General features: G+C 63.3%; 47 protein-coding genes (1 of these 47 only partly in view). 20 read left to right on the top strand and 27 right to left on the bottom strand.

The features are described from left to right. The 7 genes from VGO12_RS26265 to VGO12_RS26295 form a co-directional block, all read right to left on the bottom strand. On the bottom strand, window positions 1-1,466 hold the 5' portion of the coding sequence (locus VGO12_RS26265) for a class I adenylate-forming enzyme family protein (RefSeq protein WP_327515652.1). 82 nt of this gene lie to the left of the window's left edge; only the first 1,466 of its 1,548 coding nucleotides appear in the window; the start codon lies at window positions 1,464-1,466; the stop codon falls past the left edge of the window. A gap of 22 nt (window positions 1,467-1,488) precedes the next feature. Continuing rightward, window positions 1,489-1,755: an acyl carrier protein gene (locus VGO12_RS26270; protein WP_327515653.1), complete on the bottom strand. Its 267-nt coding sequence runs from the start codon at window positions 1,753-1,755 to the stop codon at window positions 1,489-1,491. A 23-nt stretch (window positions 1,756-1,778) separates the two neighbouring features. After that, on the bottom strand, window positions 1,779-3,716 hold the full coding sequence (gene asnB / locus VGO12_RS26275; RefSeq protein ID WP_327515654.1) for an asparagine synthase (glutamine-hydrolyzing): 1,938 nt from the start codon (window positions 3,714-3,716) through the stop codon (window positions 1,779-1,781). Window positions 3,717-3,862: 146 nt separating this feature from the next. Further along, window positions 3,863-4,066, bottom strand: a complete 204-nt coding sequence (locus VGO12_RS26280) for a hypothetical protein (protein ID WP_327515655.1) — start codon at window positions 4,064-4,066, stop codon at window positions 3,863-3,865. A gap of 249 nt (window positions 4,067-4,315) precedes the next feature. Then, a complete protein-coding gene (locus VGO12_RS26285; RefSeq protein ID WP_327515656.1) occupies window positions 4,316-5,077 on the bottom strand; it encodes an FkbM family methyltransferase in 762 nt (253 codons plus the stop codon). A 117-nt stretch (window positions 5,078-5,194) separates the two neighbouring features. Continuing rightward, entirely contained in the window at window positions 5,195-5,659 is a 465-nt protein-coding gene (locus tag VGO12_RS26290) for a Crp/Fnr family transcriptional regulator (RefSeq protein WP_327515657.1), read from the bottom strand. Window positions 5,660-5,749: 90 nt separating this feature from the next. Continuing rightward, the gene (locus tag VGO12_RS26295) at window positions 5,750-8,437 is read right to left on the bottom strand and encodes an ABC transporter transmembrane domain-containing protein (protein ID WP_327515658.1); all 2,688 of its coding nucleotides are present in this window, start codon (window positions 8,435-8,437) and stop codon (window positions 5,750-5,752) included. A gap of 296 nt (window positions 8,438-8,733) precedes the next feature. Here VGO12_RS26295 and VGO12_RS26300 point away from each other — a divergent pair, with 296 nt between their 5' ends. Then, window positions 8,734-9,408, top strand: coding sequence for a class I SAM-dependent methyltransferase (locus VGO12_RS26300; RefSeq protein ID WP_327515659.1), 675 nt, complete (start codon window positions 8,734-8,736; stop codon window positions 9,406-9,408). Between the two features lie 51 nt (window positions 9,409-9,459). Here the strand turns inward: VGO12_RS26300 and VGO12_RS26305 are convergent, their stop codons facing one another. The 9 genes from VGO12_RS26305 to VGO12_RS26345 all read right to left on the bottom strand — a co-directional run bounded on the left by VGO12_RS26305 (window position 9,460) and on the right by VGO12_RS26345 (window position 21,533). Continuing rightward, window positions 9,460-10,605: a glycosyltransferase family protein gene (locus VGO12_RS26305; protein WP_327515660.1), complete on the bottom strand. Its 1,146-nt coding sequence runs from the start codon at window positions 10,603-10,605 to the stop codon at window positions 9,460-9,462. A gap of 5 nt (window positions 10,606-10,610) precedes the next feature. Next, the gene (locus VGO12_RS26310) at window positions 10,611-11,849 is read right to left on the bottom strand and encodes a glycosyltransferase family 4 protein (RefSeq protein ID WP_327515661.1); all 1,239 of its coding nucleotides are present in this window, start codon (window positions 11,847-11,849) and stop codon (window positions 10,611-10,613) included. A 4-nt stretch (window positions 11,850-11,853) separates the two neighbouring features. Beyond that, a complete protein-coding gene (locus VGO12_RS26315) occupies window positions 11,854-13,071 on the bottom strand; it encodes a glycosyltransferase family protein (RefSeq protein ID WP_327515662.1) in 1,218 nt (405 codons plus the stop codon). Between the two features lie 69 nt (window positions 13,072-13,140). Then, the gene (locus VGO12_RS26320) at window positions 13,141-14,316 is read right to left on the bottom strand and encodes an ABC transporter permease (RefSeq protein WP_327515663.1); all 1,176 of its coding nucleotides are present in this window, start codon (window positions 14,314-14,316) and stop codon (window positions 13,141-13,143) included. Beyond that, window positions 14,313-15,311 (bottom strand): ABC transporter permease, encoded by a 999-nt coding sequence (locus VGO12_RS26325; protein WP_327515664.1) that lies wholly within the window; start codon window positions 15,309-15,311, stop codon window positions 14,313-14,315. Before VGO12_RS26325 ends, VGO12_RS26320 begins: the two co-directional genes overlap by 4 nt. Window position 15,312: 1 nt before the next feature. Then, complete coding sequence (locus tag VGO12_RS26330; protein ID WP_327515665.1) at window positions 15,313-17,211, bottom strand: ABC transporter substrate-binding protein; 1,899 nt, start codon at window positions 17,209-17,211, stop codon at window positions 15,313-15,315. Beyond that, window positions 17,208-19,100, bottom strand: a complete 1,893-nt coding sequence (locus VGO12_RS26335) for an ABC transporter ATP-binding protein (RefSeq protein ID WP_327515666.1) — start codon at window positions 19,098-19,100, stop codon at window positions 17,208-17,210. Before VGO12_RS26335 ends, VGO12_RS26330 begins: the two co-directional genes overlap by 4 nt. Before the next feature lie 123 nt (window positions 19,101-19,223). Next, a complete protein-coding gene (locus tag VGO12_RS26340) occupies window positions 19,224-20,174 on the bottom strand; it encodes a polysaccharide lyase (protein ID WP_327515667.1) in 951 nt (316 codons plus the stop codon). 9 nt (window positions 20,175-20,183) lie between these two features. Next, window positions 20,184-21,533, bottom strand: a complete 1,350-nt coding sequence (locus VGO12_RS26345) for an adenylate/guanylate cyclase domain-containing protein (RefSeq protein ID WP_327515668.1) — start codon at window positions 21,531-21,533, stop codon at window positions 20,184-20,186. 379 nt (window positions 21,534-21,912) lie between these two features. On the opposite strand from VGO12_RS26345, the gene VGO12_RS26350 reads away from it, so the two are divergent. After that, window positions 21,913-23,250: a nucleotide sugar dehydrogenase gene (locus tag VGO12_RS26350; RefSeq protein WP_327515669.1), complete on the top strand. Its 1,338-nt coding sequence runs from the start codon at window positions 21,913-21,915 to the stop codon at window positions 23,248-23,250. 47 nt (window positions 23,251-23,297) lie between these two features. On the opposite strand, the gene VGO12_RS26355 is transcribed toward VGO12_RS26350, so the two are convergent. Then, window positions 23,298-24,491: a DUF3095 domain-containing protein gene (locus tag VGO12_RS26355; RefSeq protein ID WP_327515670.1), complete on the bottom strand. Its 1,194-nt coding sequence runs from the start codon at window positions 24,489-24,491 to the stop codon at window positions 23,298-23,300. 276 nt (window positions 24,492-24,767) lie between these two features. Between VGO12_RS26355 and VGO12_RS26360 the strand changes: the two genes are divergently transcribed. Further along, the gene (locus VGO12_RS26360) at window positions 24,768-25,598 is read left to right on the top strand and encodes an MBL fold metallo-hydrolase (protein WP_327515671.1); all 831 of its coding nucleotides are present in this window, start codon (window positions 24,768-24,770) and stop codon (window positions 25,596-25,598) included. Here VGO12_RS26360 and VGO12_RS26365 read toward each other — a convergent pair. The 6 genes from VGO12_RS26365 to VGO12_RS26390 all read right to left on the bottom strand — a co-directional run bounded on the left by VGO12_RS26365 (window position 25,585) and on the right by VGO12_RS26390 (window position 34,222). Then, complete coding sequence (locus VGO12_RS26365) at window positions 25,585-26,352, bottom strand: polysaccharide deacetylase family protein (RefSeq protein ID WP_327515672.1); 768 nt, start codon at window positions 26,350-26,352, stop codon at window positions 25,585-25,587. The genes VGO12_RS26360 and VGO12_RS26365 overlap by 14 nt on opposite strands. Further along, window positions 26,349-27,446 carry a glycosyltransferase family 4 protein gene (locus tag VGO12_RS26370; protein WP_327515673.1) on the bottom strand — a complete coding sequence of 366 codons (1,098 nt, stop codon included), beginning with the start codon at window positions 27,444-27,446 and terminating at the stop codon, window positions 26,349-26,351. The genes VGO12_RS26365 and VGO12_RS26370 overlap by 4 nt, the downstream gene beginning before the upstream one ends. 66 nt (window positions 27,447-27,512) lie before the next feature. Further along, window positions 27,513-27,764, bottom strand: a complete 252-nt coding sequence (locus VGO12_RS26375; RefSeq protein ID WP_327515716.1) for a hypothetical protein — start codon at window positions 27,762-27,764, stop codon at window positions 27,513-27,515. A 142-nt stretch (window positions 27,765-27,906) separates the two neighbouring features. Then, on the bottom strand, window positions 27,907-29,373 hold the full coding sequence (locus VGO12_RS26380; RefSeq protein WP_327515674.1) for a lytic transglycosylase F: 1,467 nt from the start codon (window positions 29,371-29,373) through the stop codon (window positions 27,907-27,909). A gap of 45 nt (window positions 29,374-29,418) precedes the next feature. Further along, complete coding sequence (locus VGO12_RS26385; RefSeq protein ID WP_327515675.1) at window positions 29,419-31,551, bottom strand: mechanosensitive ion channel domain-containing protein; 2,133 nt, start codon at window positions 31,549-31,551, stop codon at window positions 29,419-29,421. A gap of 106 nt (window positions 31,552-31,657) precedes the next feature. Next, window positions 31,658-34,222 carry an SH3 domain-containing protein gene (locus VGO12_RS26390; protein ID WP_327515676.1) on the bottom strand — a complete coding sequence of 855 codons (2,565 nt, stop codon included), beginning with the start codon at window positions 34,220-34,222 and terminating at the stop codon, window positions 31,658-31,660. A gap of 421 nt (window positions 34,223-34,643) precedes the next feature. On the opposite strand from VGO12_RS26390, the gene VGO12_RS26395 reads away from it, so the two are divergent. The 9 genes from VGO12_RS26395 to VGO12_RS26435 all read left to right on the top strand — a co-directional run bounded on the left by VGO12_RS26395 (window position 34,644) and on the right by VGO12_RS26435 (window position 43,823). Beyond that, window positions 34,644-35,099 (top strand): helix-turn-helix domain-containing protein, encoded by a 456-nt coding sequence (locus VGO12_RS26395; RefSeq protein ID WP_327515677.1) that lies wholly within the window; start codon window positions 34,644-34,646, stop codon window positions 35,097-35,099. A gap of 27 nt (window positions 35,100-35,126) precedes the next feature. Further along, window positions 35,127-36,998: an SARP family transcriptional regulator gene (locus VGO12_RS26400; protein WP_327515678.1), complete on the top strand. Its 1,872-nt coding sequence runs from the start codon at window positions 35,127-35,129 to the stop codon at window positions 36,996-36,998. Window positions 36,999-37,030: 32 nt separating this feature from the next. Then, window positions 37,031-37,252 carry a hypothetical protein gene (locus VGO12_RS26405; protein ID WP_327515679.1) on the top strand — a complete coding sequence of 74 codons (222 nt, stop codon included), beginning with the start codon at window positions 37,031-37,033 and terminating at the stop codon, window positions 37,250-37,252. Window positions 37,253-37,350: 98 nt separating this feature from the next. Beyond that, a complete protein-coding gene (locus VGO12_RS26410; RefSeq protein ID WP_327515717.1) occupies window positions 37,351-38,508 on the top strand; it encodes a YcaO-like family protein in 1,158 nt (385 codons plus the stop codon). After that, window positions 38,505-39,230: a TfuA-like protein gene (locus tag VGO12_RS26415; protein ID WP_327515680.1), complete on the top strand. Its 726-nt coding sequence runs from the start codon at window positions 38,505-38,507 to the stop codon at window positions 39,228-39,230. The genes VGO12_RS26410 and VGO12_RS26415 overlap by 4 nt, the downstream gene beginning before the upstream one ends. 118 nt (window positions 39,231-39,348) lie before the next feature. Then, window positions 39,349-39,585, top strand: coding sequence for a hypothetical protein (locus VGO12_RS26420; RefSeq protein ID WP_327515681.1), 237 nt, complete (start codon window positions 39,349-39,351; stop codon window positions 39,583-39,585). Between the two features lie 552 nt (window positions 39,586-40,137). Further along, a complete protein-coding gene (locus VGO12_RS26425; protein ID WP_327515682.1) occupies window positions 40,138-41,175 on the top strand; it encodes an isopenicillin N synthase family dioxygenase in 1,038 nt (345 codons plus the stop codon). 80 nt (window positions 41,176-41,255) lie between these two features. Continuing rightward, window positions 41,256-42,617, top strand: coding sequence for an O-acetylhomoserine aminocarboxypropyltransferase/cysteine synthase family protein (locus VGO12_RS26430; RefSeq protein ID WP_327515683.1), 1,362 nt, complete (start codon window positions 41,256-41,258; stop codon window positions 42,615-42,617). 180 nt (window positions 42,618-42,797) lie between these two features. Next, complete coding sequence (locus VGO12_RS26435; RefSeq protein ID WP_327515684.1) at window positions 42,798-43,823, top strand: NADP-dependent oxidoreductase; 1,026 nt, start codon at window positions 42,798-42,800, stop codon at window positions 43,821-43,823. 18 nt (window positions 43,824-43,841) lie between these two features. Here the strand turns inward: VGO12_RS26435 and VGO12_RS26440 are convergent, their stop codons facing one another. From VGO12_RS26440 to VGO12_RS26455, 4 genes are all read right to left on the bottom strand, one after another. Beyond that, complete coding sequence (locus tag VGO12_RS26440; protein WP_327515685.1) at window positions 43,842-45,617, bottom strand: hypothetical protein; 1,776 nt, start codon at window positions 45,615-45,617, stop codon at window positions 43,842-43,844. A gap of 218 nt (window positions 45,618-45,835) precedes the next feature. After that, the gene (locus VGO12_RS26445) at window positions 45,836-46,111 is read right to left on the bottom strand and encodes a hypothetical protein (RefSeq protein WP_327515686.1); all 276 of its coding nucleotides are present in this window, start codon (window positions 46,109-46,111) and stop codon (window positions 45,836-45,838) included. Between the two features lie 430 nt (window positions 46,112-46,541). Next, window positions 46,542-47,609: an HAD family hydrolase gene (locus VGO12_RS26450; protein ID WP_327515687.1), complete on the bottom strand. Its 1,068-nt coding sequence runs from the start codon at window positions 47,607-47,609 to the stop codon at window positions 46,542-46,544. A gap of 37 nt (window positions 47,610-47,646) precedes the next feature. Further along, a complete protein-coding gene (locus VGO12_RS26455) occupies window positions 47,647-48,600 on the bottom strand; it encodes a formylglycine-generating enzyme family protein (RefSeq protein WP_327515718.1) in 954 nt (317 codons plus the stop codon). A 289-nt stretch (window positions 48,601-48,889) separates the two neighbouring features. On the opposite strand from VGO12_RS26455, the gene VGO12_RS26460 reads away from it, so the two are divergent. The 8 genes from VGO12_RS26460 (at window position 48,890) to VGO12_RS26495 (ending at window position 57,429) form a co-directional block, all read left to right on the top strand. After that, on the top strand, window positions 48,890-49,861 hold the full coding sequence (locus tag VGO12_RS26460) for a MoxR family ATPase (protein ID WP_327515688.1): 972 nt from the start codon (window positions 48,890-48,892) through the stop codon (window positions 49,859-49,861). A 16-nt stretch (window positions 49,862-49,877) separates the two neighbouring features. Next, the gene (locus VGO12_RS26465) at window positions 49,878-50,873 is read left to right on the top strand and encodes a DUF58 domain-containing protein (protein ID WP_327515689.1); all 996 of its coding nucleotides are present in this window, start codon (window positions 49,878-49,880) and stop codon (window positions 50,871-50,873) included. Between the two features lie 2 nt (window positions 50,874-50,875). Beyond that, window positions 50,876-51,403 carry a DUF4381 domain-containing protein gene (locus VGO12_RS26470; RefSeq protein ID WP_327515690.1) on the top strand — a complete coding sequence of 176 codons (528 nt, stop codon included), beginning with the start codon at window positions 50,876-50,878 and terminating at the stop codon, window positions 51,401-51,403. After that, window positions 51,390-52,394, top strand: coding sequence for a VWA domain-containing protein (locus VGO12_RS26475; protein ID WP_327515691.1), 1,005 nt, complete (start codon window positions 51,390-51,392; stop codon window positions 52,392-52,394). The genes VGO12_RS26470 and VGO12_RS26475 overlap by 14 nt, the downstream gene beginning before the upstream one ends. Continuing rightward, window positions 52,391-53,965: a VWA domain-containing protein gene (locus VGO12_RS26480; RefSeq protein WP_327515692.1), complete on the top strand. Its 1,575-nt coding sequence runs from the start codon at window positions 52,391-52,393 to the stop codon at window positions 53,963-53,965. The genes VGO12_RS26475 and VGO12_RS26480 overlap by 4 nt, the downstream gene beginning before the upstream one ends. After that, window positions 53,962-55,335 carry a hypothetical protein gene (locus VGO12_RS26485; RefSeq protein WP_327515693.1) on the top strand — a complete coding sequence of 458 codons (1,374 nt, stop codon included), beginning with the start codon at window positions 53,962-53,964 and terminating at the stop codon, window positions 55,333-55,335. The genes VGO12_RS26480 and VGO12_RS26485 overlap by 4 nt, the downstream gene beginning before the upstream one ends. Before the next feature lie 278 nt (window positions 55,336-55,613). After that, the gene (locus VGO12_RS26490; protein ID WP_327515694.1) at window positions 55,614-56,186 is read left to right on the top strand and encodes an L-2-amino-thiazoline-4-carboxylic acid hydrolase; all 573 of its coding nucleotides are present in this window, start codon (window positions 55,614-55,616) and stop codon (window positions 56,184-56,186) included. Next, entirely contained in the window at window positions 56,176-57,429 is a 1,254-nt protein-coding gene (locus VGO12_RS26495; protein ID WP_327515695.1) for a Zn-dependent hydrolase, read from the top strand. Before VGO12_RS26490 ends, VGO12_RS26495 begins: the two co-directional genes overlap by 11 nt. The last annotated feature ends 242 nt before the right edge of the window (window positions 57,430-57,671 follow it).

Consider the following 57,671-nt stretch of genomic DNA (forward strand, 5'->3'; position numbering starts at 1 on the left):
TCGACGATCTTCGGCACCATGAAGTCTTCGAGATGCCGGGTGCAGTGGCGGATCACATCCTTGTCGGTGAGGGCTGGATCGGAGCGCACCACCAGGGCGGCGATGGCGTGGCCGAGCACCGGATCGGCGACGCCGACGACAACCGCCTCGGCAATGCCCGGATGCGCATGCAGCACCGTCTCGACTTCCTTCGGCGCGACCTTCTCGCCGCGTGTCTTGATGATATCGTCCTTGCGGCCGACGAAATAGAGAAACCCTTCTTCGTCAGTCCGGAAGAGGTCGCCGGTGTGGAGCACTTTCTCCCAGGGGTTCGGGCCTGGCCTCAGCATGCGCTCGGTCGCCGCATCGTTGCGCCAGTAGCCCTGCATGACGTGTGGGCCGCGAATGACCAGTTCGCCGGCAACACCCGGTGGCACGCGGTTGCCCGCGTCATCAACCACAAACGCCTCGGTGTTCGGTATGGCGATGCCGACGGATCCTGGCCGCCGGTCGAGCTCCTCAGGCGGCAGATAGGTGCATCGCTTGCACTCCGTCAGGCCGTACATCGAATAGAGGCGTGCACCCGGAAAGAGCTCGCGCAACCGCGCGATATGCGGTGGCGGCAGGGCGGCGGCAGTGTTGGAGAGGTAACGCAACGACGGCAGGAACCCGGGCTCCAGATCGCGCATTTGCAGGATCATCGCCGCCATCGTCGGCACCAGCGGAAAGCCTGTGACACCCTCCTCGCGGATCCGTTCGAAGATCGCATGCGGGAAGGCGAAGGATTTCTCCAGCACCAGCGTCGCGCCGAGCCGGATCGCCATCAGCAACTGGTAAAGGCCGTAGTCGAAGGCCAGCGGCAGCACGTTGAGGATGATGTCGTCGGGTTGGTTGCGCAGGTAGGTGGCGATCGATTCCGACGCCGCATCGATGTTGCGGTGGGTCATCATCACGCCCTTCGGCCGCCCGGTCGAGCCGGACGTGTAGATCAGCATCGCAAGGTCCACGTCGATGCCGCCATGCGGCACCACCGTCGCTTCTTCGGAAAGCAAGGCATCAAAGGCGCCGGCACCGGCTGGCGTCTGTCCGTTCGGTGCCGCTGTCGACGCGACGAAGAGCCCGGCCTTGCCGCTCATCGCCTGCGCTTCGGTCACGACCGGCATCAGCTTGGCTTGGGTCAGGATCGCAGCCGCCTCGCAATCGGCGATGATGTAGGCGAGCTTGTCGGCCTTGGTGGACGAATTGATCGGGCTGAAGGTCGCTCCGGCCTTGAGGATCGCAAAGATCGAAACGGCCGCTTCCCAGCAATTGTCCATGAAGACAAGCACGCGGTCGTTGCGCTTGACGCCTGCACCGGCAAGGGCGCCGGCAAGCCGGCTCGACAACTCGTCGAACTCGCCATAGGTCAGCCGCCTGCGGTCGGTAATCAGCGCCGTCTTTGCCGCCTGCCGCGTCGCATTCCCGATGAGAAACTGCTCGAACCGCATGGGACGCCCCCTCGCGTCTTGGTTAGGCCGTCACCGGCGCTCCGGTTTTGGCAGCGACGAAAGCCGAGATGCGCGCGAGCGAATCGAGGTTCGCCGGAACGATATCGGCATCGGCCATGGTGATGCCGAACTGGTCTTCGATGAAGGCGACAAGCTCGAGAACGCCGGTCGAATCGATGATGTCGTTGTCGATCAGCGACGCCGCATCGGCGAGATCGTAGGAACTGTCGCCGAACAGGAAGTTCTCGATGACAAAGGCCCTGATCTTGTCCTTGATCGTTTCCGTCATGTGTTTTCCTTTCAAGGTGCGTTTCAAGCCGCCTCGGCGGCGCGGATGCTGTTTCCGGTGAAGGTCTTGAGCCAGAGCTGCGTCGACAGGATGCCGACGAAGGCGGCGTTGTCGCGGAACCCGGTGACCGGCTGCGACTGGCACTTTTCGTAGAGTTTGCTGACGGCCTTGGGGTTGAAAAGGCCGCTTTCGCCGATACGGCTTTCGCTCATGGCCTCGCGGACATAGTCGAGCTCGCCGACACCGGTAAAGGACTGACTGTCGGGCGCGCGATAGGGTTGCTTGGTGCGCCGGCCAATGGCAGGCGGCATCAGGTCCTTCGTCGCCTCGCGCAGGATATGCTTTTCCACCAGCCCCTTCAATTTCATCTCCGGCGGCAGGCGGGTCGCGAATTCGACCAGGCGATGGTCGAGGAACGGGAACCGCCCCTCGATCCCGTGGGCCATCGCCATGCGGTCGCCCTGGCTGGAGAGGATGTAGCCGGGCAAGAGGAAGCGGCTTTCCAGATATTGCGCCTGGTGCAAGGGGTGCCAGCGGCCGAAGGCGGACGGAAGCCTGCCCGCCAGATCCTCGGCGGCATCGTAGCCCTGCAGCGTTGCGCGCAGATCGCTGGAGAAGAAGATCTTGGTTGCCGCGGTGCTCTTGAACCGCGGGCGGTGCGAAAACAGGGGATCGTCGAGCGGCACGTCGCCGGCGCCGAAAAACGCCGCGAGATACTCCGCCGACTGTTGCTGCAGTCCCGGCAGATAGGGATAGAGCTTGCGGAACAGGTGCGGACGGATGCGCGATCCGGGCTGGCGGCCGCAGAAACGGCGCACGCGCGCTTCCTTGAAGATGTCATAGCCGGCAAAGACCTCGTCAGCACCTTCTCCGGTCAGGACCACCTTCAGCCCCTCTTCGCGCACGAGGCCGGAGAGCTGATAGAGCGGCGCCGGTGCGGTGCGGATGATCGGCCGCTCGGCAAAACGCACGACCTCGGGAAACACCCGGGCGATGTCGCCGGCACGACAGGCGACCGCGCTGTGGCGTGTCCCGAGCGCCGATGCCATCTCCATCTGGAAAGCGCTTTCGTCGTGTTCGACGCTGTCGAAGGTTACGGAAAAAGTCCTGAGACCCTGCGGCGCCATTTGCGCGCCCAGCGCCGCGACGATCGAACTGTCGAGCCCGCCCGAGAGATAGGAACCCACCGGCACGTCCGCGCGCATCCGGATGCGTGTCGCGTCCGTCAGAAGCGCGCGCAGTTCTTCGGCCGCGTGGCGCTCGTCGGTAAAGGACGGCGGCGCATCCCGGTCGGGAAAGTCGAGTTGCCAGTATGGCCGGACCGACACCCGCCCCCTTTCGGCAATCATCAGATGCGCCGGTTCGAGTTCGTGAATGTCGCGAAAGCCGGTGCGCGGTGCGATCGGTGCCCAGAGCGTGAAGATCTGGTCGAGGGCGACGGGGTCGAGTTCCGCGGAAACGCCAGGCACCTGCAACAGCGCCTTGATCTCCGAGGCGAAGTAGAGCGTACCGTCGTGGGTGGTGTAAAACAGCGGCCGCACGCCCATGCGATCGCGGGCGAGCACCATGCGCTGACGCCGGCGATCCCAGATAGCGAAGGAAAAGTCGCCGTTGAGAACGGACAGGCAGTCTTCGCCCATCAGATCGTAGAGATGCAGGATGACTTCGGTGTCGCTGGAGGTGCGAAAGCGCCGGCCCCTCGCGCGCAGATCCTCGCGCAACTCGACGTAATTGAAGATTTCGCCGTTGAAGGCGATGGTGAGCGCGCCTGTTTCGTCCGACATCGGCTGCTGCCCGTCGCCAAGGCCGACGATCGACAGGCGCGCATGGGCAAGGCCGGCCTCAGGCGTGGCGAACGTGCCGTGCTCGTCCGGTCCGCGATGCGCGAATGCGGCAACCATCCGCCTCAGGAGGATCTCCGCCTCCGGGACTGACCCGAAATAGCCACCGTAACCGCACATGCTCAGATACTTTCACACCGGTCGATCACTGCCAGACCATAACCCGCATGACCAAACCATGGGTTAATCTCCGGCATTTTCTGGTTGTATGGTAAATGTTACCGCTCGGGCGCCCGGTTGCGAAGAGCCATCCGGGCGTCGCACCGCTAACGTTGCGAAATCCGGTTTCGCGATGCGAATTTGAACATCAGATACACAAACAGCACTGGCCAGACGAGACAGGCCAAAAGCCCGGCGATCCGGTAGATATTCCAGCCGGCGCGCCCCTGCATGCCTTCAAGAAAGGTCATCGCCAGCAGGAACAGCGCCGTGAGACTGTAGGCAAAACAAGCAACATAAATCCAGGACATGCGGTCGCCCTCACGACAGTCCACAACCAAAACCAGGAAATAGCAGCGGAACGGTTATACCACCGTAGGTAACATATTTAAACGAAGAATTAACTTTGCTCGAAGCGTGGTTAATCGCGTCGAGAGCTGTTGAAGCTCACACGGCTGCGCAAAGCATTCTGTCAGATTTGGCATTTCGGCCGTCGCGTCGGATTGCAGGGCAGCGGTTGCCGCGAGGCCTTGCCTTCACACGAGCGCACCAGGGTCGCGTTAGCCCTTGCGGTCCCTGGCGACGAACAGCAAATCGAAGCCGCGAAACTCCCGCCGCGCGATCGATTTCTTCAACGCTGCCCAGACCGACTGCGGATTGTCGAGACGAAAGCCGTTAAAGCTGCGGATGAGCCGGATTGTCGCTGATATCGTGCGCGCGAGGCGCAACGCCCTGTTTCCGCTCAAGGAGGCAAACAGGATCTGTGGGTGAACCGCCAGCAGCACGCCTGCCGTCCGCTCCCGGTCAATCGTTCTGAACTGGTCGAGTGCGCGGTACTCGTAGCCCTCGATGTCGATCTTGAAGCACAGGCGCTCCGTGCGGGCCATGCCCTGAAGCGCTGCGATCGTCACGGTTTGCGCCTGGATTGCTTCGCCGTCGTCGTCGGCGATCAGCGCGGACGTTTCCGAGCTCCCGAAGCCTCCACCCACGGAATGCAGGACCAGAACGTCATCCTCGGAGAGCGCGGCATTGATCACGTGCACGTCGCCGCGGTTTTGCGGCTGCATTTCCTTGAGAATGCCGAAACAGACCGGATCGGGCTCGACGGCGATGACATTGTCGGCAATCTGTGCCGCCCAATAGGGCGTCACGCCGATCCAGCCGCCGATGTCGATGAACGTCGTCTTGCCGTCGACAAGCCGTTCGATGTTTTCAAATGTGCAAGGCTCCCAGTCGCCGTTTTGCAGACGCGCGAAAAAGCGCTTCTTTTCCGGCTTGTCGGGAAACTGAACGGTCTTGCGGAAATAGGTTATCGAACGCATTGCGTTTCTCTAGCCGATATCCCCGCAAAGCGGAATCGTTTTTGCGAAAGGCTCGCATGCCCACAGCGAATGCCTGAGCACGCGTTCGACCTTTGTCGGGCGCGTCGCAACGATGCCTCAGGCGTCGACGGGTTCCAACCGGCCTCTAGCCTCGCTGAGTTCCGCGGTCGTCTGCGCCAGCCGGTCGGCAAGCACGCGCATGATCTCGACGGCCATTTCCGGGAAATCGGCCAGAAGTTTGAGGAAATCGTCCTTGCGGATGCGCAGCGCCTCGACCGGCGTGGAGGTGCGCACGGTGGCCGTACGCGGCGTGTTACAGAGAATGGCGATTTCACCGACGATCGAGTTGTGCTCGACCTCGGCGATCTTGAAGGGGCCGCCGGCAGTATTGATCAGCACTTCGGCGGTGCCCGAAAGAATGACATAGGCCGCATCGCCGATGTCGCCCTGGTAGAACAGCGCTTCGCCGGCGCTGTACATCACCCGGTCGGACGTGAAGGCGAGAAGTTTCAGCTTTGCCGGAGGCAGTCCTGAAAACAGGGTAATCCGGCGCAGCATTTCGACTTCATCTTTGAGCAACATCACAATCCGTGTCTCCGAGTTCCCGTCGGGAGCAACCTGCTCCCGCATCGCGGCGGGACCATATGCTTAAGCCCTGACATTAATATTACATCAAGATGCCATTTCCTTATAGTCGGGTCGTTCATCCACACTGGCGTCGTTGAGCAGTCGTCCATTCTCGAAATGCGCGACGCGATCGAACAGTTCCATCAACGAGGGATTGGCAAGAACCCAGATGATGGCCGGATTGCGCCCGCTCTGATCGAGCATCGCAAAGACATTGCGCACCACCTGCTCCTGCACGCGTTGATCCAGCGCAAGAAGCGGTTGGTTGAAGATGTAGAAATCACAGCTACGGATCAGCGCGCGCGCGAGGTCGAGCTTCTGGCGTTGGCCCGCCGTCAGTCGCTTGCCGCCGGCGCCGACATTGTAGTCGAAGCCAAAGGCGAGCACTTCGTTGTAGAGGCCGGCGCTTTCAAACAGGTCCCGCACGATGGCGCGTATCTTCTCCGAGCCGTCGGCGTGCTTGTGACCGATGCGCCCGAAGAGAACATTGTCGATGATGCTGCCTGACGCGATGAAGCGGTTTGGACGATAGTGTTCGATAATCTGGGCAAGATCGTCCGGCAGCCCTTCGTCGAATTCGCGCCGCGCGGCGACGACCTTGGCCATCACCTCGTCCGTCAGCAAACCGAAACGATGCCTCGGCTCGATATAGTCGAAGCATAGACGGAGCACCTTGATCTGGTCGTCCTCGGAAACCTCGCCCTTGCCCTTGGTCCGCACCTTCTGGAGGATCGCCTCGTAGACCGGGATCTCCTCCGCGGTCATGAAGGTCAGCTGTTGGAAGAACGGGTGATCCGGCGGCAGGTCGCGGAACAGTTCGACGACGTTTTCGGCAATCTCGATGCCCATCTCGTAGAAGATGTCGCGCAGCCCGACCCGCTGCAGGATCGTCTTGAAGAACGGATGGTTCTCAAGCGCGTTTGCCCACATCACCTGGTCGGTAATGGTGCCGAACAGCAAATTCTCGCCGATCGTGGCTTCGACATTGTAGGCGCCCGGCTCGAAGAACACGACGAGATCGCTGAGCTTTTCCTTCTCGAGCCGCTGCCTGAGCGCGCTGCGCATTTCGACGATGCCGGCGGCGAACTCCGCGTGCCGGTTCGGGTCGATCGTCGAGCGCACCGCCAGCGCCATCACGTCGTTGGTCAGGAGCACGGCGTCGAGCACGGGACGGATCTGGACGAGCAGATCGTCCGGTCCGCTGGCGCCAGCCGCACCGTAATCGATCCAGTCGCTGTTGACGTCGAGATGCGGATTGCCGGCGAGCTTCGCTTCCGTCACCTCCCACTTGCGGTGCGTCGCGCGCTCGCCCTCATAGACCTCATCGGTGAGCGGCGCGTGCTTCAGACCGTAAAGCAGGTTGTCGCCGAGACTGCCCTGGAAGACGTAGACGTCCGACGAGGCGTAAGCAATGCGCCGGCCAGTGATCGATTCCGGCAATTCCAGGATATCCTGCCCGCCGATCACCACCTTGCCGCTTGCCGGCCAGACCAGGCGCCCGAAAGCCTCGGCGAGCACTTCGCCGCCGGCGAGCGCCACCTTCTCTCCCGGCTGGACCTGCAGCGACACGTGGTCGAGGAGGGTGGAACCGCCATCGTCGGTCACCGTCAGATTGACAGCCGCGAGCGGGCCCGCCAATGGCTCCACCGTCTGCTTGGCAACCGCCTGGACCTTCGGATCGAGAAGGGTGTCGACGCTGAACTGCTCGACGACTTGAGCATACTTGACCTGGACGTCCTGCCGCGCCTGATCCCAGTCGATCAGTTCCTTCAGCGGCCCCGGCAGATCCTTGTAGGCGCCGATGACGGCGACGAGCTGGCCGATGTCGAGGCGGCCCTGGAGCGCAAAGTAGCCGCCGATCGCGTAGAACAAGAAGGGCGTGACCTGTGCCAGGAAATTGTTGATGAACTTGACCAGGAACTTCCACTGGTAGAGATCGTAGCGGATCTGGAAGATCCGTCCGAGCCGGGCGGCGATGTCTGCGCGTTCGTAGTTGGACGTGTCGTGGCCCCGGATCGCACCAATGCCGTCGACGATTTCGCTGACGCGGCCGGAGAGCTCGCGCGCCGTCAACTGCCGCTCGCGGCCAAGCACCAGCAGCCGCTTGCGCATGCGCGGGATGATGACGGCCTGCACTGCCACGATCAGCGTCGCGATGATGCCGAGCCAGAAGCTCTGCAACAGAATGAACACCAGCGCCGTCAGCGCCTGGCCGCCGAGCAGGGCCGGAGACACGAAGGCGTCGCCGGTAAAGCCGCCGAGCGGCTCGACCTCATCCTTGATCATGGTCGCGATCTCGGCCGGCTTCACCCGCTTGAAGTGGCTCGGCGGGAAACGTAGGACGCGATCGACGAGCTCGAAGCGAATGCGGCGTAGAAGGCGCTCGCCAAGTCGTCCCTTGAAGGTGTTGATATAGAACTTGAACAGGCCGTTGATGACGACCAGAAGCAGAAACACGAGACTGAGGGCAAGCAACATGCCCTCGCGGCCGAGCTGGAAGCCGTCAAAGATGTTGAGCGTTCCAAAATACGGCAGGTCGAAGGAAATCGGCAGGAACGCCTGCGTGGCTTCCGGGCTGTCGAAGCCATCGCCCTGGATCGGCCCGTTGACGATCTGCTTCGGCAGATCGAAGGACAGGAAATAGGGGATCATCGACAGCGCGACGACGACCAGGATCCAGAGCTGGTCCTTGCGCGTATGCGTCCAGATATAGCGGGAAAGGCGTGGTTCCATGTTACTGGCGATAGGACCTTATTGAACACGACTGCTGCTGGCGGGTCGGGCTGCCAATCGCCCCCAACACGCATCATTCTTCGGCGGCGCCTTCGCATGGGTGCCGGTCGGCACACGCTCTCGAAGGGGACGCCTCACTATTTCGCCCGGCGCCGAATCCGGTTGATCGATTATGCAGGTGCGAGAAGAATCTGCAATGGACGCAGCGTTCGCCTGGAGGGCAATCGCAGGGTTTGTCGCTCTGCTTTCCGGACGCCGTTGTTGCACTCGCCTGCGCCTCAGCTTACAACGACCGCATGAAACACACCAGCCATCCCCCCTGCCAAACCAGCGACTGGTACGAGCATGCCTTTGATCTGGCACGCGGGATTGCCGCCTATACGCGCAGCCCCCTGATCGACGGTATCGCCCGGGTGATTGCAAAACACCCCGACGCCCATATCGCCAATGCCTTCAATCACAAGCAGGTCGCCTGCAAGGTCTGGGCGCGCGATACGCTGCTGGAGGTCGCAGGCGCCACCTATGGGCGGATCGCCGTTCTCGGCGGCTGGTACGGCATTCTTGGCGCCATGCTGCTGGAAGATACGCGTTTCGATGTGGCGGCCGTCGACAGCTACGACATCGATCCGGCCGTGGAGGCCGTGGCGCTGACGCTGAACGCCACCTTCCAGGAGCGCTTCCGCGCCCTGACGGCCGACATGTATGCGCTCGACTACGCAACGCTTGGGGCCGATCTCGTCATCAATACGAGCTGCGAGCACATCGCGGACCTCCGATCCTGGCTTGACCTCGTTCCGGCCGGCACCCGCGTGCTTTTGCAATCGAACGACTATTTCAGCGAGCCGACCCACATCAATTGCGTCGCCTCCGTCGAGGAGTTCTCGAAGCAGGCGGCGCTGACGACGGTCGAGTTCGGCGGCGCCCTGCCGACGAAGAAATACAATCGCTTCATGCTGATCGGCCGCGTCTGAGCGATCCGGCGCTGGCGCCGTACGATCACGACCGGGCCCAAAGGCCTTCCCCTATCGGCTGCGTGCGGAGGCAGCTTCCAGGAGAATGTCGGCGGTCTTCGACGCACCATCGAGATCGAGCGGCGGGAGATTGGGCTTGGGTCGCGCCAGCATCATCTCGACCGCATCCGCCAGTCGCTGCGGCGTCACGTCCGCTTCGGGCAGGACGCCGGCAAGTCCGAGTTTCTCGAGCCGCTCGGCGCGCGTTGATTGTTCCGTCTCGCCGCCGGCAACGAACGGAATGAGCAGCGACGCGCAACCGGCGTGAAAAATGTCGCAGACCGTGTTGTAGCCGGCCTGGGAAACGGAAAGCCGGGCGCCCGAAAGGAGGCTGGCGAAATCCTTGCGGAAGCGGAACAGCTGCACATTGTCCGGCGCTGCCGCCGAAAAGCTGTCGTAATCCGGCTGCGGCATGTTCGGTCCGGTAACCAGGCACCATTTGAGCGTCCGCGGCAGCAAGCTTGCCGCCTGCAACGCCGCACCGATCAGTTCCTTGCCGACCGCGCCGCCGCCGGCAGACACGATGACGTCGAAGCGCTCGGCTGCAGCTTCAGGAGCAGGCCCGGCGACAAGGCCGGTATAGGCGACCTTGTCTTCGATCTCCCTGGCATAGGCATAGGTTTCTTCGAGTTTCGCGAAGGCCGGGTCGCCGTGCACGAGCACTAGGTCGAAATGCGCCTTCACCACTTCGAGCGTTTCCTCCGCCCGGCCGGGCTTGACGCGCTCCTGCAGGATGTCCCGCAACGAGGCGGCCACGAGTGGCCGCGGCTCACGTCTCGCAATCACGTCGAGCAGAGGCATGAGCTCGAAACGCATTTGGCGGCGCCCGAACGGAAAGGCCTCGAAGATGACGATGTCGGGATCGCAGGCGATGAACGCCTCGATCAGCATGTCGCGGCGGCGTTGCTTGAACGCGTCGCTCACCGGATTTCCGTCCGCATCGGCAAGGCCGGAAAAACCCTTGTCACCAGCAAGCACCGGCGGCAATGCCACATGCTTAACATCACTCCCCGGGAAGCCCGGCACCGGATTTCCGCCGGTGACCACCGTGACGTCGAACCCTCCGGCGGCAAGCGCGCTCGCGATCCGGCTCGCACGCGCCAGATGGCCGATGCCAAGTAGATGTTGAACGTAGAAAAAGACACGACGCGCGGCCATCAGGCTCATCTCCATTCGCGGGCAAACAGGCCGGCGAGCTGATCAATGCTGGTGTGATGATCGAACTGTCCGCGAACCTTCCGTTCGGCGGCGTCACCGAGCCTTTGGCGGAGTTTCGGGTCGCGGATCAGTTGCTCCAGCGCCGTAGCAAGCGCCTGCGGATCCTCCGAGGCCACGACGCGGCCGTTTTCGCCATCCTCGAGCAGTTCCGGCACACCGGAGATCGCGGTCGATATGCAGGCCAGCCGCTGGCTTGAGGCCTCGACAAGCACGTTCGGCAAACCGTCCCGGTCGCCGTCGGCCGTCACCCGGCAGGCAAGCGCGAAAATGTCGCTCGCCCTGTAATGGGCAAGGACATCGGTCTGGTCGAGCGCACCCTTCCAGACGACCCGATCCGAGACGCCGAGCTCGCTTGCCAGCGCCTTGAGTTTTCCTGTCAGTTCCCCGGCGCCGATATGCTCGAACCGCCAGTTGAGGTCCGCTGGCAGAAGAGAGAGCGCCCTCAGCAGCACGTCATAACCCTTCTTGCCGACGGCGCGACCGACGCTGACGATACGCACGGGATCGGATGGATCCGAACCGTCACGGCTGGAGTGTCCGCCCTCGAAGCGCGGAAATCGCTCGAGATCGAGGCCGTGGTAGCTCAGATGCACCCTCGCCTTCTCGGGGGTCAGGCTCTTCAGATGCTCGTAACCCATGCGCGTGCAGGTCACGGTCCAGCGGGCCCGGCCGAGCTTTTCAGAAAGCTCCCAGTCGGGCGACGTCCAGATGTCCTTGGCGTGCGCCGAGCAGGTCCACGGCGTGGCGGCGATGATGCTGGCATAGGCGGTCACCGACGCGGGCGTATGAATGAAATGGGCGTGCAGCCAGCGCGGATTGCCCGGCCACTCCGATGCCAGCACCATGGCCTGGCCGAACCGCCGGAAGCGGTTGCGACTGAAGTCGCGGCTGAGATCCTTGAAGAACGACCCGAGCGCCGGCCAGAACCCGGGCTTGCGCAAAGAGCGCAGCAGGCCGCGCAGCACCCGGAGCGGCTCCTCATGCAGATACTCCGGCAGATAGTGAACGTCAGCGCGGATCTCGTCGTGCACCGGATGACGCTTTCCGTCTGTCGGGCGCCTCAACGCAATCAGGACGAGGTCCATTCCGGCCCGCTCAAGGCCAAGCAGCTCCTGCGCGATGAAGGTTTCCGAAAGACGCGGATATCCCTTCAGCACGACGGCAATCTTGCGGTCTGTCTGCAATGCTTCAGCTCGATTTCTTCACGACGTTAAGGTGATCGCTGGACGGACGGTCGAGCCACCTGCCGACAATGTCGGAAATGTGCGCCAGACCTTCCAGCCTGAGGCCATTGGCGCTGCTTTTCGACGGCGGCGCGCGGTACGGCAGCGCTTTCAGCGCGGCCGCAAAACGCAACGGATCTTCCGCTTCTTCAGGCAAGATCATCTCGACAAGACCGAGTTCGGCGGCACGACGGGCGCGGATCAACTGCTCCTCGCGCGGCTGGATGCGCGGCACGATCAGCGCCGGCTTGTCGAAGGAGAGGATTTCGCAATAGGTGTTGTAGCCGCCCATGGCGACCACTCCCTTGGCGCCGGCGATCAGCTCCTCCATGCGATTGTCGAACTCGATGATCTTGATATAGGGGATCTTGCTTCCCTTGCGGATCAGCTTTTCCCGCTTTTTCACCGGCATATAGGGACCAAGCACGATCAGCGCCCGATGGGTGAGCTCCGGGTCCTGCTGATAGGCATGGATGACGTCGTGGATGAGGTCGGCGCCGTCGCCGCCACCGCCTGTGGTCACCAGGATATAGTCGCCCTGTGGCTTGTGGCCCGGCAGCTCCTCGCGCGGCACGCTGCGCTGCAGGAAGCCGACGAAGTTCATCCGGTCGCGCACGGCGGGCGGCACTTCGAGTTCGGTCAAGGGATCATAGAAATCCGGCGGACCGTAAACCCAGATCGTATCGTAGTACTGCTCGATCTTGCGCATGGTGTCGCGCCGCTTCCACTCCGCCTCCAGAAGGTGCGGCGCATCCATCACTTCGCGCAGGCCAAGAACCAGCGTCGTGCCGTGCGCCTTCAGGTAAGTCAGCGTTTCCTCGACCTCCCCGCGAAGGCCCATGGGCTCCTTGTCGACGATGAAGATGTCGGGCTTGAAGGTCTCGGCCGTGTGGCGAATGATCGCCTGGCGCATCTTCAGCGTCTCGTCCAGCTCGATGTGGCGGTCGAGCGAGGTGTAGTCGCCGTTGTGAAGCTTGATCACGCTCGGGATTTTCACGAAATCCACGCGGGCGCGGTAGTCGAAAGCGCCGGCGATCGTCGCGCCCGATATGATCAGAATGTTCAAACCGCGGAAGTCTTCCACCAGCGAATGCGCAATCGTGCGACAGCGCCTGAGGTGTCCGAGCCCGAACGTGTCATGGCTATACATGAGGATCCGGGCATCTTCGAAACGCCGCATCATGCAAGGAACCTTTCGCTCAGGGTACAATGAACCGTTTCACGCGGACCGCTGCCAGCGTCAAACCGGGCTTCATTTGTAGGGATCGGCCGCGTCACGCAAGCCATCTCCCAAGAAGTTGAACGCCAAAATCACAAGAATGACCGGAATTGTGGGAAATAGGAGCCATGGATAGAAGGCGATGACACTGACACTCTTTGCCTCGGTCAACAGGATGCCCCAGCTGGTGATCGGCGGCCGGAGGCCGAGACCGAGGAAACTCAAAGCGGTTTCGCCGAGGATCATGCCCGGTATCGATATCGTCGCGGTCGCGATCAGATGGGACATGAATCCGGGAACGAGGTGCCGGCCGATGATGCGGCTTGGCTTGGCGCCCATCAGCTGGGCCGCGAGCACGTAGTCCTCTTCGCGCAGCGCCAAAAGCTTCGAGCGCACCGCGCGCGCAAGTCCCGTCCAGTCGAGAAGACCGAGGATGATGGTGATCGCCAGATAGATGAGGATCGGGCTCCAGGTGGCCGGCATGATCGCCGCCAGCGACAGCCAGAGCGGAATGCTCGGGATCGATTGCAGCACCTCGATCACGCGCTGCGTGATGAGATCGAAGATACCGCCGTGATATCCCGCAAGCCCGCCGATGACGATGCCGAGCACGAAGCTGACGGTGATGCCGAGCAGGCCGATGGTCAACGAGATGCGCGCGCCGTAGATGATGCGCGACAGCACGTCACGGCCGAGACGGTCCGTTCCGAGGAAGAAGGCCTGGCCGTCCTTGGCCGGGCAGACGAGATGCACGTTGCTGTCGAACAGGCCCCAGAACCGATAGCTGTCGCCGCGGCAGAAGAACCGCAACCGCTGCACGTCGGTGGTATCGTCGGCGTAGTTGCGCTTCAGCGTGTCCATGTCGAGCGTCATGGTGCGCCCGTAGACGAAGGGCCCGACGAACTTGCCCTCGTGGAACAGATGCACCGACTGCGGCGGGGCATAGATGAAGTCCATGTTGCGGGTATGCAGATTGTAGGGTGCCAGGAACTCGCTGATCAGGATCGACAGGTAAAGCACTGCGAGAAAGATGCCGGAAACGAGCGCGAGCCTGTGGCGCCGGAACTTCCACCACATCAGCCTCAACTGCGAGGCCTGGTTGACGCGCACCTGCTCGTCCGTCATCGCCTCGACGGAATAGGGATCAAAGGGGGCGGTCGATACGTAATGCGGCAAGGGCTCGCCGGGCGCAGGAAGGAATGACGTCACTTGGTGCTCCTGCCTTGCAGCCTGATCCTGGGGTCGAGAATGGCGAGTGCGATATCGGAGATCAGCACGCCGATCACCGTCAGGAAGGCGAGGAACATCAGGAACGAACCGGCAAGGTACATGTCCTGGCTCTGCAAGGCCTTGATCAGCATCGGTCCGGTGGTCTCGAGCGACAGCACGATCGCGGTGATTTCAGCGCCGGAGATGATGGCCGGCAGGATCGAACCGATATCCGAGATGAAGAAATTGAGCGCCATGCGCAGTGGGTACTTCACCAGCGTGCGCATCGGCGACAGCCCCTTGGCGCGCGCCGTGACCACATATTGCTTCTGCAGCTCGTCGAGCAGATTGGCGCGCAGCCGCCGGATCATGCCGGCGGTGCCGGCGGCCCCGACGATGATCACCGGTATCCAGATGTGCTCGAGGATCGATTTCGCCTTCTCCCAGCTCATCGGTTCGGCCAGATATTTCTGGTCCATCAGATGGCCGATCGAGATCCCGAACCAGATGTTGGCGAAATACATCAGGATCAAAGCGAGCATGAAGTTCGGAATGGCGATGCCGATCAGCCCCATCAGCGACAGGCCGTAATCGCCCCAGCTGTATTGGTGCGTCGCCGAATAGATGCCGATCGGAAACGCGATCAGCCAAGTGAAGATGATGGTGACGAAGGACACGAGGATCGTCAGCCACAGGCGATCGCCGACGACATCGCTCACCGGCAGCTCGTATTCGAAGGAATAGCCGAAATCACCCTGGAGCATACCGGCGACCCAGTGGACGTAGCGCAGGGGCGCCGGCTGGTCGAAGCCGTACTCCTTGCGCAGCGCCTCGATCTGCTCCATGTCGACGCCTTCGCCCTGCGCCTTGATCTCGGCGATGTAGCTTTCGAAATAGTCGCCCGGCGGCAATTCGATGATAGTGAAGACAAGCGCCGAGATGATAAGGAGGGTCGGAATCATCGCCGCGATACGCCACAGAATATAACGCAGCATGTCAGCCTTCCTGCTCGATCCAGAAGGTATCGGGCTTGTAGACGCCAAAGTAGGCCGTGGGATCGAAGCCGTAGAGGGCCGTTTCCGGCACATTCCTGAGCTTTTTCGCCACGAGGATCGGCTGCAGCGACGCATTGACAATGCCGATCGAGAACACCTGGTCGGTGTAGATCGACAGCATCCGGCTCCAGATTTCCGTCCGCTCGGAATCCTCCGCCGAATGGCGCCAGCGCTGCAGCAACTCCGTGAGTTCGACCGCCGCTGGAAGATCCGGCGGCTGGCCCATTTCGCCATGGGACAGATAGTTGAGCCCCCAGACGGGCCATTGCAGCTGGTCGTCCGCGGTCGGTGCAAGTTGCCCGGGATTCATGTTCGGGGTCGGAACGCCGTTATCGATCCCGAACCACATCGACATGATGATCTCGCCACCGACGGCGCGGCTGCGGAACGTGTCACGCTGCGAGGTGCGGATGAAGAGCGATATCCCGATTTTCTGCCAGTAGTCGGTGATGAGTTGCAGCACGTCCGTTTCAAGCGTGCTTTCGCCCGCCGTCTCCACGACGATCTGCGCTGCCCGGCCATCGGAAAGGATGCGGATACCGTCGCTGCCGCGCTGCTTCAGGCCGACTTCGTCAAGCAGTGTGTTTGCCTGTGCCGGATCGTGCGCGACCCAGGCATTGGCGAGTTCGGGCCGGAACAACGGGCTGTCGGGCAGCACCGTGTCGGCGCTTTCCTTCGTCAAGCCGTAGAAGACAGCCTTGTTGATCTCGGTCCGGTCGATCGCAAGCGAAAGCGCGCGACGAACCCGCACGTCCTGCAGCAATGGCCGCCAGACCTCATCCGAACAATTGAGATTGGGAAGCAGCGCCAGGCGCGAGCCCTGCGTCTTCTTCCACAGGAGGACCCGTACCGGGTAGCGCTTCTCGGAATCCTTGAGGAAAGTGTAGTCGACGAAATCGATGCCTGTCGCCTGGAGGTCGCTTTCGCCGGTTCCGGTCTTGGCCGGGATCAGGGCCGACGAGCTGACGCTGAGCACGAACTTGTCGATGTAGGGAAGCTGCAAGCCGTTCTCGTCGACGCGATGGTAGTAGGGATTGCGCTCAAAAACGAACTGTTCGGCCGGCAGCGGCGTCGTGTTGCGCCAGGGATCGAGCGTCGGCAGATCGGGATTCTCAGGTCGGTAAGATCGCGCCATGCGCATATGGAGCTGGCTCCATTTCTTGACCCGCTCCTCCTTCATCAGCGCTTTCAGCTTGTCTTCTTCCTGATATTTCTCATGGAACTGTTTGAGGTAGGCCGAGGGCATCGCCACCACCAGAGGCTGCGGGCCGGCAAGCTTCTGCAGGAAATCCGGGTTGGGCGTCGACCACGAGTAGCGCACGGTACGTTCGTCGATGACCTCGAATTTCCCGGCCTCACCATCCATGACGAGCGCTGTCGGCAACCCGGCCGGGCTGAGCTTCTCGTTGTTGAGCACATCGTCCCAGCAGTAGCGGAAATCCTCCGCCGTCAAAGGCGTGCCGTCCGACCACTTGTGGCCTTCGCGGATATGGAAGGTAAAGATGCGGTCCTCGACCGTCTCGTAGCTTTCGAGCACGTCCGCTTCGAGCTTCAGCGTTTCGTCAAAGCCGACCAGCCGGGCATAGCCGTAGATGGTCATCAATCGGATGTCCTTGGCGCTGCCGATCAGCATCTGCACGACGCCCCCGTATTTGCCGGGTTGGCGGCCCATGGCCGCCACGTTGATGACGCGCGGAGACTTGGGCAGCCGCTCGGCGAGCGGCGGCAGCTTGCCATCGGTGATCAGCTTTTCCAGGAACGCGGGATCGCCGGCGGCAAGGAGCCGGCTCGGCAGGGCCACAGTTGCAAGCAATGCCAGTACAGTTCGGCGGGTGATCATGGCCGTAACTCCCCTGCATCCACGGACCGGCGGGCGAGCACGAAATGGTCGCCACCGAGATCCGCGGGGATCAGTGTGTCGCCAGCGTCATCATCACGGAACTGCGGTCCCCAGCGCCGCATGTCCGATCCCTCACTGTCCTTCAGCCGGTCGAAATCGAGCGGCCGGTCGAGATCCGGATAGGGAACGGCGGCCAGCAGCGACTTGGTATAGGGATGTACCGGCTTGCGCATCAGCACCTCGCGCGGCGCAAGCTCGACGATCCGCCCGGCACACATCACCGCAATGCGGTCGGCCATATAGTCCACGACGGCCAGATTGTGCGAAATGAACAGGCAGGTCAGTCCCAGTTCCTTCTGCAAATCCTTGAGCAGATTGAGGATCTGTGCCTGGACGGAAACGTCGAGCGCCGAAACAGGCTCGTCGCAGATCAAGAGTTCGGGAACCAGCGCGAGGGCGCGGGCGATGCCGATGCGCTGGCGCTGCCCGCCCGAAAAGCTGTGCGGGTAGCGGTTGATGAAGCGCTGGTCGAGCCCGACCGCCTGCAACAGCGAGCGCACCGTCTCGACGCGCGACTTCGCGTTCCCGCGACCGTGGATCTCCAGCGGTTCGCTCAGGATGTTCTTGACCGTCATGCGCGGCGAAAGCGACGAAACCGGATCCTGGAACACCATCTGGATCTTCGATCGCAATTCCTGCAGCGTGTCGCCCTGCGCCTTGAGCACGTCGACCGGACCTTCGCCATTGTCGAAGGTGACCGAACCAGTGTCGGGCGTGACGGCCCGCATCAGGATCTTGCTGACGGTCGTCTTGCCGCAGCCGCTCTCGCCGACAAGCCCGAGGCATTCGCCGCGGCGGATATCGAAGCTGACGTCGTCAACGGCCCGGTGCTGCGAACTCTCGCCACCGCCGAACCAGGACGATTTACGCGTCCCATAGGTCTTCGACAGGTTTCGGACGGACAAAAGCACCTCTGGCCCCGCGCGCCGATCGGCGGTCGAGGTGCCAAGCAGCGTGCCCGCCTTGACCGGGACTTCGCGCAGCGCCTTCAGTCGCTCGCCGGGCTTCATATCGAAATGCGGAACGGCGGCCATCAGCCCCTTGAGGTAAGGGTGCTGCGGATTGCGGAAAATCGCCTCGACCGGCCCCGCCTCGACGATCTGCCCGTGATAGATCACCACGACTTCGTCGGCCATGTTGGCGACCACGCCGAGGTCGTGGGTAATCAGAAGCATCGCCATGTTGAGCTTCACCTGAAGCTCGCGAAGCAGTTTCAGGATCTGTGCCTGCACGGTCACATCGAGAGCCGTCGTCGGCTCGTCGGCAATGAGCAGCGCCGGCCGGCAGATCAATGCCATTGCAATCATTGCGCGCTGACGCATGCCGCCCGAAAGCTCGAACGGGTACATATCGTAGGCGCGCTTCGGATTGGCGAAACCGACATAGCCGAGCAGCTCTTCCGTGCGCGCCCTGCGTTCCGCCTTTTCCGCATCCGTGTGGATCTTGAGCACCTCGGAAATCTGGTTCCCGATGGTGTGGAGCGGCGACAGCGACGTCATCGGCTCTTGGAAGATCTTGCTGATCCGCGTGCCGCGCAGGCTGCGGATCTCGTCCCCTTCCCGCTCCAGCGACAGGAGATCGATCGGCTTTCCCGCCGATGCCGGGTCGTTGAACGAAATTTTGCCACCAACCCTGGCGACGTTCGGCAAAATGCCCATCACCGCCTGACTGATCGCAGACTTGCCCGATCCCGACTCGCCAACAAGAGCCGTAACCTTGCCCGGCAATATCCTGAAATTCGCGTTATTGACGGCTTGAACTTCGCCGCCGAGCACCGAGAATGTGATCCGCAGACCTTCAACTCGAAGCAGGTCCGCCCCAGATGTCATAGCAGCACGCTTCCCTCATCGCTTTTTATCCGCCGCCTCTAAAAAAAGACTAGCGCAGCTTCTAAGGGCTGTCCAGCATGGACGGTTGCAGACAAGGCTCTACCCACGTGCATCTTCAGATGGTTAGAGCGAAGGGCAGGTACCCTCCTTCAACACATCGGAGCATTTCGGCGAGCGCCGGAAGTCGTCGTAAAACAGCGTCCAGTCCGTCGTATCGGCCGCCCGATAGGGGCCGAACTTGAAGTACTGGTTCTTGCCGAGCCCCTTGTCGGCGTGTCCGATATGCCCGTTGGCCGTGAAGATCGGCTTGCCATTGGCGTAGAGATCGATGCGACCGGTGCCGGCAGCGCCCGGTTGCGTGTAGACGGCAAAGTCGATCCAGCCGGAATTCGGATCGGGCAGCGGGTTGCCGTGGTTGGTGATCTTGACCGCATCGGTGCAGCCGTTGAAGAGGTTGCCGTCTTCCAGTTTCCAATGGCTGTCTGCAGCGACAAGCATGCGCATCTGGTTGACGCCGGGCCGCCCCCATACGGGAACCTGGCCGGGCTTGCACGTCGCCGCCGTCCCCTCGGGACCGACCGACAGCGGCATCAGGTAGTTGGTTTCCACCGTGACGAAGAGCTTGCCGTATTCGAGGCGAAGCGCCAGAAACGGGCTGAAATCACCCTCCGCGCCCGGGTCGATCTCACGCTTCCACTGGGCAATGAGGTAGCGGTGATCCTCTTTCGGGATCGGATCGGCGAACTTGACGGCGAAGCCATACCAGACGCCCTGGTCATAGGGCACGCGCAGGGCCGTCTTCTCCCAGATCTCAGCGCGCTCGCTGCAACCGTCGAGCGAGTCTGGACAGGTCGGAACCACGCTCAGGCGGAGGGCGCCGTTTCCGGTGCGTTTGACATCGTTCTGGAAGTCCACCGTGCCGGCGGTCTGCTCGAAATTCTCGCGATAGTAGAGCCCGCCTTCCGGTGCGAAATTCTGTCCCTCGAAGCCATCGGCAAGCTTTGTTTCCCATGGCTCGGCCATCGCGCTCCCGGCCATGACGATGGAAGCGGCGAAAAAAACGGCTCGGAACATTCTTCCCCCTTACTGAAGCATCTTGTCGATCAGGCCGCGCGGCGGCTGGAGCGGGCGCGTATTGCGATGGAGCAGCATGACATGCTCCGCCTCGGAAAGTCCATCCTGCAGCACATCATCGAAGCGCTCGTCCGCACGCGCAAGCAGTGCCGAGTCGTTCGGGTAAAGAATCGTAAACTTCTGCCGAACGCCCCTCAGTTTCTCCTGGCCGAGTGCTGTCCAGTCGCCGCCGCAATAGTTGACGAAGGCTTCGCTCGCGACGACGCTGTGGGCATATTTCTTGGTCAGGTTCTGCAACCGCTGGACTTCGTTGACCGCAGAGCCGAAGGCGGAAAACGTCAGCCGGTCGCGCAAGCCGACATTGCCGAACATCACGTTGCCGACGTGCAAGCCGACGCCATAGCCGATCGGATCGCGGGACTGCTTGCGCCGTTCTCCGTTCAGCATCTCCATTCGCACCGTCGCCGCGCGCACGGCCGTAAAGGCCTCGCGGGCGGCGAATTCCGAGGGCTCCTTGTGGCGGCCACAGGGATAGACCGCGATGAAGCCGTCGCCGACAAAGCTCAGGATATGGCCGCCATTGCGGTTGAAGGGGGCTGCGATCGCGTCGAAATAGCTGTTCAGCGTCTCGATATAGGACTGCCGCCCTTCCTTTTCCGCCAGCATGGTCGAGCGGCGCATGTCGGCCATCACAAGGATCGCGCGCACGGTTTCGCCGTCACCGCGACGGACCTGGCCGCTCATCACGCGGCGACCGGCACTGGAGCCGAGATAGGTCGTCAGCATGTTGTCGGCGAGCTTGCCGAGCACCGCCATCTTGGCGGCAACGGCCAGATGATGCTGCAGCTTCAGCAGCGCACCGATCACATCGTCGGTAAACCCGCCGTGACGATCCGTCGTCCAGGATCCGACCATGCCGTGGCCGGAATCGGCGCCGAGCGACTGCATGAAGGCGAGGTAGTCCGTCGCGCCCTGCTCCTTCAGATCGTCGAAGATCGGAAATTCGGACGGCGTATCCTTGTAGATGCGCCGGCGGACATGCTCGAGATTGTTGTTGAGCAGATAATAATAGGGGCTCTGCAGGAAGCGCTCCGGATTGAGCGCCAGTTCCTCATGCCGGAGGCCGCTCACTTCGACGCCCTTGCCGCGAACCCAGGTGAAGCCAAGCGCATCATAGAGCGGATGCAGCATGGAAAAGGAAAGATGCACGCGCATCAGCGGCAGGCCGGCGGCGGCAAGCCGCTCGCAAAAGCCCTTCACGATCGTCTCGAGCGGCGCGTCGCTGAGCGACGTTCGCATCAGCCAGTCGGCGACCTTGTCGATGAGGATTTCGGATACATTGTCGTTCGTCGGGCTCATTTCGCGACCTCGTCATGACAGACCGTCCCCAGTCACCATCCAGAGACGGCGAACGCCCCGGCGTCGAGCCGGTCCAAGTTCGCGGTGGATGATGATGAGCCGTGCCCGTTAAGAAAATGCTCCAGCCGATTCCGGCGTCAACGACGTGCAGGCACCCGGAAATCGACCCTTATCTAATGCAGATATTGATGGCGGCTACCGATTTCCAGAGGTTGATGAAGATTTTGTCACAGATGTCGTTGCACGAAGTTTTGATGGCGGCGTCAGAAGCAGGCATTCTCGCCCATCGACCGCTCGCTTGACTTGGATCTTGTTTCTCTCCAACAAACCACGACATGTTGGCGCGCGCCCCTTTGCCCACGAGACCTGGAAAAGAAACTTGACCTCACCTCACTTCGAAAGCCTGCTGTCGTCCATTTCCGCCAAGAGCGCACGGGTCGGCGTCATCGGACTTGGCTATGTCGGCCTGCCCTTGGCCATCGCGGCCGCGCGCGCAGGATTTCCCGTCACCGGCTTCGATATCGACCCCGCCAAGATCGTCGCGCTCGACGCGGGCAGATCCTATATCGCGGCAGTCTCGGATCCGGCCCTTGCGCAGGAGAGTGGCGCCGGCCGCTTCCGCTCGACCACGGATTTCACGAACCTTGCCGATTGCGACGTCATCATCATCTGCGTACCGACGCCGCTGACCAAGCACCGCGACCCCGACCTCTCCTTCGTCGAGAAGACCTCGCGTGCCATCGCCGCGACGCTGAGGCCGGCGCAACTGATCGTGCTCGAATCGACCACCTATCCGGGCACGACCGACGGCGTCGTGCGCACGATCCTTGAAGAGACCGGGCGCAAATCCGGCGTCGACTTCTTCGTCGGCTTTTCGCCGGAACGCGAAGACCCCGGCAACCCGGTCTACGAGACCGTCAGCATCCCGAAGGTGATCGCCGGCGACGGGCCCGAGGCGGCAAAGCTGATGGAGACGTTCTACGCCGCGGTGGTCAAGACCGTGGTGCCGGTCTCCTCCAACGCCACGGCCGAGGCCGTGAAACTCACAGAGAACATCTTCCGCTCGGTCAACATCGCCCTCGTCAACGAACTGAAGATCGTCTACGAGGCCATGGGCATCGACGTCTGGGAAGTGATCGAGGCTGCCAAGACCAAGCCGTTCGGCTACATGCCGTTCTACCCCGGCCCAGGCCTCGGCGGACACTGCATCCCGATCGACCCCTTCTACCTCACCTGGAAGTCGCGCGAATACGAATTGCCGACGCGCTTCATCGAACTTGCCGGCGAAATCAACTCGGCCATGCCGCGTCATGTCGTCAGCCGCCTTGCCGAAGCGCTCGACCGGCACGCGGGCAAGGCGCTCAGCCGCTCCAACGTTCTCGTCATCGGACTGGCCTACAAGAAGAACGTCCCGGACATTCGCGAAAGCCCCTCCCTGCGCCTGATCGAATTGATCGAGGAGCGCGGCGGCCGGACCGCCTATCACGATCCCTACGTCGCCGAGATCCCGCCGACACGCGAATATGCCGTGTTGAAGGGTCGCCGGTCGGTCGCACTCGACGAACGGACGATCGCGAGCTTCGACGCCGTGCTCATCGCCACCGACCACGATCAGGTGGACTATGCGGCGCTCGCCAGGTGGGCGCCGCTCGTCATCGACACCCGCAACGTGTTCCATCGCAACGGGCTTGCCGGGGACCATATCGTCAAGGCGTAGTCTGGCGCCCCGCGACCGCAGCTTGCGTGCTGCGCAGATCATCCGGATCAGGCGGTCGGCCCGAGGCCTTTCGGTTCCGCTGCGGTTTTCGCGAGCGTCGCCTTGAGCTTGCTTGCGGCCACCGCGTAGCCGCCAGAGGCGCCGTCGACGAAATGGATGTGGTCGCGGGTCATCGGCGTCGGCACGATGCAGGTCATCAGTGCCGAATCTTGGCTATGCAGGCCGAAGTGGGCGACACCGTCCGCCATAGCCTTAAGCAATCGCGCCTCAATACGCTCAAGCCGCGCGGCACTGATGTCGACCGTCATCTTCAGGCCGTCGTCGAACTTGCGGAAATCGGTGTTGTCGGCAAGGTCGCGCCGATACCTGTTCGTATCGAACGTGCCGAGGTTCCAGCCCATCTTCAGGCAGACGAACAGGGTCAGAGTCTGCAGTGTGATCCAGAGGCGCGTACCGAGGCGCCATCCCTTCGGCGCCTGCGCGCGCGCCTCCGCATCGATCCCCTTGAAGGAGAAGCGCGGGTCCGGTCCGAGCACCGGGACCGGATGCCCGTTGCGCTCTTCCTCGTCGGCCATGGCGACGATGTCGGCGATCAGCGCCTGGAACTCCGGCCCGTTGCCCTTGGCCCCCGGCACCGCAATGATCGACGCAATCGTGCCGTGGCGCGATTGGATCGGGTTCCAGCGACAGGAAAGACCGGTGAGATCCGGGCGACTTCCGGCGGCGGCCGCGCCAACGTGGTAGCGCCCGGCCTTCATCGCCGCCTCCGCCCAGCTCGCACCGCCGCCGGCGAACATCGCATAGGAAACCTCGTCGCTCGCCTTGAAGCGGGCGACGCGCATGTCGAGACCGTTTGCGCGGATATCCGTGACCGGGACCAGCGCAGCGCGCAATTCGAGCCCCAGCTCTTCGGCCACCCAGGTCTTGACGGCCGCGAGCGCGCCATGCGCCCGTTCGGCCATCGATGCCGGCAGCGCCGCCAGCGCGCCATCCCCGCCGAAAACGAAGGGCATGGTCTTTTCTTCAAGAACGTTCATCAGCGCCGAAATCACGCTGGCACCGGCCATGTTCACCGTCTTGTAGCGACCGTCGGCGATCGCACCGGTCGAATTGACGATATCGGCGACGGCAAGAACCCAGCCGTCCGGAAGCGGGCGATAATTCGTCTCGTCCGCCACACCTTCGAACGCATCGAAAAGGGGTACGGTGTCGTAGAACCGTCCTTCACCCGCCTCAGCCATCCGACCTGTTCCCTGCGTTACAGTTTGTTCGATAGATAAACTACATAAGTGCGCAACAAAAAGTTTCATAAGCCGCTGCCAAGGCCATCATCGACCGGGCAAACCCACGAGATTTCGAGGGCCTGTCGGACGATCTGGCCGCCCCGCCCTTGGCAAGGCTGGGGTTACATTCCAAATAATTACCCATGGCATTGCAGGGGTGCGGCCATATGTGCTTGTTTAACAGTCATACAAGGGTCAAAATGATCCAAGTGTGCGTAGTGAAGCCGAAACTGAATGCGTGACGACAACTTTCGAGTGCGGTTCTGGGGCGTAAGAGGAAGTTTGCCGGTATCCGGCCAACAATACGTCGCCTATGGGGGAAATACATCCTGCATCGAGATCCGATGCGGCAAGGATGTATTGCTGTTCGATGCTGGATCAGGATTGCGCGAGGCAGGCTACGCGCTGATCGCCGAAGGCATTGAAGAGTTCGACCTGTTCTTCACCCACAGCCACTACGACCACATCATCGGCCTTCCCTATTTCAAGCCGATTTACAAGTGTCGCAATTCCGTCCGCTTCTGGTCCGGCCATCTCCACGGCACGATGACCACGAGGGAAATGATTCGCGACTTCATGCGCCCGCCGTGGTTCCCGGTCGATCCCGACATCTGCCAGGCAAGTCTTGACGGCATGGACTTCAAGCCCGGTGACGTGCTGACGCCACGCGAAGGGATCACGATCCGCACGACGAGCCTGCGCCATCCCGGCGGTTGCGTCGGCTACCGGATCGAATGGAACGGCCGTTCGGTGGCACTCGCCTACGATACCGAGCACGAACCCGGCGTACTCGATCCGGCCGTGCTCGACCTCATCGCCGGGGCCGATCTGTTTGTGTATGACTGCACCTATCTCGAAAGCGAGATGGCGCATTTCCAGGGCTACGGGCATTCGACCGGCATGCACGGCGCCCGGCTGGCGATGGCCGCCGGCGTGAAGCAGCTTGCGATGTTCCACCATGACCCCTCGCGCACCGACGAGGCGCTTGCCGAAATGGAGCGCGACGTCCAGGAAACCTTCGCCGGCGCCTTTGCCGCACGCGACGGGCAGATCATCGACCTGTGAGATCGCGGCCTGTGCGCCAGCGGCAGGCCGGATGGCCGGCGATCATGTCGAACAGCCGGTCCAGGAACGCCCAGACGCGCTCGTCGTGCACCAGATGGTGGGTCAAGAGTCCGATCGTGCGCCCCGTCTGATCCGCCCTCCCCTCGACGTCGCCGCAGACCTGCCGAACCCGGGTCACGATGTCGGCGACAATCGACGCATGGTCGCGGCAGCCGCGGGTGCCGTGCCAGTCCATCACGTCGACATGGGTGTTCACCAGCCTGAGCGGCGCCGGCTTTTCCGGGCCGAAGACCGACAAGACGCGAAAGCCGATGCCGGGCAGACCATCGAGCAGGCCGGCATCGATCCGATTCCATGGCGGCACCAGCATCGGTACAAGGGCCGTGGGAAATAACGATTGCAATCGCAGATAGCCGCGCTCAAGCTCCGCCAGAACCGTTTCACGCGGGCGATGGGGGCCAAGCTCCTGCTTCTTTTCCTCAGGCGGCGCGTGATTGTCGTGCGCCCATCCGTGCACCGCGACATTGATGCCGGCAAGCGCATCGATGCGCTGGGCAAGCGCGTCGGTCGCCTGGGCGGGCGGAACGGCGACGACTACGGGAACCGCGTAGCGTTCGACGAGCGAAAGCAACCGGTCGAGCGGCTCGCTCGGCTGAAACGCATCATCGTCCCGCAGCCAGAAATCCACCGTTCGGCCGGAAGCCGCCACCTGCTCGAGCATGACGGCAAGCTGTTGCCAATGGCTGTCGGTCATCCCGTCACCTCAATAAACGCATCGAAAATCGTTCGGAGCCGCTCTGCCGCGGCGGCAAACGAGCGTTCGCCGTGGACGAAGCTGCGGGCGTTGAGACCCAATTGCCGGCGGCCGCGCGGATCTACGATCAGCGATCGCATCGCCGCAGCATAGGCCTCGACATCGCCTTCAGGCGTCAGGATCCCGGTCGCACCATCTCGAACCACCTCCGGAACGCCGGCCGTCCGTTGGGCAAGAACCGGCAGGCCCGCGGCCTGCGCTTCGAGATAGGCAAGGCCATAGGCCTCGCCGCATCCAGGCCAGACATAGAGGTCACCGCGCGACAGAATGTCGGGCAGATCCTCCGCGCGCTGTTCGCCAAGCCATTCCAACCGCTCTGACGGAACGGCGGCGAAGGCCTGCTGCACCTCGTCGCGACACGACCCGTCACCGACGATCGTCAGCGTCCAGTCAAGGTCGGTGACGAGAGAAAGCGCCCCTGCCAGCATGCGGTAGCTGTCCAACTTGTCGCCGCTGCGCATCATCGCAACCGTGACCATGCGGAAACCATCGTCGTTTCGCACTGGCAAGGGCTGGAAGCAGCTCGCATCGATGAACGGTGCCAGTATTGCGTGCCGGCAGGCCGGGGCGGTCTCGATGAGGCCGTCGCGGTCGCGGACCGTCAGGCAGATATTGACGGCTGCAAGTTCGATCGCCGAAAGAACGAAGCGCTGGGCAACAGCGCGAACGCCTTCGTTGCGGCGCGCCGAATAGGACGCCTCGGCGGTCACATAGGGAATGGAAAATTCCGCTGCAAGCGCCGGGCCGAGAAGATCCGGCGCCTTGTAATACGGGTGATAGCAGAACCACAGATCGGGCGCGCCTTCGCGCTGCCAGGCGTCGCGCAGGCGAGCGACCTCGGCGCCGGCCTCCCGCTCGAGCTGACGGAACGCGTCTGCGGACGGCGTCGCCTGAAAGCTGCGCAGGTGGGAAACGACGGCAACCTCATGACCGCCAGTCCGCAACGCTGCAAGCAGCATGCGCGCCATCAGCCGGTCGCCGGAGGGAACGGGGTGATCTGGAGATTTCAGCGGTGCGTAAAAGGCAATCTTCATCCGCAGCGAGCTATCATCCCAGAGCGAGGCACTGTCAACCGACGCGAGCCCGTAAAGACCGGCGGCTTACCGGTCGACCGGCAGATCGTAGTAGTCCCGGCGGATCAGTTTCAGCGAACGGTCGGGTTGGATGACGTAGGTTTCCTGGACGAAGCTGTTGCCGCTGGTGAAGCGGTGCGGAACGATGCTGCCGACCGGAGCCTTGGTCAGCTTCGTGCGCGGCTGCCCGCCATAGGTGATGCTGCCGGGAATGGGCTCAAGGTCCGGCGTCGTACAGGCAACAAGCGCTGAGGCGACAATGCCAAGCAGACCGGCCATCCGACCGATACCGGGTTTCCTGCGCAAAGCGTTCATTCTCCGTGCCTCCACCTTTCGGCGCAGCGGGATGCGCCGCCCGTTTCACTGGTCCCTTGCACGCGGCGGCGCAAAACCGGCCATGCGCCGGCGCCGCCCAGGCCGTCTACTGCGCCGTTGCCGGCTGCGTTCCGACCGTCTTTACCGCCGCGGCGTCGGCATCGTGCGTCGCAAGCAGGCTGTAGGCGATATAGTACTTGTAGATGTTGCTGACATACTGAACCGTCTCGCGCCCGACGATCGCGGCAGCCGCGTTCTCGACATTGCCGAACCAGAGGTTCGGATCAAGACCCATGTCCTTCGCCTTCGCCCTGAACTTCCTGAGGTTTCCGGGTCCCGCATTATAGGCGGCAAACGCAAACAGCAGCTGGTCTTTCGGAGTGATCCCGGGATCGTTGATGTAAGTATCGACGAGGTAGCGAAGATATTTCGTCCCGGCCTCGACGTTCAGATTCTCGTCCTTGTCGATGCCGTCGATGTTGACGGATTTGTCGGCCGCCGTCGAAGGCAACAGCTGCATGATGCCAACCGCGCCGCGGTGGCTGCGGCGTGACTGGTCAAGCTGCGATTCCTGGTAGCCCTGCGCCATCAGCATCAGATGGTCGAAGGAATAGGTGTCGCCGTGTTTGCGGAAGATTTCCACCAGTTGCTTGAAGCGGGCGACATCCTCCGGCGCATAGGCGCGCTTCAGCATCTTGTCGCCCTTGTAGTAGGTGTTCTTCAGGATGTTGCCGAAGGTCGTCCCGACCTTGTGGGTCTTGACGAAGTCGTTGAGAACAGCCGCAAGCTTGGGGCTGTCCTTGCGGATCGCCCAGGCCACCTGGCCATGGTCGGAGACCGCGATGTCGTCGCGCACCTTGAGGTCGGTAAAGACCGTCGCCCAGATGTCGGCCTTGTATTTGTCGACAACCGTCCAGGGCAGCAGCCCGGCGTTGATCATCTCGAGCACGTCCTCGTCCTCGAGGTTTTCGTCCATGTCCTTCAACGCGATCGGCGCACGCCCGGCCTTTTCGAAGCTCGCACTGAGCGCGGCCAGGTGCTCATAATAGCTGCTCGACCGGCGTATATCGATCTCCTTGCCACTCAGGTCATCGAGGCTGGTCACGGCCGGCGCAGTGGGACCGGTGACAAGAACCTCCTTGGCCTCACTGTAAAGCGGATCGGTGAAATCCACCTTGGCAAGCCGCGCCTCGGTGATCGTCAGGTTGCCCATGACGATGTCGCCGAGCCCCTCGTCGAGCGCTGACAGCAGTTTCGCGCGCGGCATGGGAACGAAGCCGACGCGGATCTTGTCGATCTGCTTCTTTCGGCCCTTGTTGAGCTCGTTTTCGAGCGCTGTGCCGAAGTCGACAGCGGTTCCCAGTTGCTGGCCGCGATCGATGAAGTAGATCGTCTTGCTGAACGGCACGAGGATGCGCACGAGACGGCGCTTTTCCATGCCGTCGAAGTCGTTCTTGTGCGGCAAAAGCATCGAGCGGAGGAATTTCTCGCTCGCCTGTTCCTCCGACTGCGCCCAGCCGTTTGCGCCACCTGCGACGAGCAGGATCAATAGTCCGAACAAAAGCCGTTTCATCTTGGCCTCCCCAGCCCAGGGCACCGTTATCGACCAGTTTTGTGTTCACTCCTTCGGCGCACCACCCTCGCCGAGTGCTGCCGCAGCGTTCTTCTTGGCAATCGCATCGCGCGTCGCGGCCGCAGCCGCCGCCGATTGTTGCGCTTCGTCGCCCGCCACCTGCACAGTCGGCGAAGCGAAGTTGATGCCGTTTTCCTTGAAGGCCTCCTTGATCATGACCTGGGCCCGGCGCCTGACCTGGGTCTGGCTGCCCGGCTTGGTCTTCATGGCGAAACTCAAGGTCATGCCGTAGTCGCCGAAATTCTCGACGCCCTTCATCTTCACCGTTTCCAGGATCAGCGGCCCGATATCCGGATCCTCGAGCAACTTGGCGCCGATACCCTTCACAACCTTCTTCACTTTGGCGACGTCGGCATCGAAGGAAACATTGATCAGGAACTTGTCGATCACCCAGTCGCGGCTCATGTTCTGCACCGCGCCCAGCGAGCCGAAGGGAACGGTATAGACGGGGCCGCGGTGGTGCCGGAGCTTCACCGAGCGAATGCTGAAGGATTCGACCGTGCCCTTGTAGCTGCCGCTCTGAATATACTCCCCAATGCGGAAAGCGTCGTCCATCATGTAGAAGACGCCGCTGATAACGTCCTTGACCAGGGTCTGCGAACCGAAGCCTATCGCCACACCGAACACGCCGGCACCGGCGATCAGCGGACCGATTTCGACGCCGAGACCCGACAGCACCATCAGCACCGCCACGACGGCGATGAACGCTGCGAGAAAATTGCGCAGGATCGGTAGCAAAGTCATCATACGGGTGTTGCGGGCACGTTCAGCCGGGTCGTCGGTCGCGTGGTTGGCCTGTTTGACGCGCAGGTTGATGAACCCCTTCACCAACTGCCAGACCAGATCCGCCGCCAGCAGGATGACGATGCCGGCCAGCACCCCGCGCACGACCCGATTGAACGCGTCGTCCTCCATCATCGCCGTCGCGCTGACCTTGAAGATCAGAGCCAGCCACCCGGCCGCAAGCGCAATGACCAACAGTCTTGCGCCGCGCTCGATGAAGATGTTGCGCATAACACGCGTTTCGTCTTCGGCATTGGCGTCCAGCAGCGTTTTGGTAAAGGCGCTCGTGAACCGCAACAATGGCGGCAGGCCGATCACGTAGAGGCCGATCCAGAACAGGACGTCCATGCCCGCAACCCAGAGCAGCCAGAGAACGATCAAGAAGGCGATCAGCAGCACGTTGCCGACGATGCGGCGCGACCCTATGACAGCGCCCACGGGCCGCCGCACCACGGTGACGATCCCGAGCACCAGCACCACGAAGCCGAGGATCGCGGTGACGAGATCGCGGACGTCGGTGGAGACCGACAGCGCCCGCATCGCATCGCCAACGCCCCAGACGAGCGCAGCGGCAGCGATCAGCCACAGGCTGTGTCGATGCCAGAAGCGGGCCTCGTCCGCCGTCAGGGACAGATACCCCGTTCGCCCGTCCGCGCTCCCCTCGTTGGCGGGGCCACCGGTCAAGACGGCAGACGCGATGATCATCAGCAGCCGGGCGCCGATCCACGCGCCAAGCAACGGCGCAATGGTCGCCTCCAGTCGCGTCGGCCAATCGGCGATCGCAAGCACGGACATGCTTGCCGCCGCAAACACGATCAACGGCAGAACCCGCGTGAGCATGGTGCGGGCCGGCCCCGTCAGCACGGCCCCCTTCAGGCTGCGCCTGAGGACCCACCGCAGCAGGTATTCGGCGCCATAGCCGATCAGGAGAATGAAAAAGAACCCTTTGAGAATGGGGGCTTTGCCGTGGCTTTCCATATCGCCGGCCAGCCGGTCGCGCGCTGCCCGCATTTCCGGAAACACCTGCGGCACCGCGTTGGAGATGCCCGTCAGGTGGCGCCTGATCTCGGCGGTCCAGCGCGCGACGACGCCGGTCGCCGGGGATGCTGTCGCGGGCGCCGTTTCAGTGGCTGGTGGCGCCTGCTTCGCCGACAGCCACTGCTTCACTTCCGGGTCGTCGAGCAGCTGGATGAGTTGCTGGACCTTGGCGGGCGGTGCCGCCGCCGCCGCATCCTGCGCAAAGCCGGTTGCGACCGGCACGAAAGCGGCCAAAAGAAATGCCAGCAGACCGACAACCGGAACCAGCAGACGACGCAACACCCCAATGCAATTCATTCTCGAAACCCCCGCCGATCGTGACGATCCCCCGATCGGCACATCTCAATCTGCACAAAGCTAGCATACCCGCGGGCGGTTCCGTCAACGTCCGTTCGTGCCGTTATCATCGGCGCCTGAATCCGCCACCACCGCCATGGAAGCCGCCGCCACCGAAACCGCCGCCACCATGGAATCCCCCGCCACCGCCGAAGCCGCCGCCACCGCCATGGAACCCGCCGCCGTAGCCTCCGCCACCGAAGCCGCCCGGACGGTCAAACCCGCCGGCGCCTCCGGCCGGGAAATTCAACGGCCGCTGATCGAAGGATTGCCGCTCGAAGGAGCGCTGGTTGCCGAGCTGCCGGCCGATGTTGTCGACCGCCAGATGATCGGGCGCGCGATTGCCGCGATTGCCGTCGGTGATCCGCTGATTGAGGTTCTCAGCCGCATCGGGGTGCTTGGTGGCGAATTGCTCGCCCGCCTTCGTCCGGTCCTGGATCAGGGGTTTTTGAACCGGCTGCCAGCCATCCGGTGTATGTTTCTGCCATTGCCCGTCGTCACGGCGATAGACGTTGCCGTCACGCCCGGCATAGACGTCGCCACCCTTGCCGCCGGCGACGAAGCCATGGTTGCCGTCCGACGTGCGCCAATGGGCGCCCGCGGCATCGCCGGTCGAGCCGCCGCTGATGCGCGCAAAGTCGGAGCCGTGCTTGACGGATGCCGAGCCCCAGCTGCCGTAGACATTGTGCCCGCCGCGGGCGATGGCAGCATTGCCCGTGCGCGGATTGTAGGCCGCGACAAAACCGCGGTCGCCGTTCGGTCCGTAGCCGACGGCGCCGCGAACATAGGTTCCTGTGCGCGGATTGTAGGCGGCGCCTGCAGCAATTCCGCGATAAGGCCCGTAGGCGTAGCCGTAGCGGCCGAATGTGCCGACGGCCGGATTGTAGAAGGCTCCGACGCCATAGGTTACAGGTGTCGGATAGTAGGGCCAGTAACCGCCGCCGGCCCAGCCGTAATCCCAGTAGTCGTCATAGTACCAGCCGGTGCCATAGACGAAGGTGTCCCAGGCAAGATACGCGCCGAGATAGCCCATCGTGTACCCGAACCAGACCGCGTCCGGCTCGGTGTCGTAGATGCGCACATAGGTGGCGTTGTAGACCGGCGATGACGGCGGGATTGTGTAGATCTCGTCCGGCACCGCCTTGGCGACGGCGAACGGTCCGGTCGGCGTGTCACCGACGAACCAGACGCCATCCTTCACCACGAAGTACCTGTCACCGACCTTGATGACCGTCTCGTTGGTATTGACCGCATAAGTGAGCGTGGTCCCGTCAATCTTTTCGAACTTCGGCTCCCCGCTATAGGTAACGTCCACCTTGACCGAACCGTCGAGGGCGACACGCGCCTTTTCCGGAATGCTCGCCTTCAGCCGGGCCTCGGCGTTTTCGGACGTGCCAGGAACGGACGAGCGCACCGTGTAATAGGCTGCGTCCTGCGGGATGTTCTGGAAGTCCTGCGGGAGCTTGGGCGTGGCGAACGTCCATGGCCCGTCGAGCGAGGCGCTCGCAAACCAGCGTCCCGAGACGAGGACGTACCAGCTGGAATCCGCGTCGCGGTAAAAGACGTCGCTCTCGGTGTTGGTCGCAACCTTCAGCCCTGTGCCCGGAACCTGTTCGAGCTTCGGCTCACCATCGAAGGCAAGCAATTCCGAAGGCTTGTCGGAATAGACGACCGTCGGCGCAACGCCGGCTTCAGCCGTAGGCGGGATCGCGGCCTTCGCATCCTTCCAATTGTCATCGTCCGGCAGCTTGCCGAAAATCTCGGGTAGTGACGGTGACGGCTGCCAGCCCGAGGCGAGGTCCTTCGACTGCATCCATGCCTTGTCGTTGCGCAGGTAATAGGTTGCGTCCGCCTCGACCTTGAAGAGATCCCAGTTGGTGTTGACCGCGAAGGAAAGCCCGTCCACGCCCTTGACCGGCGCGAACACCGCCTTGCCGTTGGTCTGGACCAGGATCGCCGCCTGCCTGCTGACAAAGATCGGCGGCGGATCGGCCTTCAGCCCCTCGACATTGCCAAGCCGTTCATAGTCGGCGAGGCTCGCGGTCAGCTTGTCCTCGGAAACCGTGATCGTCCCGACCGGCATCAATTTTCCGACCTCGAGTGCGAGATCCGAGAGCGCCTGGCGGTCGAGTACGGAAAAGTTGATCTCAGTCAGCTTGATATCGGAAACGACGACCTCTCCGGATGCGCTGTCGGCATTGGTCTTGCCGCTGACGCCGACGACGCCGTAGATCGGCTTGTCGTCGTCGGTCTTCTTGTACTCCGCCGCGATCAGCGCATCGAGGTCTGTGAAGTCCTTCCAGGCATTGATCTGCGGCTGGTAAAGCGTGATCGTCGCTCCGCTGTCGGTCTTGTAGGCCCGCGGCCAGCCAAGCCCCTTGGGGTCGGCGTCATCAAGGTATTTGCCGCTGACGAAGCCGCTCTGGCCATTGAAGCTGACCGCGCACCAGGCGCCGGCATCGTCGCATTCCCTCACATCGACGCTGGCGCCCGCAGCGATCGTGCCAAGGCTGTTGAAACCGGTTCCCGGCCCTTCCCTGAAGTTGACCGATGCGCTCGTTGTTGCCGGGCCGGCCGTTGCCGGGGCCGTGGCAATCGCAAACAGGGTCAAGGCAAGCGTCAATCTCTGCATCTGGGTTCTCCGGCGGCCAGGACGATGCCAACCGATGCCGGCGCTTCAAGGAAGCGCGCGCGGCAACCGGTTGAGGCTTCAGCATCTTTGCCTGTCACCTGAGCGCAAGTACGTAACAGTAACGGCGACCGTAACGGCTTGGCGTGACGCGGCGGCGGCGCCCGGAAGCGCTGCGGCATGCCGGCGCCAGGCGGCCGATTCGCGCGCCGAAAGGCCGGTCGTCGCAGACATCGCCCCTGCCCGGCCGTCGCGCTTTCCCGCCAATGCCCCGTTTGCGGCGACCAACGGTCAGGCGACGACCGCCAGACTTTTTATTCCTCAGCAAATCGCCATGTTTTAGCCCGTGGTGATTGCATCGGGACATTTATTCAAGCAAACTCATATGCATGATTTGACACTCCTACGTGCGGAGGAAATGCAAGTGAACACGAAAGCCCCCAGCCAGATCGATGTCTTTGTCGGTTCCCGCGTCAGGATGCGTCGGTTGATGGCCGGACTGAGCCAGGAAAAGCTGGCAGACGGCCTCGGGATCACATTCCAGCAGGTGCAGAAGTATGAGAAGGGCACCAATCGCATCGGCGCCAGCCGTCTTCAGGCAATTGCCGACATCCTCGGCGTTCACCCGAGCTTCTTCTTCCAGGAAGGCGAAGATCCGGCCGGCGCCCGCAATGGCGCAGGCGACACGACGCGCGAGCCCAGCGAGATTTCGTCCTTCGTGTCGTCGAAGGAAGGCATTGCGCTCAACCGCGCGTTCCTCAAAATCTCGGACCCGGTGCTGCGCAAGAAGATCATCTCTCTGGTCGCTGCCGTTGCGCAGACGCCGGAAGTCGAACCGACCCGTGCCGTGACGAGCCACGCGCAGGACATGCACGGATAACCGTCGACGCCCGACAGGTATGATCGGATGACATTCACGCTGCAGACCCTGGGGCGCCTGCGACTCGTCGATATTGACGAGCGCGAAGTCGCTTTCCCCGAAAAAGGCCTGCTCGTTCTTTGTCATCTGATCGTCGGCCGATACAGCGAGCAATCCCGCAACGACATCGCCAAGCTTCTGTGGGACGAGGTCGTTCCGAGCCAGGCCTTCGTCAATTTGCGCAAGACGATCTCGCGCATCAACGCCCGGCAGGACGAGATCGGCTGCCAGTTCCTGACGTTTACCCCTTCCGCGGTGCGGCTCGACGCCAGCCGGCTGCGCAGCGACCTCGATGCCGTCGGCGCCGTTTCCGGCGATCCGGTAGAGCGCCTCGAGGCAGCGGTCGAAGCCTTTCAGGAGGATTTCCTCAAGGACCTGAAGTCCCAGGGACAGGCGTTGCACGGCTGGATCGAGCGCCAGCGTCGCGAACATATGTCGATCCTGCGCGAGAGCCTGCTTCTCGCCGCGCCGGATGCAACGAGCAGTCATCGCAAGCTGGTCAAGACCGCGGCAACGCGGCTGCTTGAGTTGAACCCGCTTGACGAGGATGTGCGCAAGATACTCACGCAGGCCTTTCAGCTCGAGGGCAATCACCTCGAGGCGCGGGCCCTTTCCCATGCCGGCACCCTGCCGACAACGACAGCGGGCGAATTCCGCCCCGCCCAGATCGTTCTTCAGCCGGCGCCGGAAGCGGCCGGCGACATGCGCCCTCCCCGCGTCGTGCTGCTGCCGCCGAACAACGGCATGATCGACAGCCCGGCAACCCAGTTTGCAAGCGCCCTGATCGAAGACGTCACGATCGGTCTTTGTGCGCTGCGCTCCGTTTCCGTCATCGCGCCTTATACCGCCGCGCAGATCAGCCTGCAGGCCGACAAGGCGAACACCTACCAGAAGCACGCGATCAGCTACATTCTCGATACGCGCCTCACCGACGAGGGCAGCCGGCTGACCTTGTTCACGCAACTGATCTTCTTTGCCAATGACGAGGTCATCTGGGCCGATCGCTTCAATCTCGACGGCGACGGCCTGATGGCCTCAAGGCGCGAGATCGCGCGTCAGGTCGCACTTGCCATCGCCAGCCAGGTCGAACGCAACGAGACCCATCGCAAGTCCTACGAGACCAATGTCGGCTCCTATCGCAGCTTCCTCCTGGGACAGCGCTACCTCAAGCAGCTCAATCTTCCCGAGGTGCGCCGAGCCCGCAAGAGCTTCCGCGAGGCGCTCTACCAGAACGGCGACTTCGCGCCGGCGATGAGCGGGCTTGCCCGCAGTTACTTCGTCGAGTGGCTGCTGACGGCGCGCGGAGACAGCGAACTGCTCGCGCTTGCCGAACGCCACGCGCGCGACGCGGTGGTCGCCGACGACACGCTGGCAACGGGCTACCGCGAGCTCGGCGTCGTGAAGCTCTATCTCAGGCAATTCGACGAGAGCATGGAGTTTCACGACAAGGCCGAGGCGCTGAGCCCGCAGCACGCCAACGTCATCGCGAGCTACGCTGACACCTTGGTGCAGGCTTCGCGACCGGAGGGCGGCCTGCGCAAGATCCAGGCGGCGCTCGACCTCAACCCGATCGCGCCCGACGAATATTTCTGGACCGCGGCCGGCGCGAGCTACTCGCTCGGCCAGTACGAACAGGCAATTTCCTACATCGAGCGCATGCGCGATCCGACGCCAGCCGACCGGCTGTCGGCAGCGAGCTGGGGCATGCTCGGCAACCGGAAGAAGGCGCGCCAATACGTGCGCAAGACTTTCGATGTACACCCCGATTTCGATCTCGACAAATGGATCGCGATCGTTCCCTTTAGAGAGGAATGGCAGCGAATCCATTACTGCGAGGGCCTGCGCAAGGCAGGCTTCTGACTTCTTTTCAAGCGGCACTCCAGGAGGGGCAAATGGCGAAAGTGGTGGTAATCGGCGTTGAGGGCGACGACAGGCTTTGGGTTGCGGATCTGGACGCCGGCACGGTGTCGCTGATCCCGACGCCGACGCAGGGGCCGCTGGCAGCCGCCAACGATCTGCGCAACACGAGCGGCGCACGGGTGCACAAGGGCGTCAATCTCGCCGTGCTCGCCGCCTCGTCCGGCTCCGTCTCCGGCGGCTTCATGGACGGCTAGGCCGTCGCGTGGAAAACGCCACGGAAAAAAGCCGGCCGCCGGAGGCGCATTTCGCCCCTCCGGCGGCCGCTGCGCTTTCCTATAGTGATCGTAGCTGCCTGCCTGAGGCGACCTTCGAGCGCATCGAAGCGCTGTTGCCCGGGTTCGGCATCACCCGGCTGGCACGACTGACGGGCCTCGACCGGATTGGCATCCCCGTGTGGAGCGCGGTTTCGCCGAACGCCCGGTCGATCGTCATCAATCAGGGCAAGGGTGTCACCGACATCGACGCCAAGGTCTCGGCGGCGATGGAGGCGCTCGAACGGGCCGTCGCGTGCGCACCGTCAGTCCCGGCAAGAACGGCAACACGAGACGCCTTGTGCGAGGCGGGCGACCGCGCATTGGCGCTTCCCCATTTTATCGCCGCCGGACAGGCCGACCTCTTAGCAGACCAACCGATCGACTGGCTGCGGGGCTTCGACCTACGTGACGGCGCGACATGCTGGGTCCCGCGCGACGCCACCATCCTCGACCGGACCATCGGCGACTGCCGCTACTGGCAATCGTCCGACGGCCTTGCGTCCGGCAACACCGAGACGGAAGCCATTCTCCACGGCCTGCTCGAGCGCATCGAGCGCGATGCCGAAACGCTCTGGCGGCTCCTGCCTTTGGCGGGCAAGCTCCGCGGTTGCATCGACCCCGTATCCTTCGGCGATCCCATTCTCGACGAGATGACCGACCGGATTGCGTCCTGCGGCCTGGAACTGCGGCTGTTCGACATGACGAGCGACGTCGGCATCCCCTGCTACGCTGCCGTTCTGGCGGAAGCTGGCATCCTTGCGGCCCGGCAGCCCCGCTATCACGACGTGACCATCGGTCATGGGGCGCATCCGGTTGCGCGCCGGGCCGCCATCCGTGCGGTGACGGAAGCGGCCCAATCGCGGCTCACCTACATCAGTGGCGCCCGGGACGACGTTTTCCCCGAGACCTTTGCCCGCAACCTTCCCGACGACACGCGCCGTCTGTTTGAAGCCGCTCCTGAGCGCGAGACACGGCCGGCCGCCGAAATCCATGGCGGGCCGCATGCGCTGCTCGATCTCGTTTTGCAGCGTCTCGTCGCTGCGCGCATCGAGACGATCGTCGTCGTCCCGCTGACCGGAAACGATATGCCCTTCTCGGTGGTCAAGGTCTTCGTGCCCGCACTCGAAAATCCCGATGGCAATCGCAAACGCCGGTTCGGGGAACGGGCGCTCGCCCGGGCACTGGAGGCCGGATGAAGGTCGCCTTCATTGGCCCGAGCCTGCCCGACGCGCAGCTTTCGGCCGGCGAGGCGGTGCGAGTCCTGCCGCCCGCCGTGCAGGGCGATATCTTTCGCGCCGTTGAAAGCGGCGCAACGGCGATTGGCCTCGTCGACGGCAACTTTGAAAACGTCGCCCCTGTCTGGCACAAGGAAATCCTTCATGCCCTGACACAAGGCGTGCAGGTTTTCGGCGCGGCCAGCATGGGCGCGCTCAGAGCGGCGGAATGCGCTCCCTTCGGGATGGCCGGCATCGGTGACATCTATCGACAATACGCCAGCGGGGAACGGGTGGACGATGCCGATGTCGCCCTCATCCATGGACCGTCAGAACTCGGCTACCGGCCACTGAGCCTGCCTCTCGTCAACGTCGACGCGTCGCTGGAAAAGCTCGCAGAAGACGGAGCCTTGTCACCGGATCTGGTCGCAGCGATCGGCGCAACGGCAAAGGCGATGTTCTACAAGGAACGGACGTGGCCGGCCATCATCGAGCGCGCTTGCCTTCCAGCATCCGTCGATCGCGCCCGCCTCATTGCGTTGCTCACGGCCGGGTCCGTCGATCAGAAACGAGCCGACGCACTCCGCCTGCTCGTTGCCCTCAACGATGCGCCAACCCAACGGACGGTTGTGGCTCAAAGCTGGGATTTCAATTCTACCAGCATGTGGAAGAGGTTGTCCGGTCAACCTGACGCTTCATCTTAAGAGTGCGGTTTTCCAATACAACGTGTGTCACGCTCATGTCACGCGCGCCGCCGCGAAGTCACGCTATGATTGGCCCCGCTGAACTGGATCGTCGATCCACAGGGGAGCCGGGGAAATCATGTTATCTTCATTTGCTGTGCCGGTTGAGCCGGAAGACAAGGAAAAGGAGCTGCTGGCACTGGCTCGTCTTGTCACCTATGCGCGTGACTCCGCCAAGACCCTCAATGTCGAAGGCGTGCAGTACTGCCTCGAGCTCGCGCTTGCATCCTTGCTCAAGGAGGCAGAGGACTGCGGCAACAAGCGGGCCCATCTGACCAACGAGCTTTTGACACGTCCGAGCCTCGGTCGCTGCTGAACTCCGCCTTGCGGGCTTGAGCGATGTTCCCGCCGGCGCGTGCGGCGAGGCGTCAAGGGGCGGCAACCCCCTTGGCGACACGACCTACGGCCGTGCGGGCGTGAACGAATGACGACCCTGTCTGGCGGACCGCGAGACAGGGTTTTCGGTTCAGTTGGGGCGGGATCAGCCCATGCGGCCGAGCGCTCCAAATCTCAACCGCGCGTCGCGCCAAACAGCGCGGCATTAGTCTCTTTTCGAGCGCCCTTCGAACGCCCCGCTCGGCCGCCTCAAGCGCCGGTGCGTGGAGGGGCAAGACCACGTCGAACGGAATTTCTTCGTTGACCGACTGTCTTCGAAAGCACGTATCGTCTCGCGTCGACAATTTAGTCTATCATTTCAATAGATAATATTGAGTGTCCCTCCCGCTACCCGCTATGCTTTGGGCATCATCGAGCGGGGGTCGCATCCATTCTCCCTCGCCAGAAGCGATCTCGAGCCCTGCGCGTCCGCCGCCTTCGACCTTCAACGGTCCGCGCCGGTATCGGCGTGACAAAAACCTGGGAGACCCAAGTGAGCCAGACCCATTCGACCCTTCCCGTGCTCGACCTCACGCGCTTTGCCGCCGATCACCCCGAGCGGACGGAGGCCCTTAGCGAATTGCGCTCCACCGCCCGTACCGTCGGCTTCTTCTATCTTGAGGGCCACGGCATCCCGCAGGATGAGATCGATGCCATTCGCGACCTGTCGCGGCGTTTCTTTGCCCTGCCGGAGGACGACAAGCTGGCGATCGAGATGCGCAAGTCGCCGCATTTCCGCGGCTACAATCGCGCCGGGCTCGAATATACGCGCGGCACCCAGGACTGGCGCGAGCAGGTCGATTTCGGCCCGGAGCGCGAGAGCCTTGAGGCCAAACCGTCGGACGCACCGTGGAAGCGGCTCATCGGGCCCAACCAGTTCCCCGACGCGTTGCCGGAACTGAAACCCGCGATCCTTGCCTATATCGACGCCGTCACCGGCCTCGGCATCCGGCTGATCGAGATTTTCTCCGAGGCGCTCGGCCAGAAGCCGGATGTCTTCGGGCCAATCTATCGCGACGGCCCGAACCAGCTTCTGAAGATCATCCGCTATCCCGGGCGCGACAAGACCGAGAGCGATCAGGGTGTGGGCGCGCACAAGGATGGCGGCTTCGTCACCATCCTGTTGCAGGATGTGGTCCGCGGCCTGCAGGTCGATGACGGCAACGGCGGCTGGATCGACGCGCCACCGAAACGCGGCACCTTCGTCATCAATGTCGGCGAACTGCTGGAGCTCGCCTCCAATGGTTATCTACGCGCCAACATCCACCGGGTGGTCACGCCCCCGGCCGGCGGTGACCGGCTGTCCGTCGCCTTCTTCCTTGGCGCCAATCTCGCCTCGACCATTCCAGTGCTCGACCTGCCGTCGGCCCTTGCGGCCGAAGTGCGGGGCGTCACCCAGGATCCGCTCAACCCGCTCTTTCACGACGTCGGTCGCAACGTGCTGAAATCGCGGCTGCGTTCGCATCCTGACGTGGCCGCCGCCCATCACGCCGACCTTCTGGAACAGCAGAAGGCAACCGTACCTGCCTGACCGGCAAGCGGGCCGACCAGCCCGCGAGCCCCCCCATTTGCCCGTAGCCCCTGTCTCACCCAGATCCAAGGAGAAATGCGATGACGATCCATCAGAAGCCTGAGGAAGCCGCAGTCGAAGTCAAGGCGCCGAACGGGTTGCGCGAAGCCGGCCAAGGGCTGCATCCTGAAACGCTTGCGCTTCACGGCGGCAGCTATCGCTTCGATCCGGTCACCGGTGCCGTCGCCGTACCGATCTACCAGACGACCTCCTACCAGTTGCCGGGCACGGACGGAGCCGACAAGCTCTTTGCGCTCGAGGCGCCCGGACATCTCTACACCCGCGTCTCCAATCCGACCCAGGACGCCTTTGAGCAGAGACTGGCGGACATCGAAGGCGGCGCGGCGGCACTTGCGCTCGGCTCCGGACAGGCGGCCTCCGCCTTTGCGCTGCTGAACCTTGCGCGCGCCGGCGACAACATCGTCAGTGCCGCCGGACTTTACGGCGGCACCTGGGCGCTGTTTGCGGCAACGCTCAAGAGCTTCGGCATCGAGGTTCGCTTCGTCGATGGGAGCGACCCGCAAGCCTTTGCCCGTGCGACGGACGACCGCACCCGCGCCTACTATGCCGAATCCCTGCCCAACCCGAAGCTCGACGTCTTTCCGATATCGGAGGTCGCCGAAGTCGGGTCGCGCTACGGCATCCCGCTGATCATCGACAACACCGCAGCACCCCTGACGATCCGACCGTTCGACCACGGCGCCGCGGTCGTTGTCTATTCGACGACGAAGTACATCGGCGGACACGGCACCTCGATCGGTGGCGCGATCATCGACAGCGGCCGCTTCCCCTGGCACGAGCACGAGGCGCGCCATCCGAACCTGCACGAGCCCGATCCGAGCTACCAGGGCAAGACGTGGCTTGAGAAGGCCGAGGCGATCGCCTTCCACCCCTACATCCTGCGCGCCCGCGCGGTGCTGTTGCGCGACCTTGGCGCCGCCATCAGCCCCTTGAACGCTTTCCAGTTCATCCAGGGCCTGGAAACACTGCCGCTGAGGATCAGGCAGCACAACGACAATGCCATCAAGGTCGCGGAATTTCTCGCCGGCCATCCGAAGGTGGCGCGGGTGACCTTCCCGAAGTTTCATGAGGGTGACGCGAAGGAACGCGCAGAAAAGTATCTGCGCAACGGCCACTATGGCGCGCTCGTCGGCTTCGAACTGAAAGACGGGCGAGATGCCGGCCGGCGCTTCATCGATGCGCTGAAGCTCCTCTATCACGTCGCCAATATCGGCGACGCGCGATCGCTCGCCATCCATCCGGCAACGACGACCCATTCCCAGCTCTCGCAGGAAGATCAGTTGAAGACGGGCGTGACACCGGGATACGTCCGGCTGTCGATCGGCATCGAGCATCCGGACGACATCATCGCCGATATCCGGCAGGCCATCGACGCCGCCTGATTGTCGTCCCTTCACACCTGATGCCGCGGGCTCGCTCCTTGAGGGGCTGGGCCCGCGACAGCATTTTGACGCCTTTTGAAACGACGGGGCGCCTCGTTTGCTTTCATGCCACAACATGCTGTTATCGATTGTCGATGCGCGCGTTGGCGCATGCCGGTCACGTCAAGGAAGGAAAAGACGATGAGCAAGAACACCCAGGTTCTCTTGGCCGCCCGCCCGGCCGGTCGGCCGGCGCAAAGCGATTTCCGCATCGTCGAATCCGAGATCCCCGAACCGTCCGAAGGCGAGGTCCTGCTGGAGATCCTCTATCTCTCGCTCGATCCCTATATGCGCGGGCGGATGAATGCCGGCCGCTCCTACGCCAAACCGGTGGAGATCGGCGCGGTGATGGAAGGAGGCACCGTCGCCCGGGTCAAACGCTCGCGTCATCCGGATTTTCAAGCCGGCGAGTTTGTGCTGTCCCACTCGGGCTGGCAAAGCTACGCGCTTTCAAGTGGCGCCGACCTGCGCAAGCTCGATCCTGAGGCCGCTCCGCTTTCAACCGCGCTCGGCATTCTCGGCATGCCCGGCTTCACCGCCTATGCCGGCCTTTTGACAATCGGCAAGCCGAAACCGGGCGAGACGGTGGTGGTGGCGGCCGCCAGCGGCGCCGTCGGCTCGGCCGTCGGGCAGATAGCGCGCATCAAGGGTGCACGCGCGGTCGGCATTGCCGGCGGTGCCGACAAATGCGCCTTTGTCCGCGACGTGCTCGGCTTCGATGCGGTGATCGACCACCGGGCGGCGGATTTCGCCGGGCAATTGGCCGCGGCCTGCCCGGGCGGCATCGACGTCTATTTCGAGAATGTCGGCGGCCATGTCTGGGACGCGGTCTTCCCGCTTCTCAATGATTTCGCCCGCGTCCCCGTCTGCGGCCTGATCGCGCACTATAACCAACCGGGCGGGGCACAGGCGGGCGGCGACCGGCTGCCGGGCGTGATGCGCGAGGTCTTGAGCCGCAGCCTACTCATCCGGGGCTTCATCCAGCGCGAATTCGCCGATCAGCGACCGGCCTTCTATCAGGAGATGGCCGGTTGGATCAAAGGTGGCGAGGTTCGCTACAGGGAAGACATCGTCGAGGGGATCGAGCATGCGCCAGAGGCCTTCATCGGCCTGCTCGATGGCCGCAATTTCGGCAAACTGGTCGTTCGGGTTGCCGCCGAAGGATAAACCGCTGCACGCTCGCCGTCACGGCTGGCCGGCGAAAGCAACGCCGGCCTTGCCGAGACCATCGTCGATCAGCGCGACGAGATCGGGAGCATAACCGCGCGAAGCGAGCTCGCTGTCAAGCGGCCGGGTTGTACCGCTATTGTTACGGCGCACCCCATCGAGCGCACTGGTCGCCTCTCGCGTCAGGCCAAGCTGGCCCGCCGCTGCGATCCGCAGCAGGTTGACGACGATGTCGGCAGGGTTGGCAAGCTCTCGGGCGCGCCGGAGCGCTTCGCGGTAGCGGCCGCTGCGGTAATCCTCCAGCGCCAGGGTCAGTGCCGCGTCGTGATAGATGTAATCGCTGCCGGCTTCGGCGCCGTGCGCCAACCTTGCGCCTTCCACATATTGACCGCTGACGAAGAGCAGCAGGCCGAGACGCGCCGCGATGGCATGGTCGAGCGGGTTGAGCGCGGCAGCCCGCCGACCCGAGATGAATGCGGCGTCTGCGTCGCCGGCGGCAAAACGTGCCTGCATCTGGGCGACATAGCTCTGGCTCGATTGCGGCGCCAGCGCGACCGCCTTGTCCGCAAGCTTGACCGCCCGCGTCGCTACGCTCGGCGAGGCGCTCGCCTCGCCCGATGCGACCAGAACCATCGCCAGGCTCGCCAGCGCATCCGGATCGACGGCCTGGTAGGCCACCGACTGTTCGAGGCAGGTGCGGGCAGTGGCCAGTCCCTCCGGCTCGACCCGCGCGAGCGCCATGTCGGCCAGAAGCACGCAGCCGTAGCCGATCGATGGCGAGCTCAGCTGTCGCGCCGCTTCCAGGCTGACGATGACGCCCTCTTCGCCTGCGAGCGCGAGCGCGAGACGCGAAAGCAGCCGTTCCTGTATTTTCTCGGCATTGTCGCCATCAAGCGCCACCTTCGAGGTTCCGGCCCTCAGCGCCTCGTTGCTCTGCACATCGATGACCTGCCAAGTCACTTCGTGCTCGCGCTCGTCGGCACTGTAGGCGATCGACAGGCGGTACTCCTTGCTCCCCTGCAACTTGGCAGGCGACGCGGGGGTAACCCATCCGGCAGCCGAGGCCACGTCGATCCTCGCAAGGGAAGGCGGCGCAAGCGTACGGACCGCGGAAAACTGCGACAGCGCATGAACCAGGTAGTCGCCCGCCCGCTTCTGCACCTCGTCTTCGACACCACTGCGTGCCGGTACCTCCACGACCACCGTTGGCTTGGCCGTGAATACCGGCTGCCAGGGAAGACGACCGGCAAGAGGCAGGGAGAGGGCAACAGCCACCGCAACCACACCGAGGGCGAGGCAGGCGCCCCATCGCCAAGCTCCATTCCGGGCTATTGCGGCGGGCGGTGTGACCGGCAGGTCGACGGCGCTCTCGCCCGGTCCGTCGGCAGGAAGAGCCTCGCCCTCCGGCAGGCCTTTCAGCGGCTCGCCGCCGAGCACGAATTGGGGAACGTAGTTCCCCTTCGGCAGCTCGATGCGAAGTTCGGCCTTGTCGACCTGCGCCTCGTAATACTGGGCCAGCGCCGCGCGCAGTCGCGAGGCCTCGACCCGCACGATCGGATCGGTCGCCGGGTCGAAGGACGTCGGACGGCCGAAGACATCGATCGCGATGGTATAGGCTTTGACCTGGCTGGACCGGCCGGCGAAAAACTCGTCGACCAGATAACGCAACAGCTTCCGATGACGTTCGGTCGCATGAAACAGGCCATCGCCAAGAATGCGCTCAAGGGCGGCGCGCGCCTCGCATTCGGCAACGGCATTGCAGATCACCTGACCCGCATCTCTGCTGGCTTCCATGATGCGCTCCCAACTGCCCACAACCCCAAAGAGAGTGCAACGCGACACGAACTCTAGACGAGAGGCTTTGTGGCGGAAAGAAGAATATTGCACCGTCACAAAATATTTTTGTCGAGAAATGGAATCATTTCAAAGTGGGACAAGATCCTTGAAAAATCCCCATAGAATTCACATGGGTTTTTCGTCAATTCGACAGGTTCAGAAAAGGCAGTTATTAATCACAACGGATTAGGTTCTCGCCCAGCGTCGGCGATACAGATGGAGATGACCTCTTCTTCGATCTCGCGACAGATCAATTCATACTCCTGGATCATCGAATGATCCATAGGGTCGCGACGCCTCTGGCGGTCAAGCATCGAGCTCGCCTCCTCATAGGCCTCACAAAGGCTGGCCACTGACTGGTTCTTGGCACTCAACAACTGCAACTGCCCGCGCAACGCCGGCAGCTTGAGCATAAGCTTCAGAAGTCCCCGCTGAACGGCCGCACTGGGCATAGTTTTCCACCCGTGTGAACGACAATCGATGCTCGTGTCTGCTATGGCGCAACCCCGCATCCCCGTGTTTTCCAATATGCTCGCGACGACCGGGCACCTTGCGGGCATTACGGCGGTTTCACCGATCGGCGCGTTGCGGCCAGACCGGCCGTCGCCCACCTCTCTCTTGGGGTAACGTGGCACGATCATCGATTTTCGGAAGTACGTAACAGTAACATTCGACCCGGCGCTTGACGCTCTCGGTGCAGCAAGGTCGCTTTTTCTTGAGCTCGTCAGCCGGCAGGACACGATATCTGGCACAGCCGCGCCGACATCCCGCTGCGAGCAGACATGCCGCAATGCCGCACATGTGCAGCGCGCGACCATGAATGCCTGACGAGGGATACTGACGCCCTCACCAATGCTTGGGGCGAACTGGGGACCGTTCGGCTTACTTGTCGAAGGCGTAGATCTTGCGCCAGTCGTTCTTCATGTCGACCAGCAACCAGTTGCGCTGTTCGGCCTCGTCCATCGCCTTATCCAGCTTGCCGAAATGCGACTGGCGGTCATAGGCCCATTCGCGCTCGCCGTCCGTATGGTGCACGATCAGGCCGAAGCGCGGGCCGGCGCCAGCAGTGACCCAGCGCAGCATCTCGTAGTCGCCATCGGAATTGCCGGCGGCAAAAATCGGTCGCCGGCCGATGAAAGTGTTGATGCCGACGGGTTTGCCCGGACCGTCGTCGATGAAGTCGATCTTGGCTTCGCGCGAAAGCACCGGGGTGTCGCCGTCGAGCGTGTACTTGGTCACGATGCTGCTGCCGACCACCTGTTCCGGCGGAATGCCGTACATTTTTTCGGTCATCGGCCGCATGAACTCGATGCCGCCGCCGGAGACGATATAGGTCTTGAAGCCGTTGGCACGCAGATAATCGAGCAGCTCGCGCATCGGCAGGAAGGTGATCTCGGTGTAAGGCCGGTCGAAGCGTGGATGCCGGGCGGTGGTAAACCAGTCCGTGACGATCTTGCTGAACTGGTCGGTCGTCATGCCGGCATGGGTCGCCATCACCACATCGACCAATCCTTTTTCGCCGGCAGCTGCCACACCCGCCATGTCGCCCTTCAACAGCGATGCAAACGGTTCCTTGTCCTTCCATTCCGGATGTTCCGGCGCCATCGCCTTCACGCGGTCGATCGCAAACAGCGCCTGGAAATAGGCCGGCTGCTCGGTCCAGAGCGTACCGTCGTTGTCGAAGACAGCGATGCGGTCTTCCTTGGCGACGAAATCCTGGCCGCCTTCGCTGGTCACGCGCGTCACGAAATCGATGATTTCGGACTTCGCCGCGCCATCGTTCCAGGACGGCAGCTGGTCCGCCGGCGCGTCGGCGGCACTCACGGCAGGCGGCGATACGAATGCGGCCGCCAGGAGAAACAGGAAACCGGAGAGCTGCGAGCGAACACGCCCTCGCCGTTGGACGTCAACCGATTGGGAGCTGGAGCGCATCGCAATTGCCGTCATCATGGATCTCCTTGTGGGAAACGAAGAATTGAACGCCGGCTCAAGCGCGCCGGATGCAGCGGAAACCGATATGGGTGGTTGCTGCGTTGTCCTCATGCGCGTGTCGTGCCGCCGGCCTGTAGCGCCGGCAATAGTTGGGCGCGCAAAGGTGTGAACCGCCTTTGACCACCCGCCGGGCGATCTGGATGGTCGGCTGTCTGGGGTCGAGGCTCGCCTCCCGGGCGCCGCCTCTCGGATTGGACGGGATGCAGCAACTTTTTTGCGCCGGCGCCGGGTGGTTGCTCGACCAGTAATCGCTCGTCCATTCCCAGACATTGCCGATCATGTCGAACAGGCCGTAGCCGTTGGGCGGGAAGCTTGCGACGGGCGACGTGCGCTCGAAACCGTCCGGCCTCAGATTTTCCGTCGGAAACATGCCGTGCCAGGTGTTGGCCATGAAGCGCCCTTCCGGAAGCAGCTCGTCTCCCCAGGCAAACTCCGCGCCTTCGAGCCCACCTTTTGCGGCAAATTCCCATTCCGCCTCCGTCGGCAGGTCCTTGCCGGCCCACTCCGCATAGGCCCGGGCGTCGAGATAGGAAACCTGGACCACCGGATGGTCGAGCTTGCCGCGGATATTGCTTTGCCGGCCATAGGGCCGCCGCCAATCGGCACCGAACTTGTAGTTCCACCATTGCGACGGGTCTCTGCCGGTCACCCGTTTCGGAGGATCGAAGATCACCGAGCCGGCGCGCATCATGTCCGGCAGTCCTCCTGGATAATCCTTCGGGTCGGGCGCCTTCTCCGCTTCGGTCACATAGCCCGTCGCCTCGACGAAGGCCGCAAACTGCCGATTGGTGACCGGCGTCACGTCGATCCAGAAACCGTCGACCTTGACCGGGTGGGCTGGCGCCTCCTCCGGATAGTGCTTGTCGGAACCCATGACAAACGTGCCACCCTCGATCCAGATCGGCGGGCGAGCGCTGATTGCAGCCGGCATTTCGTCGAGAGGAGGCATCGTCGCAGACCCATGCATGAAGTCTTCATCTCCCTGGCAAATGCGGCAAACGGCGCCAACGTGAAACGGCGTCAGAGTAGCGCCATTTGCGTCCGTGCCAAAGTACGTAACCGTTACGAAGGCAGTCAAAGAAACGTTCGCCGCTTGCAGCGCCGGTAATTCGGACCTGCGCCACGCCGATCAGGTCTTCGTTACTGTTACGTTCTTTCCAATCGGTCCGGTTTAACCCTAAGCTCGGAAGAAGGTTCATGATGCCTGGTGTTGCGAGTGTGGCAAGGGAGCAGAATTCATGGGTGCACGCGACGATATCCAGCAGCTTGGCAAGCGCATTGGTGAAGCGATCATCGGCCAGGAGGGCATGATCGAGCGCCTGCTGCTGGGACTGCTCAGCAACGGGCACCTGTTGGTGGAGGGCTTGCCGGGGCTTGCCAAGACGCGTGCGATCAAGAGCATGGCCAAGAACCTCGACGCCGAGCTTTCGCGTATCCAGTTCACCCCCGACCTGCTTCCTGCCGACATCACCGGATCCGAAGTCTATTTCTCTGAGGCCGGCAAGGGCGCGTTCCAGTTTCAGGAAGGGCCGATCTTCGCCAACCTCATCCTGGCGGACGAGGTGAACCGGGCGCCTGCGAAAGTGCAGGCAGCATTGCTTGAGGCGATGGAGGAGCGCCAGGTCACGATCGCCGGCAAGAGCCACCCGCTTCCGGATCTGTTCCTCGTCATGGCGACCCAGAACCCGATCGAGCAGGAAGGCACCTATCCGCTGCCCGAGGCGCAGCTCGACCGCTTCCTGATGCATATCCAGGTGGACTATCCAGACGCCGCCTCGGAAGCCGACATCATGCGGCTCGTCCGCTCGGAGGAAATCCACACCAAATCCAACAACCATGCGACGGAGAAGCTGGCGCAGGATTCGGTCTTCACGGCCCGGCAGGAGATATCCGCGATCACCGTTTCCGAGGCGATCGAAAATTACATCGTCGCGCTGGTCATGGCGACGCGCTACCCCGACAAGGTCGACAAGGATCTTGCCAAATGGCTGCAGGTCGGCGTCAGCCCGCGCGGGGTGATCGGCCTCGACAAGGTCTCGCGCGCCCATGCCTGGCTGAACGGCCGCGACTTCGTGACACCCGACGACGTGCAGGCGAGCGTGCACGATGTGTTTCGCCACCGCCTCGTGTTGTCCTACGAGGCGCATGCCGGCGGCACCACGGCCAACCAGGTGATCGACCGCATCGTCGAACTGGTTGCGGTCGCCTGAGGATGGAGGTTTGCCGATGGCCTTTTCCCTGCCCGCCCTCGCCCGCACCCGTGGCATCGCCAGAAAGCGCACGACAGAAACGACCGGCGTCTATACCTCCGTCGACGCGCTGGTCAGCCTCGAGGCGATGGCCCGCGACCTGACGTTCCTGAACAAGGCGCCCGTGAGCCGGCTGCTTGCCGGTCGCCATGAATCGCGCATGCGCGGCCGCGGCCTCTCGTTCGAGGAGCTGCGCAACTATCTGCCGGGAGACGATATCCGCACGATCGACTGGCGGGTGACGGCGCGCACCGGCAAGCCGGTCGTGCGTGTCTACGACGAGGAAAAGGATCGTCCGGCGCTGATCCTCGTCGACCAGCGCATCAACATGTTCTTCGGCAGCCGGCGCGCCCTGAAGTCGGTCGCGGCGGCCGAAGCCGCAGCACTCGCCGCCTGGCGGGTGCTTGCGCTCGGCGACCGCGTCGGCGGCTTCGTCTTCGGCGACGAGACGGTCGCCGAAGTGCGCCCCTATCGCAGCCGCGAAGCGGTGATCCGGCTTGCCGACAGCATCGTTCGCTACAACACGGCACTTGAGGCCGGCTCGCAGGCGCCGCATGGCGCCGAGCGGCTCGATGCCGTGCTGACAACGGTCGCCAACATCGCCCGCCACGACCACCTCGTCATCGTCATCAGCGACTTCGACGGCTACAGCCTCGAAACGCGCGACATGCTCCTGAAGCTCTCGGTGCACAACGACGTGATCGCCATCCTGATCTACGACCCGTTCTTGCTCGAACTGCCGCGCAAGGGTGAAATGGTCTTGAGCGGAGGCCTGCTTCAAGCCGAGGTGCAATTCGGTCACGGCAACACCCGCGATGCCATCGACAGCTTTGCGCGCAAGCGCGGACGCGCGTTGCGCGCCTGGCAGGAGGAACTCGGCCTGCCGATGCTGCCGATTTCGGCGGCCGAGGACGTCGCGCCGCAGCTGCGCACCCTGCTTGGCCAGCTTGCCAGCCGGCAGCGGAGGCGTTGACGATGGCAACGGCCGCCCCTGTCAAAGACCCCCTGCTTGACGCCGCCCTTCGCGGCCTTGCCGACATCGCCCTGCCGCCCCCCGTTTCGATGCTGCCGCAAACCTTGGGCTGGGGCGTGCTCGCGGGCCTCGTTCTGCTCGCGATCCTTGTCGCGCTCTGGCGCTGGTACCAGCGTTGGGAAGCCAATCGCTACCGCCGCGAAGCGCTCGCCGACCTCAGGCAGATCGAGGCGCGGCTCGCCGCGCCCGCGACCCGCGGCGCAGCCCTCACCGCGCTACCCGTGCTTGTAAAGCGCACCGCCCTTTCTGTCTGGCCGCGCGAAACCATCGCCGGGCTGCACGGCACGGGCTGGACAGGCTTCCTCGATGCCCATTCCGGCGGCCCGGTGTTTCCGATCGCCTCGGCGCGGTTCTTCGAGGAGGCCGAGTATCGCGGCACCGCGGCACTTGACGCAATTCCGGAAACGGAGGCGCGCACCTACGTTGCCGCGGCTCGGCATTGGATCGAGGCGCACCATGTACGTGCTTGATCACGCCTGGGCACTCATCCTTTTGCCGCTGCCGCTCATCGTCTGGTGGCTGCTGCCGCCGTACCGCGAGCAATCGGCTGCCGTGCGCATGCCCTTCTTCAAGGACATCACGGCCGCGGCAAATCTTGGCCCGACCGAGGGCTCGGTCGTTCCGCGGACCAATATCGGCCAGAAGGTGATCGCGCCCATCTGCTGGGTTTTGATGATCCTGGCGGTGGCACGCCCGCAATATGTCGAACCGCCGATCGAGAAGACCGAACCGCAGCGCGACCTGATGCTGGCGATCGACCTTTCGCAGTCGATGGACACGCGCGATTTTCGCGATCCCGCAGGCAATCTCCAGACCCGCGTCGACGCGGTTCGAAAAGTGGTCGCCGACTTCATCGACCGAAGGCCCAATGATCGCCTCGGTCTGATCGCCTTCGGCGATGCCCCCTACCCACTGGTCCCCTTCACCCTCGACCACAAGACCGTCCGGCTGATGTTGGCCGACAGCCTGCCCGGCATGGCGGGGCCGCGCACCGCCGTCGGCGACGCGATCGGGCTCGCGATCAAGATGTTCGACGCGAGCAAGGCGCCGGACAAGGTGATGATCCTGTTGACCGACGGCAACGACACCGCCAGCAAGATGCCGCCGGACAAGGCCGCCGACATTGCCGCCGACAAAAAGGTGGTGATCCACACGGTCGGGATAGGCGACCCCAATGCGCAAGGGGAGCAGAAGCTCGACACCGCCGCCCTGCAGGGCATCGCGACGGCAACGCATGGCCGATACTTCTTCGGCCAGGACCAGGCGAGCCTTCAGAACATCTATCAGCTGCTCGACCAACTGACGCCGGCCAATCAGAAAACGCTCTCCTGGCGGCCGCGCATCGAGCTGTTCTACTATCCGCTCGGCCTGGCGCTTGCGATCGTGCTTTCCTATCACGCCGGCATGTGGCTCGTCTCCTCGCTTGCCGACCGTGAGCGGCGGCAGGAGGACGCGCCATGATCTCGGACTTCCACTTCCTTCGTCCGCTCTGGCTGCTGGCGGTCCTTGCCGCCCCCCTGCTCGTCTTTCTCGTCAGCCGGCGGTCGGACGTTCGCTCGCAATGGCAGAACATGATCGCGCCGCACCTGCTCGATCACCTGCTGATCGAAAAAGGCGCCAAGCGGCGCTTCCAGCCTGTTCACGTCACCGCGGCCATGATCGCCGTTGCGGCGATCGCGGCGGCCGGCCCGACCTGGCAACGCGAAAAGCCTCCCTTCGTCGAGGACACCGCACCGCTGGCGATCGCCGTCGATCTCAATGCGACCATGAACGCCACCGACATCTCGCCGACCCGGCTCGAACGCGCCAAGCTCAAGGTCCAGGATATCCTCAACCTCAGAAAGGGCTCCCGCACGGCGCTCTTTGCCTATGCCGGCTCGGCACACATGGTCCTGCCGCTCAGCGACGACGCGTCGCTGGTCAAAACCTACCTCGCAGCACTTTCGCCGGCGATCATGCCCGTCGATGGCAAGGATACCGCAAAGGCGCTTGAGGAAATCGAGAAGGCCCTTGCGAACGAAACGGTGCCGGGCACGATCCTGTTTTTGACCGATGGCGTCGAACGATCGGCCTTTCAGGCTTTTGGCCAATACCAGGGCCGCAATGCGCTGATGGTGCTCGGCATCGGCACCGCTGAGGGCGGGCCGGTCAAGACGGCCGACGGCGGCTTTCTGACCGACGCGACCGGCGCGCATGTGCGCGCGAAACTCGATGTCGACGGCCTGAAGGCGCTGCAGTCCGCCTCCAAGGCCGAGGTTGCGACCGTGACGTCAGACGATGCCGACGTGCGCTGGATCATCCGTCGCATCCAGACGAACTTTGCCGCCAAGACCGCCGAGGGCCTCACACGCTGGCACGATGCCGGCTGGTGGCTGACGGTCCCGATCGCGCTCATTGGCCTGTTCTGGTTCCGCCGTGGCTGGACGGTGCGCTGGGCCGTCTATGTCGTCGCCGCGACAATGACGATGGCAAGCAGCGACCGGGCAGCCGCGGCCGACAATCGTTTCGTCGATCTGTGGCTGACACCGGATCAGCAGGGGCGTCGCGCCTTCGAGCACGGTGACTTTGCGGGCGCCGGCGACCACTTCGACGATCCGGCCTGGCGCGGCGCCGCCCTCTACCGCGCGGGTCGCTACCAGGATGCGATCGATGCCTTCGCCGAGGCCGAAACGGCCGAAAGCTACTACAACCAGGGCAACGCGCTTCTGCATCTCGACAAGGTGGACGAGGCGATCGCCGCCTACCAGCAGGCGCTGAAGCGCCGCCCCGATTGGCCGGACGCCAAGAAGAACTTGTCGATCGCGCAGAAACTGAAAGCCGACAAGGACAAGCTGGAACAGGATGCGCAGCAGGAACAGGCGGGCATAGACCCGGACGAAGTGCAGTTCGACGACAAGGGCAAGAAGGGGACCGAGGCGACGGTAAAGGGCGGACCGCAGACGGCCGACATGTGGATGCGCAACATCCAGGTCTCGCCGGCCCAACTGCTCGCCCGAAAGTTCGCGATCGAGGCCAAGGAGACGACGCCATGAGCGCCGTACTTGCCATATTGCGGCTGACCGTCTGGATGATCGGCCTCACCTTCGCGTTCGCGGGCGTGTCTGCGGCGGCGGATCCCTTCGCCCGTGCGACGCTCGCGACCAAGGGCACGATCTATGCCGGGCAGCAGGTTGAGGTCGACGTCGACGTCTTCGTGCCCAACTACTTTCTTTCGCCGCCGCAGTTTCCGCTTTTCGACATTCCCGGCGCCGTGGTCACCATGCCGGATGATCGCGGCCTGAACCTGAACGAGACCGTCAACGGCGACGATTTCTCCGGCATCCGCAAGACCTATGTGATCACGCCCCAGGCGGCGGGAGACTACGCCCTGCCAAAGGTTGAAATCCCCTTCGGCTACGCAGCCGTGCCCGGCCAGACGAGCCAGGGCAAGGTCACCGTGCCGGCCCTGACCTTCACGGTTGCCGCGGTCCCAGGCGGCGCCGGCAGCGCGCCCGGCGTCACCGCTGGGGAAATGACGATCGCCCAGACCTTCGACAGGGACCTGGGGGGCCTACACACGGGCGACGCCCTCGTGCGCACGGTGACGATCCGTGCCACAGGCGTGGCGCCGATGATGATCCCCGTGCCCGCCTTCGATGCGCCCGAGGGGGTGCAGGTCTACGGGCACGACCCGGTCTTGTCCGAAGAGCGCACATCGCGTGGCGAAATCACCGCCGGACTGCGCAAGGACACCGCCACCTATGTCTTTTCCAGGTCCGGCGCCTTCGTTCTCCCAGCGATCACAGTCGAGTGGTTCAACCCGGCCTCCGGCAAGACCGAGATGGCCAAGGCGGACGAAGCGAAGATTACCGTTGCTGCGGCATCAGTCGAGGCGGACCAGTCCCTTGCCCCGCCCGCACCACCGCCCGCCAGTACGCCGATCGACTGGCTCTGGTGGGGCGGCGCTGCAGCAGCCGTACTCGGCGTTGGGCTTCTGATCCAGCTCGCGGCCAACCTGTTCGGCCGGCTTGAAGCATGGATGGAGAGGGTGTTGGCACGGCGCGCCCAGTCGGAGGCAACCGCCTTCCGCCATGTGCTTGATGCCTGCCGCGAACACGATTCGGCACGCCTGGAGACAGCACTCGACGCCTGGTCGCGCAAATCCGGCAATCTGCCGCTGTCGCGCTGGCTCGACAGTTTCGCCGATGTCGAAACGAAGGTCGCCTTCGCCGGTTTTCGCCAGAGCCGCTACGCGGCGGCCGGCGCGCGACACAAGCGGCCTGACCTCCCGGCGCTGCGGGTTGGCCTCAAGGCGGCGCGACAGCGCTGGCTGGAGGCGGTGTCGGGCGACGGCGACGCGATGGCGGGTGAATTGCCGGTTCTCAATCCGGTACTCGAGGCGTCGTCGCGGCCTGGCATTTGACGGGTCCGACGAACGGCTTCGGACGCCATCGCCGGCTCGCTTCGCCGTTGCGCATGTCAGGCTGCAGAGGATGCGCTCTCTTACGTTTTCCGGTTTCTCGGCACCCGCCGGACGCCGGCAGATCGAACCGCACGATTTGTTTCGACAAAATGCCAAAAACCCGCAAAATATTTGCATCGCGAAAGCTGCTTGCGGCAGAGATTTGCAACACACAGGCTTTGCCGGCGTAGTATCCTCCCGATGTTTGGTCCGCCTGAGGGCGGACAGGGAGGCATTCCATGGAAAAGACGGACACCCAGGACATCGAAACCACATCGCGGGCGGCGATGGATGGCGAGATCGGCATTCTCGCGCGCCGCCGCATCGAGGCCGGCATTATCGCGCCGATCTACGAGGCGATGCGCGAGGAGATCGGCGAGGAGCGGGCGCAGGCGATCCTCGACAAGGCAATTACCAAGGCTGCGATCGAAGCGGGCCGGACCTTTGCGGCCAAGACGCCGGGCGGGACCAGTCTTCGCACCTTCCAGGAATTGCAGGACCTCTGGACGCAGGACGACGCGCTTGTCATCGAGGTGACGAAGGCGACGGACGAGGAATTCCATTACAATGTGAAGCGCTGTCGCTACGCCGAGACCTATCGGGAGATGGGGCTCGGCCATATCGGGCACCTTCTGTCATGCAACCGCGACGGGGTCTTCTGCACCGGCTACGATCCACGGATCACCCTTGAACGCACCCAGACGGTGATGCAGGGCGCGACCCATTGCGACTTCCGCTACACGCTCAACAAGACCGCGCCCGAACAATCGGAAGCGGAACAGCCGGAAGGGGTCAGTCGAAATGAGCGCTGATCCCTTGCGCGCCGGGGAGCGGCGCAGCAACACGCCTCAGACCAATGGCGACCGGCTGTGGAACGACATCGTCGGAACGGCACGCTTCGGCGGCGCCGAGAATGGCGGTGTCACCCGCCTGACGCTTTCGGACGAGGACCGGCAGGTGCGCGACTGGTATGTTTCCGAGTGCCGCGGTCTCGGCTGCACGATCGAGATCGATGGCATCGGCAATATCTTTGCGACGTATCCCGGCGAGGACATGTCGCTGCCGGCGATCGCCGTCGGCAGCCATCTCGACACCCAGCCGAAGGGCGGCCGGTTCGACGGCATTCTCGGGGTGCTCGCGGGCGTCGAAGTCCTGCGCACGCTGAAGGAAAGCGGGACTCGCCTGCGCCATCCGCTGACCGTGGTCAACTGGACCAATGAGGAGGGCTCGCGCTTCTCGCCGGCCATGATGGGCTCCGGTGTTTTTGCCGGCGCGCTTTCGCTTGATCGGGCGCACGCGCTTGCCGACCGCGAAGGCACCACCGTCGGCGCAGCCCTCGACGCCATCGGCTATCGCGGCGAAGCCGATGGCGGACCGGCCGCCTTTGCGGCCTATGTCGAACTCCATATCGAGCAGGGCCCCCTGCTCGAAGCCTCGGCGACCGAGATCGGCGTCGTCACCGGCGTCCAGGGCGTTCGCTGGTTCGACGTCGAGATATCAGGAACGGAGGCGCATGCCGGCAGCACGCCGATGGCGCAACGCGACGACGCACTCGTCGCCGCCGCCGAAATCGTGCTGGCCGTGCGCGACATCGCCCGCCAGAATCCACCCGGTGTCGGCACCGTCGGTTTCGCCGAGGTTGGCCCCAATTCGCGCAATGTCGTTCCCGGCAGCGTCGGTATGCAGATCGACATGCGCCATCCGTCCGAGGCGGGTCTCGACCAGATGCAGGCGGCCCTGGAAGAGACGGTGCGAACAGTCGGAGCAGGGGCGGACCTGAGACACGTGTGGTCAAAGGCTCCCGTCGTCTTCGATCCGCCGATCGTCGAAGCGGTGCGCGACAGCACGGAAGCGCTCGGCTTCTCGGCCACCGACATCGTTTCCGGCGCCGGTCATGATGCCGCCCACATCGCGACGGTCACACCGACGGCAATGATCTTCGTGCCGTCGAAAGACGGCCTGTCGCACAACGAGGCGGAGTACACGTCGCCGGAGGAATGCGCGCGCGGCGCGCAGGTCCTGCTCCAGACGATCCTCGAGCTTGATCGCCGCTGACGGCCGGCTGCCGTTGGAAGATGCAGGGAAAGCGCCTGCGGCAGTGCGACTGTCGCGGGCGCGCGTCATTTTCGGTTTGGGTCGAAGGCTCAGCCGCGCGCGCGGAATCGAGCTGTGCGTGCTCCTCCTCCTCCACCTGCTGCGCCTTGAGATAGCTTTCGATCAGCAGCCGGTACTCTGACCTCGGTTCGCGCCCTGCTCGATTTTCTGGCGGCCGAATATGCGCACCTGTCGCGCCTGGA

This window comes from Ensifer sp. (genome assembly GCF_035999135.1).
Classification (GTDB): domain Bacteria; phylum Pseudomonadota; class Alphaproteobacteria; order Rhizobiales; family Rhizobiaceae; genus Ensifer.

Bases quoted from the DNA above. Each gene is read 5' to 3' on its own strand.
- VGO12_RS26460 (WP_327515688.1), top strand. From the start codon at position 48,890: ATGGGTGCACGCGACGATATCCAGCAGCTTGGCAAGCGCATTGGTGAA.
- VGO12_RS26445 (WP_327515686.1), bottom strand. From the start codon at position 46,111: ATGCCCAGTGCGGCCGTTCAGCGGGGACTTCTGAAGCTTATGCTCAAG.
- VGO12_RS26385 (WP_327515675.1), bottom strand. From the start codon at position 31,551: ATGAATTGCATTGGGGTGTTGCGTCGTCTGCTGGTTCCGGTTGTCGGT.
- VGO12_RS26305 (WP_327515660.1), bottom strand. From the start codon at position 10,605: ATGGCCGCGCGTCGTGTCTTTTTCTACGTTCAACATCTACTTGGCATC.
- VGO12_RS26330 (WP_327515665.1), bottom strand. From the start codon at position 17,211: ATGATCACCCGCCGAACTGTACTGGCATTGCTTGCAACTGTGGCCCTG.
- VGO12_RS26420 (WP_327515681.1), top strand. From the start codon at position 39,349: ATGTTATCTTCATTTGCTGTGCCGGTTGAGCCGGAAGACAAGGAAAAG.
- VGO12_RS26270 (WP_327515653.1), bottom strand. From the start codon at position 1,755: ATGACGGAAACGATCAAGGACAAGATCAGGGCCTTTGTCATCGAGAAC.
- VGO12_RS26490 (WP_327515694.1), top strand. From the start codon at position 55,614: ATGGAAAAGACGGACACCCAGGACATCGAAACCACATCGCGGGCGGCG.
- VGO12_RS26435 (WP_327515684.1), top strand. From the start codon at position 42,798: ATGAGCAAGAACACCCAGGTTCTCTTGGCCGCCCGCCCGGCCGGTCGG.
- VGO12_RS26480 (WP_327515692.1), top strand. From the start codon at position 52,391: ATGATCTCGGACTTCCACTTCCTTCGTCCGCTCTGGCTGCTGGCGGTC.
- VGO12_RS26365 (WP_327515672.1), bottom strand. From the start codon at position 26,352: ATGACCGACAGCCATTGGCAACAGCTTGCCGTCATGCTCGAGCAGGTG.
- VGO12_RS26465 (WP_327515689.1), top strand. From the start codon at position 49,878: ATGGCCTTTTCCCTGCCCGCCCTCGCCCGCACCCGTGGCATCGCCAGA.
- VGO12_RS26415 (WP_327515680.1), top strand. From the start codon at position 38,505: ATGAAGGTCGCCTTCATTGGCCCGAGCCTGCCCGACGCGCAGCTTTCG.
- VGO12_RS26455 (WP_327515718.1), bottom strand. From the start codon at position 48,600: ATGCCTCCTCTCGACGAAATGCCGGCTGCAATCAGCGCTCGCCCGCCG.
- VGO12_RS26325 (WP_327515664.1), bottom strand. From the start codon at position 15,311: ATGCTGCGTTATATTCTGTGGCGTATCGCGGCGATGATTCCGACCCTC.
- VGO12_RS26430 (WP_327515683.1), top strand. From the start codon at position 41,256: ATGACGATCCATCAGAAGCCTGAGGAAGCCGCAGTCGAAGTCAAGGCG.
- VGO12_RS26345 (WP_327515668.1), bottom strand. From the start codon at position 21,533: ATGAGCCCGACGAACGACAATGTATCCGAAATCCTCATCGACAAGGTC.
- VGO12_RS26295 (WP_327515658.1), bottom strand. From the start codon at position 8,437: ATGGAACCACGCCTTTCCCGCTATATCTGGACGCATACGCGCAAGGAC.
- VGO12_RS26280 (WP_327515655.1), bottom strand. From the start codon at position 4,066: ATGTCCTGGATTTATGTTGCTTGTTTTGCCTACAGTCTCACGGCGCTG.
- VGO12_RS26485 (WP_327515693.1), top strand. From the start codon at position 53,962: ATGAGCGCCGTACTTGCCATATTGCGGCTGACCGTCTGGATGATCGGC.
- VGO12_RS26360 (WP_327515671.1), top strand. From the start codon at position 24,768: ATGCGTGACGACAACTTTCGAGTGCGGTTCTGGGGCGTAAGAGGAAGT.
- VGO12_RS26340 (WP_327515667.1), bottom strand. From the start codon at position 20,174: ATGTTCCGAGCCGTTTTTTTCGCCGCTTCCATCGTCATGGCCGGGAGC.
- VGO12_RS26285 (WP_327515656.1), bottom strand. From the start codon at position 5,077: ATGCGTTCGATAACCTATTTCCGCAAGACCGTTCAGTTTCCCGACAAG.
- VGO12_RS26370 (WP_327515673.1), bottom strand. From the start codon at position 27,446: ATGAAGATTGCCTTTTACGCACCGCTGAAATCTCCAGATCACCCCGTT.
- VGO12_RS26355 (WP_327515670.1), bottom strand. From the start codon at position 24,491: ATGGCTGAGGCGGGTGAAGGACGGTTCTACGACACCGTACCCCTTTTC.
- VGO12_RS26470 (WP_327515690.1), top strand. From the start codon at position 50,876: ATGGCAACGGCCGCCCCTGTCAAAGACCCCCTGCTTGACGCCGCCCTT.
- VGO12_RS26380 (WP_327515674.1), bottom strand. From the start codon at position 29,373: ATGAAACGGCTTTTGTTCGGACTATTGATCCTGCTCGTCGCAGGTGGC.
- VGO12_RS26300 (WP_327515659.1), top strand. From the start codon at position 8,734: ATGAAACACACCAGCCATCCCCCCTGCCAAACCAGCGACTGGTACGAG.
- VGO12_RS26390 (WP_327515676.1), bottom strand. From the start codon at position 34,222: ATGCAGAGATTGACGCTTGCCTTGACCCTGTTTGCGATTGCCACGGCC.
- VGO12_RS26440 (WP_327515685.1), bottom strand. From the start codon at position 45,617: ATGGAAGCCAGCAGAGATGCGGGTCAGGTGATCTGCAATGCCGTTGCC.
- VGO12_RS26315 (WP_327515662.1), bottom strand. From the start codon at position 13,071: ATGATGCGGCGTTTCGAAGATGCCCGGATCCTCATGTATAGCCATGAC.
- VGO12_RS26400 (WP_327515678.1), top strand. From the start codon at position 35,127: ATGACATTCACGCTGCAGACCCTGGGGCGCCTGCGACTCGTCGATATT.
- asnB (WP_327515654.1), bottom strand. From the start codon at position 3,716: ATGTGCGGTTACGGTGGCTATTTCGGGTCAGTCCCGGAGGCGGAGATC.
- VGO12_RS26335 (WP_327515666.1), bottom strand. From the start codon at position 19,100: ATGACATCTGGGGCGGACCTGCTTCGAGTTGAAGGTCTGCGGATCACA.
- VGO12_RS26290 (WP_327515657.1), bottom strand. From the start codon at position 5,659: ATGTTGCTCAAAGATGAAGTCGAAATGCTGCGCCGGATTACCCTGTTT.
- VGO12_RS26405 (WP_327515679.1), top strand. From the start codon at position 37,031: ATGGCGAAAGTGGTGGTAATCGGCGTTGAGGGCGACGACAGGCTTTGG.
- VGO12_RS26375 (WP_327515716.1), bottom strand. From the start codon at position 27,764: ATGGCCGGTCTGCTTGGCATTGTCGCCTCAGCGCTTGTTGCCTGTACG.
- VGO12_RS26475 (WP_327515691.1), top strand. From the start codon at position 51,390: ATGTACGTGCTTGATCACGCCTGGGCACTCATCCTTTTGCCGCTGCCG.
- VGO12_RS26495 (WP_327515695.1), top strand. From the start codon at position 56,176: ATGAGCGCTGATCCCTTGCGCGCCGGGGAGCGGCGCAGCAACACGCCT.
- VGO12_RS26450 (WP_327515687.1), bottom strand. From the start codon at position 47,609: ATGATGACGGCAATTGCGATGCGCTCCAGCTCCCAATCGGTTGACGTC.